Consider the following 57,671-nt stretch of genomic DNA (forward strand, 5'->3'; position numbering starts at 1 on the left):
CTCCCGGCGCTGCGCGCGGCCGCGAGCCTGGAACTGCTCCACGCGTTCGCGCTGATGCAGGACGACGTGATGGACCGGTCGACGACCCGCCGCGGCAGACCGTGTCTGCACGAGACCGTGCAACACCGCCACCACGGCATCGACCAGCGGTTCGGCGAGTCCGCCGCGACGGTCCTCGGGGATCTCTGCCTGATCTGGTCCGAGCAGATGTTGCGGACCAGCGGACTCGACGAGGCCGCACTCCGCCGAGCCAACGACTGTTACGACGCCATGCGCCAAGAACTCGCGGTCGGCCAATACCTCGACCTGCTGTACACCCACCGCGAAAACGCAACCCGAACCGACGCTCTACGGACCGCCCTGCTCAAATCCGCTCGCTACACGGTCACCCGCCCACTGCAACTCGGAGCGCGACTGGCAGGTGGCGACGACCAGCTGCACCGCGACCTCGCAGCGTACGGCGACGCGATCGGACAGGCGATCCAGATCCGCGACGACATCCTCGGCGTGACCGGAGACCCCGTGGTGATGGGGAAGCCGACCGGGGACGATCTGCGGGCGGGCAAGAGGACGACCGTGGTCGCGACCGCCCTGGAGCTCGCCGATCCTGTCCAGGAGCGCACTCTCCGAACCATGCTCGGCGACCGCGCGGCCGCGCAGCACTCCGCCGCGCTGGTCGACGCCCTGCTGGAGACCGGCGCGATCGAGCATCTGGAGCAGGTGATCAGCGAGCAGCTCACCCGAGCCGAAGCATCCTTGCAGGCTGCGGACATCACGCCGGAGGTGGCCACCGAACTCCGCCGCATGGCCCGTCGCTGCGCCGATCGTGTGAGTTGATCCTGCGCCGCGACCACCTCGACCGATACCGAGTCACTCGACGGGAACCGGTGGTGACGGAAGATGGAGTTGCAAGGGAAAAACGTGCTCGTGGCGGGCGCCACGGGTGTCCTGGGCAGCAGGGTCAGCCGTGCGCTTCGGGACGAAGGTGCGCGCGTCGCGCTCGCCGGCCGCAACCGGCACGACCTCGACGCCCTGAGCGGCGAGTTCCCGGACTCGCCCACCATCGAGTTCGAAGCCATCGACACCGACTCGTGCACCCGTTGTGTCGAGACGGCTGTACGGGAACTGGGCGAGCGGCTCGACGTGCTGGTCGTGACTCTCGGCGTCGCCGCGTTCGGCCCCGCGCGCGAGACCGACTCGGCGGTGGTGGAGCACCTGCTCGCGGTCAACACGCTGGCCCCGATCGCGCTCACCACCGCCGCATTACCGCACGTGCGACGCGCCGAGGGCACTGTCGCCGTGCTCTCGGCGATCCTGGCCGACCACCCCACGCCGGACATGGCCGCCTCTTCGTCCAGCAAAGCCGCCGTCAGCGCGTGGTTGACGGCGCTTCGACGCGAAGAACGATCCTCCGGGGTCTCGGTGTTCGACATTCGTCCGCCACATATGGACACCGGGCTCGCCGACCGCGCCATCGCGGGCACGGCGTCCCGCCTCCCCACGCCGACCGACATCGACCTCGTCGTAGGGCAGATCCTGTCCGGGCTGCGTGACGGCGCGCGTGAGTTGAGTTTCGACGTCCGTGCCGGGGAATTCAGCCTGCGTTGAGGTGCCACGACCGTCGAGGATTCCGTGCTCGTCGGTTCGTCGCTGACAGGCGCTGTCGGTTCGATAGCAGGTACCATCGATGCACGATCAGGGCAACTGGTTGATGCCGAAGGGACTGGTCCGGGATGGCGGACGGCACGTCGCTGTGTCTGGTGACCGGCGCCAGCGGCTACATCGGTGGCCGTCTGGTGCCGCGGTTGCTCGCCGACGGTCACCGGGTGCGTTGCCTGGTGCGTTCGCCGGAGAAGCTGCGCGACCTCCCGTGGCGTGACGAGGTCGAGGTCGTGCGCGGCGACCTGACCGACGAGGACGCCGTGCGGAACGCCTGCGAAGGCGTCGACGTGCTGTTCTACCTCGTGCACTCGTTGACGGAATCCGGATTCGCGGCGCTCGACCGCCAGGCTGCTCTCGTCACCGCCCAGGCCGCCCGGGAGTCCGGGATACGTCGGATCGTCTACCTCGGCGGGCTGCATCCCTACTCGAGCGAGCTCTCCGAGCACCTCGGTTCGCGCGCGGAGGTCGGCGAGGTCCTGTTGCGCAGCGGGGTTCCCACTGTCGTGTTGCAGGCGGCCGTCATCATCGGATCCGGCTCGGCCAGCTTCGAGATGCTGCGCTACCTGACCGAGCGACTCCCGGTGATGATCACCCCGACCTGGGTGCGCAACCGCGTCCAACCGATCGCCGTGCGCGACGTGCTGCACTATCTCGCCGCTGCCGTGCACCTGCCTCGGCACGTCCACCGCACCTTCGACATCGGTGGCCCGGACGTGCTCACCTACGCCGAGATGATGCAGCGCTTCGCCGCCCTGGTCGGCCTGCCTCGGCGTCGGATGCTGCCGGTAGCGGTCCTGAGCCCGGCGCTGAGTTCGCACTGGATCAACATCGTCACGCCCGTACCCAAGTCCATCGGAGCTCCGTTGATCGCCTCGCTGGTACATGAAGCGGTGTGTACCGAGCGGGACATCGACCACTACGTCACTCCGCCGGCGGGCGGAGTGACCGGATACGAGCAGGCGGTCCGGCTCGCGTTGCGCAAAATCGCCCACGCCGAGGTGGAGACCCGGTGGTCGGATGCTTCCCCCAGGCACGCTCCCTCGGACCCGTTGCCGTCCGATCCTGTGTGGTCCGGCGGTAGCGCTTACGTCGACGAACGCTCCCGGGACACGGAGTTGCCCGCCGCGAGGGTGTGGCAGATCATCGAGAGTATCGGCGGCCGCAACGGTTGGTACTCGTTCCCACTCGCCTGGGCGGCTCGCGGCTGGATGGACCGCCTCGCCGGTGGGGTGGGACTGCGCCGTGGCCGACGAGACGCCCACCGGTTGCGCACCGGTGACGCACTCGACTGGTGGCGCGTCGAACACCTCCACGAGGGCCGGCTGTTACGACTGCGGGCCGAGATGAAGGTGCCGGGACAGGCGTGGCTGGAACTGTCCGTGACTCCGCTGCGGTGGCACGGCTCGCGCTATCACCAGCGCGCGGTGTTCGTCCCGCGCGGACTGGCCGGGCACGCCTACTGGTGGGCCGTCGCACCGTTCCACGGTCTCGTCTTCGGCGGCATGGCTCGCAACCTCGTCGCCACCGCAGGCCGTGTGTCCACCGATGACGAAGTACACGAGTGACGGGCTGCCCGAACGAGACCGAGAACAGGCAGGTGAGGTGGGCGCATGCGGCAGGTCGACGTGGCGATCGTGGGTGCCGGTCTCGCAGGGTTGAGCGCGGCTCGGCACCTGTCCCGACGCGGTCTGTCGGTGACCGTGCTGGAACAGGCCGACGACGTCGGAGGGCGTGTCCGGACCGACGAGGTCAGCGGGTTCCGGCTGGATCGAGGTTTCCAGATCCTGTTGCCCGCCTACCCTGAAGTGCGCGCGCTGTTCTCGCTCCCACGGCTGGGTCCGTGCCCGTTCCCGCGTGCCGTCGCGGTTCCCGATGCCAGTGGCACACGCCGCGTGCTCGCGGACCCGAGACGGCGTCCAGGAGCGTTGCCGGACCTCTTCGGCAGCCGTGACCTGTCGACATGTGACCCGCTCGCTCTCGCCGCTGTGTCCACACGAGACTTACTGACTCCCGCGAACCGTCTCCTGACGGCCCGCGACCGTTCCACGCGCACTGAGCTGAGGCGGTGGGGACTGTCCGAAAGAGCGATCGCGCGAGTTCTGCGACCGTTCCTGGCGGGCGTGTTCTTGGAGGATCGGCTGGACACCTCCGCCAGGTTCTTCCACCTGGTGTGGCGCAGCTTCGCCCGAGCCTCGCCCGTCGTGCCGTCAGGCGGCATGGGCGTTCTCGCCCACGACCTCGCGGACCGTTTGCCGGCAGGGTCGATACGCTGCGACGCGGGCGTCGCCAGCGTCGAGAACTCTCGGGCCGTGCTGGAATCCGGGGAAACCGTCTCGGCAGACGCGATCGTCGTCGCCACCGACGGCACTACTGCCGCGCGATTGCTGCCCGGCCTGCGCGCACCACGCTGGAACTCCGTCACGACGTTCTACCACCGCAGCCAGTCATCTCCGAGTGACGGCGCAGTGCTCACCACCGATCCCCATGGTCACCTGCTGAACACCGTCGTACTCAGCGACGTCGCCGCCTCCTACGCTCCGCGCGGGTCGACGTTGGTGAGTACCTCCGTGCTCGGTGTGCCTTCGGATCTCAGAGGGCGTTGTGGATCTGAGGTCGGTGGTCCGGTACCGCCGCCCCAGTTCGTGCCTCGCGGCGTTGGGGTCCTCTTGAGTACCAGGCGTACGCGGCGAGAACCCCTGCCTTGCGAGGCACGAACTGGAACGACGGAGCCCCTCACTTTTCTGCGGCTGGGCACGTATGAGGCGTGCCCTACGGGCACCAAGGAAGTTCCCAAATGCACTCTCACCGACACCGAGAGAGCCGTTCGAGAACGACTCGCTCGTCTGCACCAGGGCACGACCGGTGATGTCGAGCTCGTCTCCCACTACCCCGTCGCCCGTGCGGTACCGACGTTGACTGCGGGCTCGCCGCTGCGTCGGCCGGTGCGACTCGCGCCCGGGCTCTACGTCTGCGGAGATCATCGAGAGACACCTTCCATTCAGGGCGCGCTGTTCTCCGGCAGGCGCGCCGCCGGGGCGGCGCTGGCCGATCTGCGGCGCAGGTGACACGGAGTATCCACCGAGCCGAACGCGCAGACCTGGCGGACGTACCGCAAGAACCCGAACGCGTGGCCGCCACCTCCTACACTCACCAGGAAAGGCAGGACGGCCTCGGGAGACACGGTGACGACAAGGCAGGCGGGAGCAGAGTCCTCGGCGTGCGTGTGACAAGTCCTGAACACGACTGCGGCACCGACAGTGTCGCCGACGGGAGTGTTCGATGAGCCCGCGTCCGTACGTGCTGCTGTCGGTGGCCACGGCGTTGGACGGCTACATCGACGACAGCAGTTCGCGTCGGCTGCTGCTGTCCAACGGCGAGGATCTCGAGCGCGTCGACGCGGTCCGCGCGAGCGTGGACGCGATCGCGGTCGGCGCGAACACGATCCGCACCGACAACCCTCGCCTGCTCGTCCAGTCCGACTCCCGACGCCGACAGCGGCTCGACGCCGGACTCGGCGCCACACCGACCAAGGTCACCTTCAGCGTCACCGGCGACCTCGACCCGGCCGCGCACTTCTTCACCACCGGCGACGCCGACAAGCTCGTCTACACTCCCACGGGTCGGCGAGCACGGCTGATCGACACGCTCGGCGAGGTCGCCACCGTCGTCGACGCGGGTGAACCGTTCTCACTGACCACCGTGCTGGCGGACCTGGCCGCCCGCGAGGTGCGGCGCGTCATGGTCGAAGGGGGCGGTGTGATGCACACGCTGTTCCTCGGTGCGGACGTCGTCGACGAACTGCACCTCGTGTACGCGCCGTTCTTCGTCGGTGACACCAGCGCCCCCCGGTTCGTGCGTCCGACCCCACTGCCGCAGAACTCGGCGCGCCGCATGACGCTCGCCGAAACGAGGCAGATCGGCGACGTCGTTCTGCTGCGCTACCTGCCCCTGGGCGGCGAAAACCCGTCGCCGCCGTGACCGTCACCGAGGTTCGTCCGGTGAATGTGCAGCGATGCGAACGCGGTCGACACGGCGCCCGTCCATGGCGAGCACGGTGAAGCGATGCCCTACGGCGTCGACGAAGTCGCCTTCCGCGGGGACGTACCCCAAGCGGCTCATGACGAAGCCCCCCAGCGTGTCGTACGGACCTTTCGGCAGGCTGATGCCGGTCTGTTCCTGTACATCGTCGTGGTGCGTGAGGCCGTCGATGTCGTACGTGCCGTCCGAGTGCGGCGTGGCTGGTGTCGCGCTGGGGTCGCGCTCGTCCCAGATCTCGCCGACGATCTCCTCCACGAGGTCCTCGATGGTGACGATGCCGTCGGTCCCGCCGTACTCGTCGACGACCACCGCCACGTGGCCGCCCGACTGCCGCATGTGCGACAGGGCGCTCAGCGCGGGTTTGCTGCGGGGCAGAGCGGGCGCCAGGCGCACCACCTCCCCGACGGTGAGACTGCCGTTCCAGTGGAGCAGGTCGCGGACGTGGATGAATCCGAGGACGTCGTCGGTGGTCTCACCGATCACCGGGTACCGGGAGTGCGGCTTGTCGAGGATTTCGTCGACGGCGTCCGCGAGCGTCGTCGACGCCTGCAGGAAATCCACCTCGGTACGCGGAACCATGACCTCCGAGAGCACGCGGTCCCCTACTTGGAACGCGTCGTCGAGCAGTTCTCGCTCCTCGACGCTGAGCTGCTCGTTGGTGCGCACCATGTCCCGGAGTTCGTCCTGGGTGACCGACGACTCCGCTGCCTGTGGGTCCACCCCGAGTAGTCGCACGACGGCGTTGGTGGACTTCGACAGCAGCCAGATCATCGGCTTGGCGAGTGTGGCGACCTTGTCGAGGACGCCCGCGGTCAGCAGTGCGACCCGCTCCGTGCGTTGCAGCGCCACCCGTTTCGGCGTCAGCTCACCGAACACCAGGGACAGATAGGACACCAACGCGGTCACCAGTACCAGAGCGAGAGTGGCGGCGATCCCCACCGGTACCCCCCACCCTTCGAGCACTGGCTCGACGCGGACCGCGATCGTCGCCCCGCCGTAGCTGGACGCGAAGAACCCGGCGAAGGTGACCCCGATCTGCACTGCCGACAGGAACCGGTTCGAGTCCGCGCGCAACGCGGCTACCCGAGCACCACGACGTCCCTGCTCGGCCAGCTTGCTGACTTGGCCTTCGCGCAACGCCACCAATGCGATCTCGGCAGCGGCGAAGAACCCGCCGCCGAGCACGAACACCATGACCAGGGCGAGATTCCACGCGATGCCGTCCATGTCCCGAGTCTGGCATCGTCACGGCGTCCGCGAGCTCGAATACGCGCCGGAAACGATGCATGAGCCGGTCAGCGCGTCACACGAGTAGGGCGAACAGGCCTCCACCGGCGGCGATGCCCACGAAGACACCACCCGCGACCTGCGGCGCGGTGCGAACTCGCGACCAGGCCACCCCAGCAGCCCGGACCGCCAACACCACAGCGGACCGTAGGTGATCGGGAACACGACCGTCGCGCCTGCCGCGACCGCCGAATGCAGGCACCTCTCCATACCAGCGTGCTACAGGCTGAACGCGATCGACCGGAGGAGGAACGTGGCCAGCAGCACCGCCGTGAACGCCAGGTCGATCGCCACTCCACCCGCACCGACCGGCCCCAGCACCCGGCGCACCGGCGCGATCACCGGTTCCGTCGCGGTGTGGGTGAGCTCGCGGCCGCGGCTCACCCAGCTCGGCACCGTGGTGAGGACCGATGCCCAGTCCAGCACCAGACGGACGATCAGCAGCAACAGGAACACTGTCAGCACGTATCCGAGCAGGGTTCCGATGAGGCTCATGGCGACTCCTTCGTGGCGGCCGGGCTCGTACTCCTACCAACGTGCCAGACGTGTCCGAAGTGCCCGACGAGGGACCCGCCCGAGCGGCCAGTGGGACGGGCACACGACCACCACCGCAGACCAATCAGAGCGCCGCAGGCTGTTCCTCGACGCTGCGGACCAGGTCGAGGGCCCGGCCGAGGGTGTCCAGCCGTTGCCGGACGGTCTCCCCGGCAGGATAGAAACGAACGGTGTCGACTCCGGCGTCACGCCACACCCGCAGACGTTCCCGCACCATGTCCTCGGTGCCGATCAGCGTGGTGGCGAGCACCATGTCGTCGGTGATCAGCTCGGCCGCGCCCGCGCGGTCCCCCGCTTGCCAGCGCGTCCACACCCGCTGGGCGACCTCGCCCCATCCCTGGCGGCTGTAGGCGTCGTTGTAGAAGTTCCGTTCGGCGGAACCCATTCCGCCGAGGCTGAACGCGAGTCCCTTCTTGCGCTCGGCCACCATCTCCCGCAGCTGGGATTCGTCGTCGACGAAGGCCACTTCGGCGCCCTGACACACGTCGAGATCGGCTCGGGTGCGTCCCGAAGCGGCGAGTCCGGCGTCCAGATGGTCGAAGTAGGCTTCCCGCGCACCCTCCGGCACGAAGCTCGTGCCGAGCCAGCCGTCGGCGAGCTCACCGGTGAGCCGCAGCGTCTTCGGCGACAGCGTGGCCAGATAGATCGGCACGTCGTGCTCGGCCCGCATCGACAGCCGCATCGGCTTCGAGTCGCCGGGCAGCGGGAGCGTGAATTCCCTTCCGTCGTAGGAGACTTTCTCACCGGTCGCCGCCTGCCGCACGATCTCCACGGTCTCGCGCATCCGGGTCAACGGCCGCTCGAACGGAACCCCGTGCAGACCCTCGATCACTTGCGGCCCGGACGGGCCGAGCCCCAACAGGAATCGACCGTCCGAGATGTTGGCCAGGGTGATCGCCGCCCGTGCGATGGCCATTGGTGTGCGGGTAGCGAGCTGGATGACCCCCGAGCCGAGCAGCATCCGTTCGGTCCGCGCCGCCAGGTATCCCAGCGGCGACGGTGCCTCCGATCCCCATGCCTCGGCCACCCAGCAGATGTCCAGGCCGAGCTTTTCCGCCTCGGTCACGTAGTCGACGACCTCGCCCCACGGGCCGGAGGACGCTTCGATCGTGGTCGCGGTGCGCATCATTCCCGCCCCTGTTCCGCCATGGTCTTGATCGCCTCGACGGTCGCGTGGATGCCGCTCTCGAATTCCCGGAGTCGGACGTAGACGATCTTCTGCTCCTTGTCGGGCATCCGCTCGATCGCCTCCGACAGGCCGGAACGGCCCGGCCCCAGTTGCACCCATTGCGTCAACAGCGTTCCGCCGTCCTGCGCGGTGCAGGTGAAACGCCAGACCGCCGCGGGACTGTCGGGGTTCTCCACCGCCCACGCGAACACGGTCGGTGGCTCGAAACGCACTACGTACGAAGTGGTGGACCACTCCCCCATCTCTGTGTGCGCGTTGTGACCCGCGAACCGGGCGCCCACGGCCGGGCCGGTCAAGCCGTCCAGCCATTCGACCGACTGCAGCTCGGAACTCACGCGCGGCATCAGTTCGATGTCCGAGACGAGCTCCCAGACCCGTTCCGGCGGCGCGTCGACCCAGGTTCGCGACTCGACCGTCGGGGTGTCCGCGTAGCGTGCGCCCGTCCATTCCATGACCCGCGAACCTCCTGATCGGCTGTCAGTGCAAGTCGATGACCACCACAGTTTCTCAAGCGGACTGAGGTGTCAAGAGGATGCGGCGACCACCGAGGCACCCCCTCAGTCGGCGAAACGTTCCCGGACGTCCGGTCGCTGCGCGAGGTGCGGCGGATACCCCGGCCCCATCCGAGTCCGGGTGTTCTCTGCGGTCATCGGCTGCCCGCACGAGGAGCACGCCACCTCGGCGGAACCCTCGTGCCCGCACGTGTCGTGCACGTGCGTCACCGGCGGTCCCGCCTCACCGGCCAGCCACCGATCGCCCCAGGCGCTCATCGCCAGCAGCACGCCGTAGAAGTCCCGTCCCTTCTCGGTGAGCACGTACTCGTGACGCACCGGCTCGGTCTGATACAGCGCCTTCTCCAACAGGCCTTCGTCCACCAGCCGCCGCAGCCGCTCGGTGAGCGTGTTGCGCGCGATGCCGAGCGACTCCTGGAACGTGTCGAAACGCCGGATCCCGTAGAACGCCTCGCGCAACACCAGCGGCGTCCACCAGTCGCCCAGCAGATCCATGGTGCGCGCCACCGAACAAGGCCAGCGCGCGAACGAAGTCCGCCTCATGAGCACCAGGATAGGTCGCAGCGGCACCGAAACCCAGCGTTCGGCGCCCGGCTTCTGTCGCCAGGAACACCCTCGTGAAACACTCCACCCATGCAGGAGAACCCGCATACCGGCAGCGTCCCTGCGCAGCACAACAGCGGTGTCCATGCGCCGAACGCCGAGCAGTCGCGAGCGTGGAACGGGGACGACGGCCGCCACTGGGTCGACCACACTCAGCGGTACGAGTCGATCCTGCAAGGATTCGACCGACCCCTGCTGCAAGCCGCCGAGCTGTCCACGGCAGATCGCGTCCTCGACGTCGGCTGTGGGTGCGGACAGTCCACGTTCGCAGCCGCCCGACTCGTCCCGACCGGTGCGGTGACAGGGCTCGATCTGTCCGAGCCCATGCTCGCGTACGCACGCGACCGCGCCGGACCGACACAGTCCGCCGAGGTCACCTTCGAGCTCGGCGACGCCCAGCGACACGCGTTCCTTCCCGGCGGATACGACGCGGTGATCAGCCGGTTCGGCGTCATGTTCTTCGCGGACCCGTCGGCGGCGTTCACCAACATCGCCGCAGCCGTGCGGCCGGGAGGCCGGCTGGCCTTCGTGTGCTGGCAACCGGCCGACCGTAACCCGTGGACCCGCAAGACCGCGGGCACGCTCGCCGAGTACGTGGACTTCCCCGACGAAGGCGAGCACCGGTGCGGTCCGTTCGCGTTCGCCGACCCCGCTCGAATCCGGGAGGTGTTGGCGGGTACCGGCTTCGTCGACGTCGACATCACGGCGATCACCGAACCGATGCGAACGGCCGACGACGTCGAGGACGCGATCGGCTTCATCTGCGAAGGTTCGATGGCCACCGCCCTGACCGAAGCCGGACCGGACCTCGCGACCCGCGCTCTCGACGCCGTCCGCGCCGCGCTGGCACCCCACGAAACGGATGACGGTCTCGTGCTACCGGGACACGCCTGGCTCGTCTCCGCTCGCCGAGCGTGAACTGCCCCGCGTAGCCGGAGTCAACTGAACGCCAGGACTGCGCTCAGCAGTGCCGCGAAGCCGAAGGCCAAGCCGCCCATCAAGGTCTCCATCATCGTCCACGTCTTCAACGTGGTGCGGATGTCGAGGTCCATGTAGCGATTGAACAGCCAGAAGCCGGAGTCGTTGACGTGGGAGAGCACCGTTCCTCCCGCCGCGATCGACACGACCACGAGCGCGATCTCCGGCTGGGACAGGCTGAACTCCTGGATCAGCGGCGCCACGATCGGTGCTGTCGTCACGATCGCGACGGTTTTCGACCCGAGCGCGACCCGCAACGCGGTAGCGATGAGGAAAGCGAGGACCACCACGGGCAACGACGTCGCCCCGAGCAGGTCCGCGAGCGCGTCCCCGGCCCCAGTCTGCTTCAGCACCTCACCGAACACTCCGCCCGCACCGGTCACCAGCAGCACGAGTGCGACCGGACCGAGCGAGGCTCCGGCGGCCTTCTCGATGCGTTCACTGCTGAACCCGCCGCGAATTCCCAGCACCCAGAACGACAACAAGGTCGCGATGGTGAGCGCGATGACCGGCGCGCCGATGAACTCCATCGTCTCTCGGATCGCACCCTCGGGTAACACAACGGAAGCGAACGTGTGCAGCATGATCAGCAATACCGGCAGGGTGATGACCGTGACCGTGATGCCCAGCGACGGCGGCGCCTGGACGGTGACGCCTCCGCCGCCCCCGCGGGAGTCCTGTTTTCCCGAACCGTCCGATGTGGAACTGGATCCCGCCTGGGTGTCGGCTTCCGCGACCAGTTGCGCAGGCACCGGAACGTTCAACCGGTCCCCGACACGGATACCGAAGAGGTAGGCGCCCAGGAACCACGCTGGGAGTCCGCACACCAAACCCATGATTGCTACCCATCCCAGGTTCGCACCGAGCAGGCCCGCAGCAGCGACCGGTCCGGGGTGCGGAGGCAGTACTGCATGCATGATGGCGAGTCCGCCCACGGCAGGGAGCGCCACGGTGACGACCGAACGGCCGGATCGTTGGGCGACGGCGTAGATCAGTGGCAGCATGATGATGAACCCGACGTCGAAGAACACCGGGATGCCGAAGATCAGCGCGGTGAGCCCGACCGCGAGCGGCGCCCGCTTCTCCCCGAACGACGACAGGAGTCGACTGGAGAGCACGTGCGCCGCCCCGGACTCCTGCATCATGCGCCCCAGCATCGCGCCCAGCGCGACGATGACGGCGATCTCGCCGAGCGTCTCGCCCATTCCGTCCTCGAGAAGACCCGGCAGGTCCGCGGGCCGGATTCCCGCGACGATGCCGACAACGACACTGACAACGAGCAACGCCACGAACGCGTGCAGTTTGGCTTTGATGACCAGGAGCAGCAGGAGCGCGATTCCGCCCACGACGAGAAGCAGCAACGTCCACGGAGGAAGTGTCCACGCCATGGGCGGATCGTCGGCGGCCAGCACGTCCGGTACGGAACCGAGGACAGAATCGTGCGCGAGGGTAGGCATCGTTGCCTCCTGTCGGTGAAACAGTCCGGTAGGAGAAGTCGGCGGCGCCGGCGCCTGCCGAAGCGGCGTCAGTCCCGGCTCAGCGCGGGACGTGTGGGATCGAACGTCCAGCCGGGAACCAGGTACTGCATCGGAGCGGCGTCGTCGCGCGCTCCGAGCCCTTCCCGGAGATAGAGCTCGTGAGCGCGATCGAGTTGGTCATCGTCGAGTTCCACACCGAGGCCGGGGGCGTCCGGTACACGGAGCAGACCGCCGGTGATACGCAGCGGTTCTCGCGTGAGCCGCTGGCCGTCCTGCCAGATCCAGTGCGTGTCGATCGCCGTGATCCGGCCGGGTGCGGCGGCAGCGACGTGGGTGACCATCGCCAACGAGACGTCGAAGTGGTTGTTGGAGTGCGACCCCCAGGTCAGTCCCCACTCGTGACAGAGCTGGGCGACCCGCACCGAGCCGCTCATCGTCCAGAAGTGCGGATCCGCCAAGGGGATGTCCACCGCGTCCGTGCGCACCGCGTGTCCGAGTTGGCGCCAGTCGGTCGCGATCATGTTGGTAGCACACGGCAATCCAGTGGCACGGCGGAACTCTGCCATCGTCTCCCGGCCGGAGTACCCGTCCTCGGCACCGCACGGATCCTCGGCGTAGGCGAGGACGTCGCGCAGTCCGAGACCGATCTCGACGGCCTCGCCCAGCCGCCACCCTCCGTTGGGGTCGATCGTGATGCGCGCGTCGGGAAAGCGCTTCGCCAGCGCGGAGATCACCGCGGCCTCGTCCGGTGCCGGCAGGACGCCGCCCTTGAGTTTGAAGTCCCGGAACCCGTAGCGCGCGTGCGCTGCCTCGGCCTGGCGCACCACCGATTCGGGGGTGAGTGCTTCCTCGTGCCGAACTCGCAGCCAGTCGTCGACGGCGCCGATCTCGTCCTCCGGGCCGCGATACGCCAGATCGGTGCTCGTCCGATCCCCGACGAAGAACAGATAGCCCAACACCGGGACGTCCGCACGCTGCTGGCCCTCACCGAGGAGCTCGGCGACCGGCACACCCAGATGCTTGCCGAGAAGATCGAGCATCGCGGACTCGATCGCGGTGACGGCGTGGACCGTGACCCGCAGGTCGAACGTCTGCGTGCCGCGCCCGCCGACGTCGCGGTCCGCATAGCGAGCACGCACGTTGCCGAGCACGGATCGCACTCGCGCCACACGGCTGCCGACGACGAGTTCGGCAGCGTCCTCGAGCGTGCGTCGGATCGTCTCCCCGCCGGGAACCTCGCCGACACCCGTGCGCCCCTCGGAGTCGGTCAGGACGACCAGGTTGCGGGTGAAGTAGGGGGCGTGTGCGCCGCTGAGGTTGAGCAGCATGCTGTCGCGCCCCGCGACGGGAACGACACGCATTCCGGTGACCACCGGTCGCAGTGCTGAGGTCATGATCGCCTCCCGAGGTTCAGTGTCGACCGAGTTCGCCGTCGACGCGGCGCCACAGACTGCCGGGGTTGGTGTCGCGGACCGAACTCGGCAACAGTTCCGCGGGAACGTCCTGATAGGCCACGGGCCGCAGGAACCGGTCGACGGCGAGCGTGCCGACGGAGGTCGTCCGGGAGTCGGAAGTGGCCGGGAACGGTCCACCGTGGACCATCGCGTGTCCGACCTCGACGCCGGTCGGCCATCCGTTGAACAGGATGCGCCCCGCGGTGAGTTCGAGGGATTCGAGCAGTGTCCCCGCTTCGGACCGATCCGACTCCGAGGCGTGCACCGTTGCGGTCAGCTGACCTTCGACATGCGCGGCGACTTTCCGAACCTGTTCCTGGTCACGGCACCGGATCACCAGCGAGCTCGATCCGAACACCTCGTGCTGCAGTGCGCTGTCCGTGGTGAAGCTGTCGGCGTCGGTCGCGAGCAGGGCGGATCGGCACCGGTGGGGTAGCTCCGTCTCCGCTCCGCGAGCCAGCACCTCGACGGCCGGATGTGCCGCCAGGGCCGAGAGTCCCTGCTCGTAGGCAGCCGCGATCGCCGGAGTCAGCATCGTCGCGGGCGCACTCTCGCCCACTGCCGCGGCGGAGGTGTCCAGGAACCTTCGCAAATCCGGCCCGTCGACGGCAACGACCAGTCCCGGGTTCGTGCAGAACTGTCCGGCACCGGCCGTCAGCGAACCCACGAACGCGTCGGCGATCTCCTCGGCGCGCTCGGCGAGTGCGCCCGGCAGCAGGAACACCGGGTTCGTGCTGCTCATCTCCGCGAAAACCGGAATCGGCCGCGGTCGCGCCTGCGCCGCTGCGAGCAGCGACAGCCCACCGGAACGCGACCCCGTGAATCCGACCGCCTGAATCCGCGGATCCATGACGAGCCGGACGCCGAGCCCGGGCCCCGAACCGAACAGTAAAGAGAACGTCCCCGCGGGTAGACCTTCGTCGGCCACCGCGGCGGACACGGCGCGCGCCACGAGTTCGGACGTACCAGGATGCGCGTCGTGCGCCTTGACCACGACCGGGCAACCGGCGGCAAGAGCGGAGGCCGTGTCGCCACCACCGACGGAGAAGGCCAACGGGAAATTGCTCGCACCGAACACCGCGACCGGACCGAGCGGGACTCTTCGCTGCCGGATATCCGCCCTCGGCGCGGGAGTGCGGTCGGGTTGCGCGGGGTCGATTCGGGGATGTTCCACGCCGTCCTCGCGCAGCAGCGTCGCGAACATCCGAAGCTGACCCGTCGTGCGGGCCCGCTCGCCCGTCAACCTCCCCATCGGGAGCCCGGACTCGGCGTGAGCTCGCTCGAGCAGGGCAACACCCACGGCGTCGATGTTGTCGGCGATGCGTTCCAGGAACCGCGCGCGTCGAGCCGGATCCAGCGCACGGTACGAACCGAAGGCTTCTCGCGCCGCCTCGCAGGCTCGGTCGACGTCCTCGTCACTGCCGTAGGCGAAGGCGGGCTCCAGTTCCTCACCCGTACCGGGATCGACGGCCCGGATCTTCGCGCCCGATCCGAACACCGCGCTACCGGCGACGAACATGTGGCCGGTCGGTTCACTCATCCTGCTCATTCCTCCGTCCCCTGCTTGACCAGATCGGCCAGCATCGCGACTTCGCTTTCGTCCAGATCCGTCAAGGGACTGCGCACCGGCCCCGCCGGACGACCGATGACCTTCATTCCCGCCTTGACGATGCTCACCGCATAGCCGTTGCGTCGGTTGCGGATGTCGCAGTACGGCAGCACGAACTGGTTCAGGTACCGGTGGACCGTCGCGCGGTCGCGCTCGCGCACCGCCGCGTAGAAACGCGACGCGAACTCCGGGACGAAGTTGAACATCGCCGACGAGTACGTCGTGACGCCCATTTCCAGGTAGGGCAACGCGAACGTCTCGGCGGTCGGCAGACCGCCGATGTAGGTGAGCCGGTCGCCCATGCGGGAGTGGATCCGGGTCATCTTCTCGATGTCACCGACCCCGTCCTTGAACCCGATGAGGTTCGGACATTCGTCGGCCAACCGCGCCACCGTAGTGTCGGTGTAGATCGCGTTCGCACGGCTGTAGAGGATCACCCCCACATCCGTCGCCGCGCACACCGCGCGAACGTGCGCGATGAGGCCCTCCTGGTCGGTCTCCGTGAGATACGGAGGCAGCAACAGCAACCCGTCGGCGCCGGCGCGGCCTGCGCTCCGCGCCATCTCCACGGCCATCGCGGTGCCGTATCCGGCAGGGGCGACCACCGGCACGTTCGACGGAGCCTCCCGCACCGCGGCAGCCACCACCGACTCCACTTCCCCTGGGGTCAGCGAGAACAGTTCCCCGGTACCGCCGGCCGCGAACAGACCGGACGGCTCGAATGTGCTCAGCCATCCGATGTTGTCGCGGTAGGCAGGCTCGTCGAAGGTCAGGTCGTCGCGGAAGTGCGTCACCGGAAACGACAGCAGCCCGGAAGCCAGGCGATCGGCGACCCCGGGCGGCGAAAAGCGTGACATTCGGGTTTTCCCTCCCACACTCCGTACAACGTGTGGCGGTGACGTTAGAGTGGGCGATCAATGCGCGTCCAACTCCAATAAGGCATTCATCGATACCGAGGCCGCATCAATGTTCACGCTCAGCCAGCTCACCGGGTTCGTCGCCGTCGCCGAGGAAGGCCATTTCGGCCGCGCGGCGGACCGTCTGCGCATGACGCAACCACCGTTGAGCCGTCAGATTCAGCAGCTGGAAAAGCAGCTCCAGACCCGATTGATCGACCGCAGCAGTAGGACGGTACGGCTGACACCGGCGGGCCGAGCGTTCCTGCAGGACGCGCGACGGTTGTTGCGCGACGCCGAGAACGCCGCGTTGTCGGTTCGCCGGGCCACCGACGGCCACGCCGGTGTGGTGCGCATGGGATTCACCGCGACCTCGGCCCACGACGTGCTCGGCGGGTTGCTCAGCTGTGCGCGCGAGCATCTCCCCCACGTCGAGTTCGTGCTCCGCGAACTCGTCACCCGGGACCAGATGGAGCGGATCTCCTCCGGTGCCCTCGATCTCGGCCTGGCACGTCCGCCCGCTCGGCCGGAGTTGACCTCTCGCCTGTTGCGTTCCGAACCACTCGTCGCCGCTCTCCCCGAAGGCCATCCGCTCGCCGAGCAGCTCACACCACTCGAACTGGACGCGTTCCACGGCGCGGAGGTCGTGACCTACTCACCGTCCGAGGCGCGATACTTCCACGATCTGCTCGTGGGTGTCTTCCAGACGGCGGGGGTCCGGCCCACGTACGTGCAGCACGTCAGCCAGGTACACACCGTGCTCGCGCTGGTCGAAGTCGGACTGGGGATCGGGCTGGTTCCGTCCACGGCGGCGAAGTTGCGGGTCGACAACGTGGTGCTGCGACCCGTGATTCTCCCGGATCCGAACCCGGTGGAACTGCACCTCGTCTGGCGAGAGGACAACGACAATCCCGCCCTGCACTCTCTGCTCGACATCGTCGGCTGAGGCGAGTTCATGCCGGCCCAATCCTACAACGGTCGTGTACCGTGGCCGCGATCAGTCCATACAGGACGATCTCCGGCGGAGAGTCCCTTGTTCTGCCCGTGAGGGACTCTCCGCCGATTCGAGCGCACGTCGACAGTACTCGGGCCTCACGCCTCCGAGACCGACGCCGATGTCTCGGACCCTCGCTCGGACCGCCGCTGCCGCAGCTCCTCGGTGATCTCCCCGAATCGCTGCTCGGTCAGGGGATAGGCGACCATGATCGCGAGCGCGAGCACGGTCAGCAGGGCCGGGACGAGGCCGGACGCGAGCCGGATACCCCACACGGCCGCCTCGGTCTGCACCGACGCGCCGCCGACGTATCCGGCCAGTCCGATGGTGAACGACGCCGACGCCCCGCCGAGTGCCTGCCCAACCTTGCGAACGAACGAGTACACGGCGTAAGTCGCCCCCTCACTGCGGACTCCGGTACGCCATTCCCCGTACTCCACGGTGTCCGCTTCGAACGACCACATCAACGTGGAGATCAGGCCGAGACCGAAACCGCTTACCACGAAGAAGCCGATCGCGAGAGCGAGCATCGACGCGGGAACGACGGTGATTCCCAGGAACCCGATGATCGCCACGACACCGCCGCCGGTGTATCCGGCCTTCTTCCCGAACCGGCGCACGATCCGTGGCGCCAACGGCGCGGCGAGGAACATGGTGCCGGTCTTGGCGAGCATGATGGCGATGTAGACGTTCGCGTTGCCGAGCACGTCCCTGGCGTAGTAGACACCCATCGTCTGCACCGAGAACAGGGCACTGAGCAGCACCAACGAGCTCAGACAGAGCAGAATCAGCGGACGGTTCGTCCGGAGTGAAGCGACCGATTGCTTCCAGCTGACCTGCTCCACCTCACGGTGCACCGTCTCCTTCGCGGTGGCGAACGTGAACAGATACAGCCCGAAGCCGACCACCACGAACACCGACGTGGTCCACGTCAACGAGGATTGCAGGTCCGCCGAGTTCTCGATCTGCGGCGAGACCACGACCGCCAGAACCAGGGCCACCAAGGCGTATCCCATCGACCGAGCGGTGGCCAGCTTGGTGCGCTCCACCGGATCCTGGGTCATCGCCGCCGCGAGGGATCCGTACGGGATGTTCACGAAACTGTAGGCCGTGCACATCGCCGCATACGTCACGTAGGCGTAGATCAGCTTGCCCGCCAGGCCCCAATCCGGCACCCAGAACGTCGCCACGCTCAGCAGCAACAAGGGCAGCGACGCGAACAACAACCAGGGCCGGAACTTGCCCCACCGGCTCGACGACCGGTCGACGAGGCCGCCCGCGATCAGGTCGGTAACCCCGTCCCAGATGCGGACCACGAGAAAGATCGTTCCCGCGAGCACGGCCGGAATCCCGGCGACGTCCGTGTAGTACAGCAGCAGGAACATCGTGGACATCGAGAAAGCCAGATTGTTCGCCGCATCTCCTGCGCCGTACCCGGCGATCTGGCGTGGATGGAGCTTCATGAACATTCCTCAACCGGAGTCGGTGACACGATGGCCTGGACGAGCTCACTTCTCGCTGCGCCACCGGCGGCGCAGCGAGAACGCGGCGGCCTTCGGACGACGTTCCCGGGTGAACACGCCCTTCTTGTTCCCGTCGACCCTGGCGAAACCGGATCCGGTGGCGAAGTCGGCGAAGTTCCACACCTGTTCCCCGGCCACCGACTCGATGCGGTCGAACACGCGGTGATACATCTCGAGGAACTCGACCTGATACTCCTCGGACCACGGCTGCGGCGTGACCGAGTGCAGGCCCGCGACGGTGTCCGCGCCGTACTCGGTCATGACGATCGGCTTGCCGTACCGCCGCTCCCACTCGAGGAGTTCCGCTTCGAGTCCGCGCTCGGCAGCGGCGAGATCTCCGGGATGCGTGTACCAGCCGTAGTAGCGGTTGAGCATCACCACGTCGGCGAGCTCGGTGAGGACACACTTGTCCGGCGGTGCCAACATGATGTTGACGAAACCCACCGGCCGGGACGGGTCCAGTCGACGAGTCTCCTCGAACAGCGGCTGGAAATACTTGCGCGACTCCTCGGTGTGCGACTCGGGTTCGTTCGCGATGCTCCACAGCACGACGCTCGGGTGGTTCTTGTCCCTGGCCACCAGTTCCCGGATCGCCTGCCGGTGATTCCGCTGCGTCTGGTTGCCGATGGTGTCCTCGGAGAACGTCCGCTGGTCCGGCGGCCCACCCAGGATGCCGCCCGCCACACCGAGGTTGAGCCCGACCGCAGCCGTCTCGTCGATGACGACGATCCCGTGGCGGTCGGCGTAGTCCAGCACCTCCTCGGCGTACGGGTAGTGCGAGGTCCGCAGCGAGTTCGCGCCGATCCAGTCCAGCAACGCGAAGTCGTGCACCATCGACACGTCGTCGTGTCCCTTGCCGCGCACGGCGTGGTCCTCGTGCATCCCGAAACCGGTGAAGTAGAACGGCTCGCCGTTGATCAGGAAGCGGTTGCCGTCCACGGCGACCGTGCGCACACCGACGTTGAGCGAGTACGCGTCGACAGAAGTCCCGGAGGCGTCGCGGAGTTCCACACCGAGCTCGTAGAGATGTCCTTCGCCCGGACGCCACGGGTGCACGTCCACGATTTCGAGGGTTCCCGAAGCTCCGTCACCGGCCGCGACCTCGGCACCCGAGGAATCACGCAGCGCCGCGTGCACCGTGAGGCCTTCGGCGCCCCTGGCCTCGACTTCGTAGTTCACGGTTCCGGTCGTGCCGTTCAGGCCGGTGACCACGGTGACATCGTCGACGTGGGCCTTCGGTGTCGTGTACAGCCACACCGGCCGGTGCAGGCCGGCGTAGTTGAAGAAGTCGTGGTGGTAGCGCTGACGCTTGCCGTCCGGGGTGTCCTCGACGTGGCCGGGCGGGATCGACGCCCAGTTCAACGTGTTGTCGACGACCACCGTGACGCGGTTGTCGGCACCCGGGGTCACGACGTCGGTCACGTCGGCTTCGAACGGCGTGTAGCCCCCCTCGTGCTCGGCGACTTGCTGCTCACCGACCCATACGACCGCCCGGTGCGTCGCGGCGTCGAAACGGAGCACGATCCGCTCGCCGCTCCACCGCGCAGGCACGTGCACCGACGTCTGGTACCAGACCTCGCCGACGTGATCTCGGATCTCCGGGTCGGCGAACAGGTCGTTGTAGCTGGCAGGCACCGGTACCTCGACCGCGTCCGGCAGCGTGCGCCACCACCGCTGGGAACGCCCGACGCCCTCGACGTCGACCGTGAAGTCCCACAGGCCGTCGAGCCTGTACCGGTCGCGTTGTGCGTTGGCGATGGGTCGAAGCATGGTTGCGCTCCTTCTGGGGTCGGTTGCTGACCTCGTCGTCGACGGATCGATCCCGAGCGGGACCGTCCGACGACGAGCCCGCGCCGATGTGACGCCGCACACGTCGGCATCGCGATTGACACAAGCTAGGAAAACGCGATTCTGTTCGGCAATAAGTTGCCAGTTGTTGTCTTCGGGAGCGCACATGGACCGAACCGGCCCGACGATCTACGACGTGGCCCACCTGTGTGGGGTCGCGGCCTCCACCGTGTCGCGCACGTTCGCCAACCCGGCCCGGGTCAGCGCAGCCACCCGGGAGCAGGTCCGTGCGGCTGCCCAGGAGATCGGCTACGAACCGCGACCGCTGGCGCGCGTCGAAGCACCCGGCCGCACGCGCACCCTCACGCTCGTGGTCACCGACATCTCCAACCCGTACTACGCACCCATGATCAAGGCTGCTCAGGCGCGGGCGGGCGAGAAGAACTACACCCTCGCTCTCGCCGACAGCGACGAGTCGGCCAAGGTCGAGGTGAGCAACCTGCGGCAACTGCTCGCGACGAGCAGCGGAGCCATCCTGGCCACGTCACGCCTGTCCGACGAGGTGATCCACACGCTGACCCACCACCGCGCGCTGGTCATGGTCAACCGCACCGTCGAGGGTGTGCCGAGTCTCGTCGTCGACACGGCGGAAGGGATGCGCAAGGCCGTGCGCCACCTCGCCGCACTCGGTCATCGCCGCATCGCCTACCTCTCCGGGCCGCGCAACTCCTGGATCAACAGCGCCCGCTGGCGGGCCGTCCAGTCGGAGACCCACGCGCTCGGCGTCGAGGCCGACTTCCACGGCCCGTACACACCGAATCGCCGTGGCGGCGAGGAAGCCACCGACAGGTTGATGCTGGCACGCTCGACCGCCGCCATCGCCTACAACGATCTGATGGCCATCGGCGCGCTGCAACGACTGCGGTCGGCGGGCCTGAGCGTCCCCGACGACCTCAGCCTCGTCGGCTGCGACGACATCTTCGGCGCCGATCTGACCGTGCCCGGTCTGACGTCCATCTCCGGGCCGACCGAACGCGTGGGCAGCGACGCGGTGGACACCCTCGACGCCCAGATCTCCAGGCACGGCCCCGAACGGGATTCCCAGCACTACGACGCACACCTCGTGGTGCGCGGCTCCACCGGCCGGCCGAAGGACGGCAACTAACGGCAACCGGTTGTCGGCACGGAGCAGGGCGGCGACGCTGGCGGGCATGAACGGCGGCACAACACCGAGCACCGGCCCGGACCTCTCCGCTCGCTACGGCGGACGGGTGCCTCTCCAGCCGCATCCGGACAGGCTGCTTCCCCCGAACCCGGACACACGAGCCGTCGCGCGTCGCCTGTTCGACGACGTCCGCGACCTTCCGCTGATCAGCCCGCACGGCCATATCGATCCCCGCCTGCTCGCCGACGACGAACCGTTCACCGACCCGGCATCGCTGCTGGTCACCCCCGACCACTACGTGACTCGCCTGCTGCACGCGGACGGGGTGCCGTTGCATCAGCTCGGCCTGTCCGACCGGGACGGCGTCGAGACCGCTCCACCACGCGAGGTGTGGCGCAACTTCTGCGAGCGGTGGCATTTGTTCCTCGGCACCGCGTCGCGGCAATGGATCGAGGCTGAGCTGCACGACGTGCTCGGTGCGACCGTGCAGCCCTCGGCCGAGACCGCCGACGAGTTGTTCGACGAGCTGGCCGCCCGCCTGAACAAGCCCGAGTTCCGCCCCCGCGCGCTCTACGACTCGTTCCGGATCGAGGTGTTGGCGACAACCGACGACCCAGCGGACGACCTCCGGCACCACCGCGCCCTGGCCGCCGACCCCACCTGGCGCGGTCGTGTCGTGCCGACGTTCCGCCCTGACGCCTACCTCGACGCCACCCGCGCCGACTGGCCACAGTCCCTGGACCGACTCGCCTCGGTGAGCGGAATCGACACCCGCGACTACGACGGTCTCATCGCGGCACTCGAGTCGCGGCGAGAGTACTTCCGGGACAACGGAGCCACCGCGACCGACCACAGTGCACCCGACGCCGGGATGGAGTTCCTGGACACCGCCGAGGCGGCTCGCCTGTTCGACCGCGTCCGTGCCGGACAGGCCGATACGGGTGAGGCGCGACTGCTCTCGCGCCACCTGCTCGGAGAGATGGCCCGAATGTCCAGTGAGGACGGAATGGTGATGGCGCTGCATCCCGGCAGCAGGCGCAACCACCATCCGGACACGCTGCGCCGGTTCGGCGCCGACACCGGGCACGACATCCCGTTGCAGATGGAGTTCACCCGCGCCCTGCAACCGATGCTGGAGCGATTCGGCACGAATCCGCGGTTCCGGACCGTGTTGTTCACACTCGACGAAACGGTCTTCTCGCGCGAGCTGGCACCGTTGGCCGGCTTTTACCCGTCGGTGTATCTCGGCGCACCGTGGTGGTTCCTCGACGCGCCCCGGGCGATGCACCGTTTCCGCGACGCCGTCACCGAGACGGCCGGGTTCCACCGAAACGCGGGATTCATCGACGACACTCGCGGATTCTGCTCCATTCCGGCGCGCCACGACACCGCTCGACGCGTCGACGCGGCACACCTCGCAGGGCTCGTCGCCGAGCACGTGCTCACCGAGGACGACGCACACCGCGTCATCCGCGACCTCAACGACCGTCAGCCCCGTACCGCGTTCCGCCTCTGATGCCGCGCCTCGACCGCACCTCCACGCACCGCGCCGCACCCGCACCGGTACGCGCCGTGCACTTGGGTCTCGGCGCCTTCCACCGCGCGCACCAGGCGGTCTACACGATGGTCGATCCGGAGTGGGGCATCGCGGCGTACACGTTCCGCAGCACCACACTGCCTCGGCAGCTCACCGAACAGGAGGGCCTGTACACCGTGCAGACCCACGGTGAGGACGGACCGCGGGTCCAGGTCGTGGACTCGATCAGTCGCGCACACCCCGGCGGAGATCACGAACAATGGCTCGCCGACCTCTCGTCTCCGGAGATGGCGTTGGTCACGCTCACCATCACCGAAGCCGCGTACCACGTGAGCACTCCGCTCGACGGGACCGCGCTCGGCAAGCTCCTCGCCGGGCTACAGGAACGTCATCGCACCGGTGGCGCACCCCTCGCGCTCGTACCCTGTGACAACCTGCCGGGCAACGGCGGCGTCCTCCGTGCCGCACTGCTCGCTGCCGCCTCGGACGCCACACCGGAGTTCCGTACGTGGCTGAGCGAACACGTATCCTTTGTGGACACCGTTGTCGACCGGATCACCCCCGCCACGACCGACGCGGCTCTGGCCACGGTCGCACGTGAGCTCGGCGTCCACGACCAGGTTCCGGTGGTGACCGAGCCGTTCAGTGAGTGGCTGCTCCGGGGTCGGTTCCCCCAAGGGCGACCCCGGTGGGAACAGTCGGGCGCTCGATTCGTCGACGACCTCGACGCCTACGAACAACGTAAACTGTGGTTTCTGAATGGCGCCCACACGCTGCTGGCCTACACCGGTCCCGCATTGGGCTGCACGACCATCGACGAGGCCGTCCGCCATCCGCGTCTCGAGGCGTGGATGGAGTCATGGTGGGACACCGCCGAGTGCCATGCCGAGCTGCCGGGCGACGAGCTCCGCGACTATCGCGGCAAGCTGCGCGAACGGTTCGCCTCGCGCGGCATCCGGCACCGTCTGCTGCAGATCGCCGCCGACGGGTCGCAGAAAATCCCCGCGCGCATTCTGCCCGTGTTGCGAGCCGAACGCGCACTCGGCAGGATGCCGGCCAGCGCGGTCGCAGCACTGGCCGGATGGGTGATTCACCTGCGCACCCAAGACGTCCGCGACCCCGATGCCGAGAAACTCACCGCGCTGGCGCACTCGGATGAGGCGGTCCTCCACCTTCTGGGCGCTCTGTCGCCCGAACTCGCCGACGACCGTGAACTGGTCACCGCCGTCGAAGAACGCCGCTCGGACCTCGAAACCGGGTGAACAGCTGGGGTCCTCGGAGTACCGCGCGCGCCGCTTCGGTACACCTCCGCGCGCGCGAATCACCCGTTCGCAGAAGCGAATTCGACGACCTCAGGATCCCGGCCGGAGGTGTGCAGTCGCGTCATGCGAGCGGGATCAACCACCGTCCTGACGCTGCGCGGGAACGATGGTGCGGCGGACGTTTGTGTTCTTCGGCAGCAGGGCACCTCACGGGTGCACACCCATCGCGGAGGTGATCGAGGTGACGACGACGCACTCGCCGGACCCGCCGGAAGCGGAGAACGAAGGCATCAACGCCGAGGAGCCCGTGGACGACGCGGGCGAGGACGTCGGCGACGACGAGATGCGCGAAGAACCGGCTGTCACGCTCGGCTACGACTGATCGCGCCGAATCGGCCCGTTTGAGCTGCGCACGAGGCGGGCATCCTGACGACATGCCTACCGAGGCAAGGGGTCCCTCCCCTCGGTACGGCACTCGTCAGGAGGTGACGACGATGACCGACACGAACCGCGCACCGGACGCGAAGCAGCCCGGCGGCCCGTGGGCCGCAGATCGAGCAGCGGGGCGAGATTCCGCCACAGGAAGCGGCGCCGCCGTACCCGGACCGGAAGGAACGCGACGATCGCGCCGATCGGCCACGTCCCCCACACGCGGGCGATGAGGACCTTTCCGGCGCAGGCGGCAGTTCCGACCCGGTGCGGCCGCCGAAGGAGCCGGAGTCCTCGCTCGGTGCCAACGCGGGGACCAGCCCCGCAGACGAGCAACCTGCGGAGCACTTCCGAGGCCAGACGGAGGACTACGAAGGAAGCGCGTTGACCGCGCACACGCCGGGTGTGCAACGCGGCGAACAGCGCGCCTTCGACAAGAGCGCCGAGGAACTGGAGAAACAACGGACGCAACCCGGCATCAACCCGAACCCGCCGCTGGACCCGGAGACGATGCGCGACACCGGGCCCGCCGATCAGGGCAGCTGACGCACGTGCAACTCGCCCGCGTGAGCCTTTTTGGTTGCTATAGCCACTAAAAAGGCTCACGCCGTCGCCGTCTCGTACCCGCTCAGTCCTGGGCAGGCACGGGTGCGCTGTGGGCGCGGCTGTCCCGTGCACGCTCGCGTTGCGGGATGACGACGTACTTCGGGTCCTGAGCAGAGGCGACACCGGCGGCGTACACGCCGAACCGCGTGCACAGGCCGCCCGCCAGGAATGCGATCCCTGCGGCGAGCCCCACGGAACGGCGCCTCCGCGAGAAGAGCGAGAGCACTGCGCCCGTGGCCGTCAACGCGCGAGACGCCGTGAGGAGTTTGCCCGCACGGCCCGTACGGTACGTCTCAGACACCAGCCGAGGCGCATGCTCCAACCGGAAGGCGGCGGCGAGTTCGACCGCCGAGCCGAGCAGTCCCAGCCGTACGACGGGCCGGAGTTCTCGTGGTGGAACGACCAACAACGCGGCCCCGGCGGCGCTGGCGACGGCGCTGCCCGCGAACAACACGGGCAGATCACGGTAACTCTCGTGCCAGGCAGGGGTCGCGGTATCCGCCAGCAACACCGCCGTGTACGTGCACATCGCGGGTCCGAGCACTCCGGCCGCACCACCGGCGACCGTGCCCGCCACCGGCAGGCGGCCGGTCAGGTCGGACGCCGCCGAGGCCGCGGCGAGGCCCGAGAACGGCGCCAATATCCACGACCCGACCGACAACGGTGAGGTCGGCTTGAACACCCGCAGCATGTTCAGGAAACGCGTGGGCCTGCCCAGGTCGTGAATCAGTGCGACGACGCTGGCCGTCGCGCCGCCGGCCGCGACAATGCGGCCCGTTCGGGTCAGTGTCGGATACCCGGTGCGGTCGGCCATCGCGGCCATGCTCGCGGCCGCTCCCGCGGCGCCGCCGAGGAACAGATACAGCGGCACGTCCGGCTGTTCCCATGCGGGTTCCTTCAGGATCGGCCTGCCGTAGTACGACCGGAACTCGGCCTTGTCCACCATCGGCCGTTCCGCGCGCGGGCTCACCGCCGTCCTCCGAGGAACGCACCCGCGACCGTGGCGGCCACACCCAGCGCCACCGCGCCCGCACTCGCCCACATGGCGGGCAAATCCCGGGTGGTCACGACCGGATCCGGAGGGAATCCGTAGACCTCGGGTTCGTCCAGCAACAGGAAGAACGCACCGTCCCCGCCGACACCGTCCTGCGGATCGTGCCCGTACAACCGCGCCTCGCCGACCCCGGCCTGGTGCAGCGCATCGACACGCTCGGACGCCCGTTGCCGAAGTTCGTCCAAGTCCCCGTACTGGATGGAATCGGTCGGGCACGCCTTGGCGCACGCGGGCTCCATTCCCGCGCCGAGCCGGTCGTAGCACAGCGTGCACTTGAAGGCGCCGCCGTCGGTCTCCCGTTTCTCGATGACACCGTACGGACAGGCAGGCACGCAGTAACCGCAGCCGTTACAGATGTCGTCCTGAACGACGACCGTGTCGAACTCGGTGCGGAACAACGCGCCGGTCGGGCACACGTCGAGACAGGCCGCGTGCGTGCAGTGTTTGCAGACGTCGCTGGACATCAACCACCGGACACCCGCCTCGCCATCCTGTGCGGGCGCGCCCACCGTGGGCATCCCCAGCTGCACCGCTTCGGAGGTCTCCGGACGCGGCGCCACCGTCTGCTCGATGAACGCCACGTGACGCCAGTTGTTCGCCCCGAGGTCCGCGGTGTTGTCGTAGGACATCCCGAGCAGGTCGAGCTCTTCGTGCCCGTTCGCGGGAACCGCGTTCCACTCCTTGCACGCGACCTCGCAGGCCTTGCATCCGATGCAGACCGAGGTGTCGGTGAAGAAGCCCTTTCTCGGCTGCGGGTGGTCGTAGCCGGTCCCACTCACGTCTCGTCTCCCCCTTCTCTCGCCCTGCGTTGATACTCCTCGACGAAGTCCCTGAGCGCGGGTCCTCGTGGCCGTCGTCCGGGCCGGATGTCACAAGTGGCGGCTTTCGACTCCTGGATGTGCACGTTCGGGTCGAGCACGATGGGAAGGAGATCGTTCGCCGCATCTCCTGTGGACAGACCGTTGCTTCCCCAGTGGTACGGAAGCCCGATCTGATGGATCGTACGACCCTGCACGCGCAACGGCCGGATCCGCTCGGTGACGAGTACCCGCGCCTCGATCGCCGTCCGCGAGGAGACGATCGTCGCCCACCCGCCGTGCTCGAGCCCGCGTTCGGTCGCCAGCTCGGGAGAGACCTCACAGAAGAACTCCGGTTGCAGTTCCGAGAGGTACGGCAGCGTCCGGCTCATCCCGCCCGCGGTGTGATGTTCGGTGAGCCGGTACGTCGTGAACACGTAAGGAAACACGCCGCCGTCGGTCGGATGGTACTGGTTGTCGCGACCAGAGTAGCGCTGACGAACGGGATTGTGCTCCTGCCCGTACAACGCATTGTCCACAGGGGACTCCTGTGGTTCGTAGTGCGTCGGCAACGGCCCGTCGGCCAGCCCCGAGGGGGCGAACAACCAGGCACGTCCGTCGTGCTGCATGATGAACGGTTCGTTCCCGGCGATCGCGTCCTGAGCGCGCGCACCCGGAGGCGGATCATAGGTGGGCGCCTTGTCTCGTTGAAAGTCCGGAACGTCCGGGCCGGTCCAACGGCCGCTGGCGGCATCCCACCAGATGTAGCGCTTCCGCTCGCTCCAAGGATGTCCTTGCGGGTCGGCCGACGCGCGGTTGTAGAGGATGCGCCGGTTGGCGGGCCATGCCCACGCCCAGTCGGGGGCCACCCAGCTCTGCTCCGAACCGGGCGTGCGGTTCGCGGCATGGTTGTGCCCACCGCCACGGACCCCACAATAGATCCAGCAGCCGCACGACGTGGACCCGTCCGCGGCGAGTTCGAGGTACGACGACAACGGCCCGTCAGGGCCGGTTCCGTTGATCTCCGCGAGAACGGCTTCCGCGTCCGGTTCGGCCGTCGGCCCCTCGGTCGGATAGTCCCAGACGAGGTCCCGCACCGGCCGGTCACGCGGATCGTCGCTGTCGGCGAGCCGCTGCTGGACGATCCGCCCGAGGTGGTAGTAGAACCACAGGTCGCTGCGTGCGTCACCGGAGGGTTCCACGGCCTTGTGGTGCCACTGCACCAACCGCTGCGTGTTGGTGAAGCTCCCGTCCTTCTCGGTGTGCGAGGCGGCGGGAAGGAAGAACACTTCGGTGCCGATCTCGTCGGTGCGCAACTCCCCGGTCTCGATCTCAGGGCCGTCCTTCCAGAACGTGGCGCTCTCGATGAGTTGTAGGTCGCGCACCACGAGCCAGTCGAGGTTGGCCATGCCGAACCGCTGCATCCTGCCGTTCGCGGACCCCACCGCGGGGTTCTCGCCGACCAGGAAGTAGCCCTTGCACGTGCCCTCGATCTGGTTGCACACGGTGGTGTAAGTGCCGTGATCGCCGCTGATCCGGGGCAGGTGGTCGAACAGGAAGTCGTTGCCCGCGTGGGCGTTGTCGCCGAACCAGGCTTTGAGCAGGCTCACCACGTAGGAGCGCATGTTGCCCCAGTACCCGGCTTTGTCCTCGTCCGCGGCGACGAACTCGTCCACCGAGGTGTCCTCGTCGGCGTTGGGCATCGGGACGTAGCCGGGCAGGATGTTGAACAACGTCGGGATGTCGGTCGAACCCTGGATGCTGGCGTGTCCGCGCAGGGCCAGGATTCCTCCGCCGGGCCTGCCGATATTGCCGAGCAAGGACTGCAGGATCGAGGCGGTGCGGATGTACTGCGCCCCGACCGTGTGGTGCGTCCAGCCCACGGAGTACACCCACGCGGTGGTGCGCTCCCGACCGGAGTTGACGGTGACTGCCTCGGCGATCTCGTGGAACTGCGCCACCGGGAGACCGCATATCTCGGCGACAGCCTCGGGCGTGTACCGGGCGAAATGCCGGCGCAACACCTGATACACGCACCGCGGGTGCTGCAATGTCTCGTCCATCCGCGGCTTCGCGCGCAGCGGCGCACCTCCGCTGCCGTACCGGTCGGCGCCACCGGCGCGCTGACGGGTGCGGAACCGTCGACGATCCTCCGAATCCTCGGTTTCGTACGCCCAGGTTTCGGCGTCGTACTCCCGGTCCTGATCGTCGAAGCCGGAGAACAGGCCGTCGAGGTCCTCCGTGTCGACGTAGTCCTCCCGCAGGATCGCCGCCGCGTTCGTGTAGGCCAGGACGTATTCGCGGAAGTCCTTTTCCTGCGTCAGAACGTAGTTGATCAAGCCTCCGAGGAAGGCGATGTCCGTCCCCACCCGCAGCGGAGCGTGCACGTCGGCCAGCGCGCTGGTCCTCGTGAAACGCGGGTCGACGTGGATGACCTTCGCGCCGCGTTCCTTGGCCTCCATCACCCACTGGAACCCGACGGGATGGCACTCGGCCATGTTGGATCCCTCGATGACGATGCAGTCCGCGTTGACGAGATCCTGCTGGAAGGTCGTGGCGCCGCCGCGCCCGAAGGAGGTCCCCAGACCGGGAACCGTGGCGGAGTGTCAAATGCGCGCCTGATTCTCCACCTGCACCGCACCGAGCGCTGTGTAGAGCTTCTTCATCAGGTAGTTCTCTTCGTTGTCCAGGGTGGCCCCGCCCAGGCTCGCGATGCCCAGCGTGCGGTTGACCCAGCGGCCGTTCTCGTCGCATTCCTGCCAGGTCTGCTTCCGCGTGTCCAGCACCCGGTCGGCGATCATCTCCATCGCCTCGTCCAGCGACAGCCGCTCCCAGTCGCGTCCGTAGGGACGCCGGTAGAGCACCTCGCGGACGCGAGTCGGACTGGTGACGAGCTGCTTGCTCGCCGCACCCTTCGGACAGAGCCTGCCGCGGGAGATCGGCGAGTCGGGATCCCCTTCGATCTGGGTGACCTCGCCGTCGCGCACGTAGACCTTCTGGCCGCAGCCCACGGCGCAGTAAGGACAGACGGAACGCACCACGTCGTCGGCGTCCTCGGTGCGCGCGTGCCACTGTCGGGTCTGCTCGGACTGTGCCGAGGCCGACCGGCCGAGCGGGTCGGACCCGGTGAGCTGCCGGTAGACCGGCCACCCCTCGATCCACTGCCGCAGACCCATCTCGCCCCCTCACCCGGTGCGAGTTCGGAATTCGACTCGACGCTACCGCGTGTCCTCGCCCACCGCAGCCCTCGGCGCGCGGCAGCGTCGAGCGGTGTCGGTGATCCGTTCGGTGATCCCCTGCGCATCGAGCTGTTCCAGCAACGGGATCGCGACACGCCGAGTGGTGTCCAGCGCCCGTTTCGCCTCGCTGACGCTGAACTCGCCGTCGAGTCCGGCGAGGACTTCCGCCGCTCGGGACAGCGCCCCGGGGCCGAGCACCACGCCGTCGGCGACGCGCGTGAGCCTGCCGAGTCGCACGGCGGCCGCCAGTTCCTTCGTACCGAGCCCGAATCGGGCCAGTTCCTCGGCCTCCGGGGCGCGGAACGGATCCGCGGCGAGCCCGCGCTCCACGATACGAACGGCGTCCTCCACGGCCCGCGGCAACGCGTCCTGCTCGCTCGGACTCCGGACCCGGCCATCCACGACGGTGAATCCGGCGTTCTCCGCGAGACGGGCGGCGAGATCACGCGAGGGCATGTCGAGCTCGCGGCGGAGTTCGTCGATCGGCATCCCTGCGGCGAGTCCGTGGTCCGCGTCCCACCGGGTCAGGACGGCCCTCGCACGATCGGCGGTACGTATCCAGGTCTCGGTGTCCACCTGCCACCCCTCGACCTCACTACCCGGGACCGGGAGGCCCGTCACCCGGAACTCGGCGGCGCGCACCTGCCCCAGCCTCGCGAGCCGATCCTCGGCGAGCGCGGTCACCGGATCACGACGAGCCGCCAACGCGGCGAGCAACGCTCCGCGGCGGCGCGCGAGCCCTCTGCCGGAGATCGAGGGCGGGTCGACGTCGAGGACGCGAAACCCCGCCGCGATCCGGTGCTCACCCGGGTCGCGCAACAGCCCCGTGTCGGAGACCCGCAACGGCAGCGACGCCTCCAGCAACAGGCGCGCAGTGTGGGCTCCCAGCGGCCGGACGTGGACGGGCACGTCAGCGGTGCCGACGTGCAGGACGAGGTGCCGGTGCAACCGTTCGGGGTCGCAGGCATGCAACGCGACGTCGAACTCGCGCGTACCGCGCCAGCGTTCGGGCGTGAGTAACGCGTCTCCACGCTCGACCTGCGCCCGGTCCGTCCCGCGCAGGTTCACCGCCACCCGCGCGGTGGCGGCCACCTGCTCCGCGGACTCACCGAGCACGTGCAGCCCGCGCACTCGCGCCGGGTGACCGGTGCGCGAGACGACGAGCTCGTCCCCGAGCCTGAGCGTGCCGCCCGCGAGCGTGCCCGTGGCGACCGTGCCTGCTCCGCGCACGCTGAACACCCGGTCGACCCACAACCGCACGTCGGCGTCGAGGTCCGGTGTGGGCAGGCTCGCGGCCAACGACTCCAGTTCTTCGTGTAGCCGGTCCAGCCCGAGCCCGGTGCGGGCGCTGACCGCCACGCTCGGCATGTCCGCCAGCGTCGTGCCCGCCAGTTCCGCCAGGGCTCCGTCCCTCGCCGGTGCGGGATCGGCGATGTCCGCCTTGGTGACCACGAGCAGGCCGTGCCGCACACCGTGGGCGTGTAGTGCGGCGAGATGCTCGGCGGACTGCGGCATCCACCCCTCGTCGGCGGCGACCACGAACAACACCGCCGGGGCGGGACCGACCCCGGCCAGCATGTTCGGCACGAATCGTTCGTGGCCCGGGACGTCGACGAACGCGAGCGTGCGCCCTCCGGTCGCCGTCCACGCGAAGCCGAGGTCGAGAGTGAGGCCACGGCGGCGTTCCTCGGTCCAACGGTCCGGTTCCATCCCGGTGAGGGCCCTCACGAGCGCGGATTTGCCGTGGTCGACGTGCCCGGCGGTGGCGATCACGTCCATGCCCGGACCGCCTCTGTGAGTAGCTGGTCCTCGTCAGGGTCGACGCTGCGCAGGTCCAGCAGGCAACGTCCGTCCTCGACCCGGCCCACGACCGGCGGATCACCGCGCCGCAACACCTCGGCGTAGCGCGCGGGCAGGCTCACCGCCGCACTCGGCAGCTCGACGCCGGGGGCGCCGCCACCGCCGACGGCGGCGATCGAATCCACGCTGTGCGCTTCCACTCCTGCCGTAACCAGCGTGTCCACTACGGCGAGGACTCGGCGGCGGAGCTCGTCCCGCGAGGTGTTCAGCGCGGCAGGCACGCGAGCGATGGGACCGCGCACCGTCGCCTCCAAGGCTGCCAGCGTGAGCTTGTCGACGCGCAGCGCCCGCGCCGCCGGGTGCCTGCGCAACCGGTGAATCCAGGACTCGCCCCCGGCGAGCAGGCCGGCCTGCGGTCCCCCGAGCAGCTTGTCGGCACTCGCGGTCACCACGGCAGCACCTGCCCGGAGCGAGGAAGCGGCGTCAGGTTCGTCCGGCAGCGCCGAATGCGCCGTCAACAGACCCGAGCCGATGTCGACCACCAGCGGCGCGGGCAAGGCGGCGAGTTCGGCCACCGCCGGGGCCGAGGTGAAGCCGGTGACCAGGAAGTTCGACGGGTGTACCTTGAGCACGAAGCCGGTTCGCGGCCCGATCGCCGCCCGGTAGTCCTCCACCGTCGTCCGGTTCGTCGTCCCCACCTCGTGCAGGTGAGCGCCGGTGGCGGCGAGCAGGTCGGGGATGCGGAAACCGTCGCCGATCTCGACGAGTTCGCCACGGCTGACGACGATCTCCTGCCCGGGAGCGAGCGCGAGCGCGCACAGGAGCAGCGCCGCGGCGTTGTTGTTGACCACGTGCACGTCGGCGGCCTCGGGCAACGCCGTGCGCAACCCGTCCAATGCGCCTCGTCCCCGTGGGGACCGGCTGCCTTCCGCGAGGTCGAATTCGATGTCGGTGTGTCCTGCCGCCTCGGTGACCGCGGTGACCGCCGCGTCCGACAACGGAGCACGCCCCAGGTTCGTGTGCACGAGAACTCCGGTGGCGTTGACGACCGGACGCAGCGAGTTCGCCGACCGTGGCAGGCCCGCGAGCGTGGCCGCCACGACGCCGTCCGGAGCGATCTCCTGGCGACGGACCAACTCCTGCGCGTCGGAGACGGCTTGCTTCACCAGTCCGCGCCCGAGCCGCTGCACGGCAGCGCGGATGTCGGGTTGTGCGAGCACGTCGTCGGTGCGCGGCACGAGCCTGCGCTGGTCCCCCGTCGGGTGCCGGTCTTCCGTCATGGGCGGCGGCGACGCGGTGTGTCGAGGCTGGCGGTCATGACCCCATGCTGCCAAGTCGTCCCGCCCGCCGCGAGGAGAACTGCGACGGGCGGTCCATTGTGGAACTCGATCAGCGGCCGACGGCCTTCTCCAGCTCCGCCTTGCTCATCTTGGAGCGACCCGCGACCTTCTGCTTCCTGGCGTCCTCGTACAGCTGCTGTTTCGTCCGTCCGCCTGGCCCGTACCGGTTACCCGAGCGGATCCCGCCCCGCCGCTGCGGTGAGATGTCCTCGGTGGCGACCGCACTACGCTGCCGTGCCTGTCCCTGCTGCGCCCGGTCCTTGTTCACAGTGCGCGCGGCGATCTCCTCGGCGCGCCCCTCGCTGGAGCCACGCTGCTTGGTGGACTCCTTGATGTGCTGGTACTGACGTTCCTGCTTTCGGTTCCACGTCGGCTGCGGCACCGTCGTCACCTCCCGGCATGTACGTCTCGTCGGCCGTATCGGGTGCGCGAATCGATCTGCGTCGGCCCGAAGCTCAGCTCGCGGCTGCGAACCCTCCGGTGGCCGGTCTGCACAGCCGGCGGAAGAACCGTCGGCGCACCGTTCCTGACCACAACCTCTCTTCGCGCGACCTCTCAGTCCTACCCGAAGCGCCACGCCCGTACACATCCGCTCGGCGGTTCGCCAGGCACGCTCAGCGCACCACGAGTGGGTGTTCCCCGGGCGCACGCAGCTCCCCGATGACCGGTGCTCCCGGAATCTCCCCAGCTACGAGCAGGCCGCCGGAAGTCTGCGCATCAGCGAGCAGCAGCGCGTCCTCCTCCCCCACGGTCATGTCGGCGTCCGGCCGAACCCAGTCGAGATTGCGTCTGGTCCCGCCGCTGACCTGCCCGTCGCGTACGGCCGGGCGGGCGCCGTCCAGGTAGGGCACCGCGTTGGCGTCGATCACCACCGTCACCCCGCTCGCGCGGGCCAGCTTGAGTGCGTGCCCGAGTAGCCCGAAGCCCGTCACGTCGGTGGCGCAGACGATGCCCGCGGCCACGGCGGCCCGCGAGGCGTCCGCGTTCAACGTCGTCATGGTGTCCACGGCTGCGGCCGAGTATCGACCGGTGGCCTTGTGGGCTGTGTTGAGCACTCCGATGCCGAGCGGTTTCGTCAAGGACAACGGTGTTCCCGGTCGCCCGGCGTCGTTGCGCAGCAACCGGTCCGGGTCGGCGATTCCCGTCACCGCCAGCCCGTACTTCGGCTCCGGGTCGTCGACACTGTGGCCGCCGGCGAGGTGACAGCCCGCCGTGGTGCACACCTCGAGCCCGCCGCGCAGCACCTCGGTAGCCAGGTCGAACGGCAGCACCTCACGCGGCCAGCCGAGCAGGTTCACCGCCACCACCGGTCTCGCACCCATCGCGTACACGTCGGAGAGCGCGTTCGCTGCGGCGATCCGTCCCCAGTCGAACGGGTCGTCGACGACCGGGGTGAAGAAGTCGGTCGTCGCGACGACGGCGGTGCCGTCGCCGATCCGCACCGCAGCGGCGTCGTCCCCCGCGTCGAGCCCCACCAGCAGCTCCCCTTGCGCGTCGGGGGGCGTGCCGACAGCGAGTGTGGCGACCATGCTCTCCAACTCACCCGGGGGAATCTTGCAGGCGCAGCCGCCGCCGTGGGCGTACTGAGTCAGCCGATGTCCCATCATCAACATCATGCAGCAACCGCCCGAGGTGCGCTCGGTTCGCATCCTGTGATGGGCTGCTGCCCAGTGTGCGCGAGGAGGCGTATCCGGCCTGGTGACCGGCGCGGCCTTCAAAGCCGTTGAACGGCAGGTTCTGCCGTTGGCGGGTTCGATTCCCGTCCGCCTCCGCCACGCGGCTCCTAGCTCTCGTGTCGTGTCAGCGAAGCCGCTGAGCGGCACGCCTGCGGGTTCTCAGCGTCCTCCTCGTGAGGGACAGCGGTTCCGCTGCCACGGAACCTTCAGCGACGAGCGCTCTCCCACCGATCACGGCGGCGGGGGTGATCACTGAGCAGCGAGACCGCTACGGTGCGCCACATGGCATCGCAGGCATCCAGTGCCCAAGGGACCGGCGCCCCCGTCGAGCTCGACGGGATCGACACGAACGAGCCGAGCATCGCGCGCAGCTACGACGCAGTGCTCGGCGGCAAGGACAACTACGCCATCGACCGCGAAGTGCGGGACCAGTTGCTGACGGTCGCTCCCGAGCTCGGCGCCCTGGCGCGCGACAACCGTGCCTTCCTCATTCGCGCCACCCGATTCCTGGCGGCGACCGCAGGCATCGAGCAGTTCCTCGACTGCGGCTCCGGCCTGCCCACGGCCGAGAACACCCACGACGCCGCTCGGCGCGTCAACGTGGACGCCCGTGTCGTCTATGTCGACAACGACGCAGTCTGCGCCGCACACGGGCGCGCGCTGCTCGACGACCAGGATCACGTGCGTTTCGTCGAAGCCGACCTCGCCGCGCCTCAGCGGCTGCTGTCCGACCCCACGGTCCGGACCACACTCGACCTCGACCGGCCACTGGCGCTGTATCAGGTGGGCACGCTGCACCACCTGCCCGACGAGGACGACCCCGCCGCGATCATGGCCGAGTACATCGACGCGCTGCCGGCCGGCTCCTACGTCGTGCTCAGCCACTTCTTCCACCCAGGAGAGGCCGAGCCGGAACTCTCGGCGCTGGCCACGCGCCTGGAGGCCACCTTCCTGCACAGCCCGATGGGCACGGGCCGGTTTCGCACCCACGACGAGATCGCCGCCTATCTCGACGGACTCGACCTGCTGCCACCCGGGCTGGTGTATCTCAACGACTGGTGGCCGGACGGCCCGCAGCCGACCCAGCTCGACCCGGTCCGCAACCTCATGATCGGCGCCGTCGGCATCAAGCGCTGAACGTAGCGTGAGTCTTTTTGGTGGCTATAGCAACCAAAAAGACTCACGCTGCTCGGCCGGTCACGACGCCACGGTGACCAGCCCCGGCCGGGTCAGTTGCCGGCGGGCCCGTCCGAATCCCCGCGGCGAGTTGAAAGCGAGCAACCCCACGGGTTGCCCGTCGCGCTCGTACTGGGCGAGGAAGCACCGATCGTCGACCGCGCCCTCCAGGATGCGCACGTCGTCTTCGGGGTGGACGAAACCGGTGAACTGGATGCGCACACCGTATTGATCCGACCAGAAGTAGGGCAGGTCGTCGTGGCGCTCGACCGTGCTCCCGGCGAGCAGGTTTCCGACGGCCACCCGAGGTTGCTTCATCGCACTGCTCCAGTGCTCGATGCGTGCCGTACGGCCGAGATCCTGCCGGTGGCAGCGCGCCACGTCTCCGACGCCGACGACGTTCGGCAGGTCGGTCACCCCGCCCGCGTCGCACAGCACCCCGTCCTGAACGCCCACGCCGGAACCGGCGAGCCACCCCGTGTTGGGTTCGACCCCGATTCCGGTGACGACGACGTCGGCGGGCAGGTGTTCCCCTGTGGACAGATCCAGACCCACGACCCGCCCGAAGGAGGTACACAGTCGGTCCACGCCTACCCCGAACCGCACGTCGACACCGTGTTCGCCGTGCAGCTGTGCGCAGACCGCGGCCATCTCCTGCCCGAGAGCGCGCGCCAACGGCAGCTCGGCGGCCTCGACGAGCGCGACGTCCAGTCCCAGCTTCCGGCACGACGAGGCGACCTCGGCGCCGATGAATCCCGCGCCGACGACGACCACCCGCGGCCTCCCGTGCGTCAGTTCGTCGCGTAGCCCCACCGCGTCCTGCAGGGTGCGCAGGGCGTACACACCCTCCACATCGGAGGCCCCTGGAAGTTGTCGCACCGATGCACCGGTCGCGGCCACCACCCCGTCGGTGCGGACGTGAGCGCCGCTGACCAGCTCGAGACACGCGTCGGACGGGCGAAGTCGTGCGACGGGGTCGCCGAGTATCCACTCGGCCTCCAGGTCGTCGTAGTCGGACTGCTCACCCAGCGCCAGCTGATGTTGGTCCGCATCGCCCACGAGAAAGTCCTTCGACAGCGGAGGCCGATCGTAAGGTGGATGCACCTCGGCTCCGACCATCACGAGACGCCCGTCGAATCCTTGCGAACGCAGCTGCTGAGCGGTGGAAAATCCCGCCAACGACGTGCCGACGACCGCGATCGTCCTCATGCGACTTCCTCCGCTCCCTATTCGAGAGCCGGCACGGCGACGTGCACGTAGACGAGCCCGTCCTCGACCGTGACCGGATGCGTGCGGACCGGCCGCTTCGCGGGCAGGCACGTCGGGACTCCGGTGCGCAGGTCGAAAAAAGCCGCGTGCAAGGGACATTCGACGAAGCAGCCCTCCAGGAACCCGTCGGAGAGCGAGGCGTCCTGGTGGGTGCAGGTGTCGTCCACCGCGTAGTACTCGCCGTCGGCGTTGAACACGGCGACGGGGACGTCAGCGTGGATGCGGACGGACTCACCGGGCGGCAGCTCCTCGGTACGACAGGCAACGAACATGACCCCTCCTCGTGTTGCGGATAACCCAACGGGGCGCGCTATACGCAACACAATCCCTGAGTGCCCAGAGGCCGTCAAGAGGCGGTGCCGATTGATTCAACGCTGGCCGATCAGGACTTTTCCACCGTATGAGCGCAAGAACGGCTCGACGCGGACACGTCGTCGCCGTACTCGACAGTAGCCCGGAGTCACATCGTCAACACCCCTTGACAGCACTCCCCGGTGCTCTCCATCGTGTTTCACATCGGGCAACCCTTCGCGCATCGCGCAACACAGCCCGGGTGATCCTCAACTTCTCCACCCCACCGAACTCCGCGGCGCTGCGTGCCGGAGAGGAGAGATCTTTGCTGCACAAGGTCCGAGGTGTCGTCTCACTCAAAGAGGGCGCACCCGTGGAACTGACGGACATCCTGGTGCCGGATCCCGGCCCGGGAGAGGCGCTCGTCGCCGTGCAGGCCTGCGGGGTCTGCCACACCGACCTCGCTTACCGCGACGGCGAGATCAACGATCAGTTTCCCTTCCTGCTCGGGCACGAAGCGGCGGGTGTCGTCGAGTCCGTCGGCGACGGAGTCACCGACGTGGAACCCGGCGACTTCGTGGTGCTGAACTGGCGCGCCGTGTGCGGGCGCTGCCGCGCATGCAAGCGTGGTGAGCAGCAGTACTGCTTCGACACCCACAACGCTCGGCAACCGATGACCCTGGAAGACGGAACCCCGCTCTCCCCCGCGCTCGGTATCGGGGCGTTCGCGGACAAGACCCTCGTCGCGGCTGGGCAATGCACCAAGGTCGACCCGGACGTCGAGCCCGACGTCGCCGGACTTCTCGGCTGCGGCGCTATGGCCGGAATCGGCGCCGCGATCAACACCGCACCGGTTCGACGCGGCGACACCGTCGCGGTCATCGGCTGCGGCGGCGTGGGCAGCGCCGCCATCGCCGGGGCCGAGATCGCGGGCGCACGCCGGATCATCGCCGTCGACGTCGACCCGAGGAAACTCAACTGGGCGGGCAGGTTCGGTGCCACCGACCTGGTCAACGCGCGGCACGGCGACCCCGTGGAGGCGATCCGCGCGTTCACCGACGGGTTCGGTGCCGACGTCGTCGTCGACGCCGTCGGGCGACCCGAAACCTACCGGCAGGCCTTCTACGCCCGCGACCTCGCGGGCACGGTGGTCCTGGTCGGGGTCCCGAGTCCGGAAGCCACTCTGGAACTGCCGCTGCTCGACGTCTTCGGACGGGGCGGCGCGCTCAAGTCCTCGTGGTACGGCGACTGCCTGCCCAGCCGCGACTTCCCGATGCTGGTCGACCTGCACCAGCAGGGTCGCATCGACCTGGAGGAGTTCGTCACCGAGAGGATCGCCGTCGACCAGGTGGAGACCGCGTTCACGAAGATGAACGCCGGCGAGGTGCTGCGATCGGTGGTGATGTTCCGATGACCGCACGGGTGGAGCTCACGCGCACCTCCGGCGTGTTCCAACTCGACGGGGGGGACCTTCGAGGTCGACAACAACGTCTGGATCGTCGGTGACGACCACGAGGTGCTCGTCGTCGATCCGTCCCACGAACCGGACCGAATCCTCGCCACGATCGGCGGGCGCCGCGTGACCGCGGTCGTGTGCACCCACGGGCACAACGACCACATCAACGGTGCCGTCCCGGTCGCCGACGCGGTGGGAGCACCCATCCTGCTGCACGCCGAGGACGAGGTCCTGTGGAAACAGGTCCACCCCGACCGCACCCCGGACGGAACGCTCGTGGACGGCGATCGCTTGTCCGTCGCCGACGTCGATTTCGAGGTGCTCCACACCCCCGGACACACCTGGGGCGGGATCTGTCTGCATGCGGCCGAACGCGGCTGGTTGTTCTCCGGCGACACGTTGTTCCGTGGCGGCCCCGGGGCCACCGGGCGGTCGTACTCGGACTTCCCCACGATCGTGCACGCGATCTCAAAACGACTCCTCGGCCTCGACCCCGCCACGATCGTCCACACCGGACACGGCGAGACCACGACCATCGGCGAGGAAGCACCGCACCGCGAGGAGTGGCTGATCCGAGGCCACTGAGCAGGGGTTCACGCCCGTTCCACGAACCGGCGGTCCGCATCGGGGCTGCCGGGACGACCCTACGCGCCTTTTGTCCCACCGCTGTGAAAGGACGAATGCTGATGGCACGACACGCAGTGCCCCGAGTGGTCATCATCGGCGCAGGCATCGTCGGTTGCTCCGTGGCCGACGAGCTGACCGAACGCGGATGGACGGACGTGACCGTGGTCGAGCAGGGGCCGCTGTTCACGACCGGAGGCTCCAGCTCGCACGCCCCCGGCCTCGTGTTCCGGACCAACGCGTCACGGACGCTCACCGAGTTCGGCGACTACACCGTCCGCAAGTTCCGGGACCTGTCCCTGGACGGCAAGCCCTGCTTCCGGCCGGTCGGTGGTCTGGAGCTGGCCACCACGCAGGAACGCTGGGACGATCTCCGGCGCAAGAGCGGCCTGGCCGCCTCGTGGGGAATCCGATCGGAACTCCTCAGCGCCGACGACTGCACCGAGCTGTGGCCGACGGTCGACGGCGAGCAGATCTTCGGCGGTCTCTACACACCGGACGACGGTCTCGCCACGGCGCTCCGCGCCGGTGAGGCGCAGGCCCGTCGCGCAAGCGGCCGAGGCGCGGTGTTCCTGGCACATCACACCGTGCTCGACATCGAGCGGCGCAACGGCCGGGTCAGCGCGGTCGTGACCGACCACGGAGCCGTACCCGCCGACATCGTCGTCTCCGCCGCCGGATTCTGGGGCCCGACGATCGGTCGCATGGTCGACGTCGACATCCCGCTGCTGCCCATGGCTCACCAGTACGCGAAGACGACCCAGCTCCCCGAGCTGGTGGGGCTCAACGACGAACACACCGAGGCACGCCGTCCCATCCTGCGCCACCAGGATGCCGACCTGTACTTCCGGGAACACGTCGATCGTCTCGGGATCGGCAGTTACGCCCACCGTCCGATGCCGGTCGACCTCGACGACCTGGCCGCCGACCCGTCCAGTGCCATGCCGTCGATGCTCACCTTCACCGACGCCGACTTCGATCCGTCGTGGCAGGAGTCCCTGCGGCTGCTCCCCGGGCTGGCGGACACCAAGCTCGACGAAGGGTTCAACGGCGTCATGTCGTTCACCTCCGACGGCATGCCCCTGATCGGCGAGTCCCGCGACGTACCCGGCTTCTGGATGGCCGAGGCTGTCTGGGTCACGCATTCGGCGGGTGTCGCCAAGGCCTTGGCCGAGTGGCTCGTCGACGGTCGCCCCTCGACCGACCTGCACGAATGCGACCTGCACCGGTTCGAACCGGTGCAACGCGACCCGCAGTACGTTCGTCAGCGCGCCACGGACGCGTTCGTCGAGGTCTACGACGTAGTCCACCCGCTGCAACCCGCAGAGCACCCTCGGCCGCTGCGCACCAGCCCGTTCTACCCACGTCAACAGGAATTGGGGGCGTTCTTCCTCGAAGCAGGGGGCTGGGAACGTCCACACTGGTACGAGTCGAACGCCGCGTCGGTCGATGAGCTCACCCTTCCCGAACGCGGCGATTGGGCCTCCCGGTACTGGTCCCCGATCGCCGCCGCGGAAGCCGAAGCCACTCGGAACCGGGTCGCCCTGTACGACATGACACCACTGAAGCGGCTGGAGATTCGCGGTCCCGGTGCGCTGGAGTTCCTGCAACGAATGACGACGGGGCAGATGAACAGGAAGCCGGGCGCCGTCGGCTACACCCTGCTCCTCGACGAAGCCGGGGGTATCCGCAGCGACGTGACGGTCGCACGACTCGGCGACGACGTATTCCAGGCGGGCGTCAACGGCGCACTGGATCTGGACTGGCTGCAGCAGCATCTGCCTGCCGACGGATCGGTGGCCATTCGGGACATCACCACGGGCACATGCTGCGTCGGAGTGTGGGGGCCGTCCGCACGTGCGCTGGTGCAGCCGCTGACCACCGAGGACTTCTCCCACGAAGGATTCGGGTTCTTCAAGGCTCGCCACGCGAACATCGCGGGAGTCCCGGTGACGGCGATGCGCGTGTCCTATGTGGGCGAGCTCGGATGGGAGATCTACGCGGACGCCGACGTCGGCCTGCGTCTGTGGGACAGCTTGTGGGAGGCGGGCGAGCATCTCGGTGTCACCGCCGCAGGGCGCAGTGCCTTCAACAGTCTCCGGTTGGAGAAGGGTTACCGTGCGTGGGGTACGGACATGACGGCCGAACACCACCCGTACGAAGCCGGCGTCGGTTTCGCCGTACGGATGACCAAGGGCGACTTCGTCGGACGGTCCGCGCTGGACAATCTGGCCGCCCAGCCCACCGGCCGCAAGCTCGTGCCACTCGTGTTCGACCATCCCGAGCACGTCGTGATGGGCAAGGAACCCGTCTACCACGAAGGGGTTCCGGTCGGCTACGTCACCAGCGCCGCCTACGGGTACACCCTGCGGGCCTCGATCGCCTACGCGTGGATCGACAGCAACTGGACGGATCCGGGAACACAGGTCCATGTCGAGTACTTCGGACAGGCGTACCCGGCGTCCGTCGCGACCGAGCCCCTGTTCGATCCCGAGATGACACGGATCAGGCGCTGATGTCGTCCCGTGGAACGGTGGCGCATCGTTCGCGAAGCGGTACGCCGCCACCGATCCCCGCTGCCCGCAGTTCCACCTCAGTGTCGCGTGACCGATGTGAGTGAGGAAGGACCCTTGACGACCACCGAGAACGCTCAGAGCCTCCGGACCACGCTGCCCGGCCACCACTACACCGACCCCATCGTCTTCGCCCTCGAGCAGGACCGAATCTTCGAGCAACAGTGGTTCTGTGCCGTGCGCGGTGACGACCTCGCCGAACCGGGCGCCTACCGCACCGTCCAAATAGGACGAGAAAGCGTTCTCGTCGCCCGGGAGCGCAAAGGAGGGCTCAACGCTTTCCTGAACGTGTGCAGGCACCGTGGTGCGCGCCTGTGCACCGAGGAACACGGGCAGGTGAGCAAGTCCTTCCAATGTCCCTACCATGCCTGGACCTACGGCCTCGACGGGAAACTCATCGCGGCGCCGAACCTCACCAGCATGCCGGATCTCGACCGGACCGAGTTCGGCCTCACGAGGCTGCACCTGCGGGAATGGTTGGGCTACGCCTGGGTGAGCCTGGCCGAGGAACCTCCGTCGTTCGAGGAAACGGTCCGCTCGGACGTCGCCGCACGTCTCGGTTCTGCCGAAGAGATCGACGCCTACGACATCGGTTCGCTGCGCCTCGGCAAGCGCATCGAGTACGACGTCAGGGCGAACTGGAAGCAGATCATCGAGAACTTCATGGAGTGCTACCACTGCGCCACGATCCATCCGGAACTGACCGAGGTGCTGCCCGAATTCGCCGACGGGTTCGCCGCGCAGTACTACGTCGGTCACGGCGCCGAGTTCGGCTCGGACGTCGAGGGGTTCACGGTCGACGGCGGCCAGGGCCTCGATCGGCTTCCGGGCGTCGGCGAGCATCAGGACCGGCGCTACTACGCGATCACCGTGCGACCACAGGTGTTCATCAACCTGGTTCCCGATCACGTGATCGTGCACCGGATGTTCCCGCTGACACCGGAACGCACCTGGATCGAGTGCGACTGGCTGTACTCACCCGACGTGATCGAGTCGGGCACGGACCTCTCGCAGTCGGTGGAGCTCTTCGACCGGGTCAACCGACAGGACTTCGACGCGTGCGAGCGCTGTCAGCTCGCCATGAACTCGCGTTCCTACGCCCGTGGCGGTGTCCTCGTGCCGAGTGAACACCACATCGGCGAGTTCCACGACTGGGTCCGGGAAAAGACAGCGTGAGCCTTTTTAGTGGCTATAGCAACCAAAAAGGCTCACGCTGCCGTGGCCGTGCGCGGGGCGAGACACGTCACAGCACGGCCTTGACCGCCGATTCGAAGTCGCTGACGTGCCGCGCGGCGAGGTGCTGAGCCTTGTCGCGGTCACCGGCGATGATCGCCTCGACAAGGGGAGCATGGTCCTCCATCAGCCGCGCCGCCTGCGGCAGCCGGGGCGCGAACAGGTACCAGATCCGCGCCATGAGGTTGTGCAGCTCGGTCAGGCTGCCTTCGAGGTACGCGTTGTGCGCGCACTGATAGATCGTGCGGTGCATGCCGCTGTCGAGCTCCATGAGCTTGGCCGGGTCGTCGGACTCGGCCTGCTGCATCTCGACGAGAAGGCTCCGGAGGGTGTCGCGTTCCTCCTGGGTCGCTCGCTGTGCGGCCCACCCCGCCGCCTGCGACTCCAGGTGCAGCCGAATCTCGGCGATCTGGCTGAGATCGGTGATGTGCACGTCGGCGGCGAACGTGCCACGGCGCGGGTGGATGGCGACCAGGCGTTCGACCTCGAGCCGGCGCAGCGCCTGCCGCACCGGTGTGCGCCCGAGCCCGAGGCTGGAGGTGATCTCCTCCTCGTGGATCGGCGCGCCGGGCGGGATCTCCAGCATGACCAGCTTGTCCCGGAGCGCGACGTAGGCCTGGTCACGCAACGGAGCCGCCTGCGGCTGACGAGTACTCGATTCGGCTCTACCGGACTCGGACGTCATGCTGCTAACCTAGCATCACAACTGAAATTTCAGTTGTCCGTTACTGGTATACCTAACGCCTTCCCCGTGTCGTCCGCAGCAGGAAGGGATCGCCCGTGACACGCACTGACCAGGAGTTCTTCAATAGTCGGCTTGCGGATGCGGATCCGGAGGTGGCGGCCGCGGTCGATGCCGAGTTGCGGCGCCAGCAGACCACGTTGGAGATGATCGCCTCGGAGAACTTCGCGCCGCAGTCGGTGCTGGAGGCCCAGGGCTCGGCGTTGACGAACAAGTACGCCGAGGGCTACCCCGGGCGGCGCTACTACGGCGGGTGCGAACACGTCGACGTCGTCGAGCAGCTGGCCCTGGACCGGGTCAAGGACCTCTTCGGCGCCGCCTACGCCAACGTGCAGCCACACTCCGGCGCCCAAGCCAACGCCGCGGCCATGTTCGCCCTGCTCAAACCCGGTGACACGATCATGGGCCTGGACCTGGCCCACGGCGGACACCTCACCCACGGCATGCGGATCAACTTCTCCGGCAAGCTCTACAACGTCGTCCCGTACCACGTCTCCGAGACCGACCACCGCGTCGACATGGACGAGGTCGCCCGCCTGGCCCGCGAGAACAAGCCGCAGATGATCGTGGCCGGCTGGTCGGCCTACCCCCGGCACCTGGACTTCGCCGCGTTCCGCGCCATCGCCGACGAGGTCGGTGCCTACCTGATGGTCGACATGGCCCACTTCGCCGGACTCGTCGCGGCCGGGCTGCACCCCAACCCCGTCCCGCACGCCCACGTGGTCACCACCACCACCCACAAAACCCTCGGCGGCCCCCGCGGCGGCGTGATCCTCTCCGCCGACCCGGAGTTGACCAAGAAGTTCAACTCCGCGGTCTTCCCCGGCCAACAGGGCGGCCCGCTCGAACACGTCATCGCAGGCAAGGCCGTCGGGTTCAAGATGGCCGCCAGCGACGAGTTCCGCGACCGCCAGACCCGCACCGTCGAAGGCGCCGGCCTCATCGCCCGCCGGTTGCAGGCCGACGACGCCACCCAGGCCGGTGTGCAACTGGTCTCCGGCGGCACCGACGTGCACCTCGTGCTCGTCGACCTGCGCCACTCCCAACTCGACGGGCAACAAGCCGAAGACCGGCTCCACGAGATCGGCATCACCGTCAACCGCAACGCCGTGCCCAACGACCCCCGGCCCCCGATGGTCACCTCCGGGCTCCGCATCGGCACCTCGGCGCTGGCCACCCGCGGATTCGGCAAGACCGAGTTCACCGAAGTCGCCGACATCATCGCCGAAGCACTCCAACCCACCTTCGACGACACCCGCAGCAAATCGCTGCGCGCGCGCGTCGAAAAGCTCGCCGCCGACAAGCCGCTCTACCCCAACCTCTGAGGGAGGCCACCCGATGACCGAGCATCCCCCGGAACTGCCGCAGCACCCGGATTTCCTGTGGCACTCCCCGGAACCGAAGCGCACCTACGACGTCGTGATCGTCGGTGGTGGCGGGCACGGGCTCGCTACTGCCTACTACCTCGCGACCAACCACGGCATCACCGACATCGCCGTGCTCGAGAAGGGCTGGCTGGCGGGCGGGAACATGGCCCGCAACACGACGATCATCCGCTCCAACTACCTCTGGGACGACAGCGCGGGACTCTACGAGCACGCGCTGAAACTCTGGGAAGGGCTCGAGGACGAGCTGGATTACCCGCTGCTGTTCAGTCAGCGCGGTGTACTCAACCTCGCGCACTCCCTGCAGGACGTCCGGGACTCCGTGCGCCGGGTCGAAGCGAACAAACTCAACGGCATCGACGCCGAGTGGCTGAATCCGGACGAGGTCAGCGAGGTCTGCCCGATCCTCAACACCTCACCCGAACTGCGCTATCCGGTGCACGGCGCGACTTACCAGCCACGCGCCGGTATCGCCAAGCACGACCACGTCGCGTGGGGTCTCGCCCGCGCGCTGGACAGGATGGGTGTGCACCTCATTCAGGACTGCGAGGTCACGAGTGTCGAGGTGGCGGGCAGCAAGGTCTGCGGTGTCCAGACGACACGGGGACCGATCGCCGCGGGCAAGGTCGCGCTCGCGGCGGCGGGGAGCACCTCCACGGTGACCGACACTCTCGGACTCGACCTCCCGCTGCAGAGCCACCCGCTGCAGGCGCTGGTCTCCGAACTCTTCGAACCGGTACACCCGACGGTCGTGATGTCCAACGCGGTGCACGTCTACGTTTCCCAGGCCCACAAAGGCGAACTCGTACTCGGGGCGGGGATCGACTCGTACAACTCCTACGCCCAGCGCGGCTCGTTCCACACCATCGAACGACAGATGCAGGCGGCGGTGGAGTTGTTCCCGATCTTCTCCCGCGCGCACGTGCTCCGCACCTGGGCGGGCACGGTGGACGTCACCCCCGACGCCTCCGCGATCATGGGACTGACGCCCTTCGACGGCCTCTACATCAACTGCGGCTGGGGCACCGGTGGTTTCAAAGCCACCCCCGGCGTCGGCTGGTGCTACGCGCACACGATCGCCCACGACGAACCGCACCCGCTCAACGCCCCGTTCTCCCTCGACCGCTTCACCACCGGAGCGCTCGTCGACGAACACGGCGCCGCGGGCGTCGCCCACTGACCACACCGAGGACGTGACGCTGATGATGTTGATTCCGTGCCCGTGGTGCGGGCCCCGTGACGAGACCGAGTTCCACTACGGCGGCCAGGCGAACGTCGCCTACCCCGCCGATCCGCAGGAGCTCTCCGACGAACAGTGGGCCCGATTCCTGTTCCACCGGGCCAACCCGAAGGGTGAGTTCACCGAACGCTGGTGCCACACGGCCGGATGCCGGCGATGGTTCGCCGTCCGGCGCGACACGGCGACCAACACGGTCCTGCACCACACCTCACAGGATCCGAAGGCGGTGGCCCCATGAGCAACGAGTTCCGGCTCGCCGACGGCGGGCACATCGACCGCGACCGTCCGATCGACTTCCACTTCGACGGTCGGCGGTTGTCCGGGTACGCCGGAGACACACTGGCTTCGGCCCTGCTGGCCAACGGGGTTCACCGGGTCGGCTCGAGCATCAAGTACCGGCGTCCTCGCGGGATCGTCAGCGCAGGCGTCGAGGAACCCAACGCGCTCGTACAGGTGGACGAGCCCTACGCCGAGCCGATGCTCACGGCTACCACGGTCCCGCTCGAAGAGGGCCTGCGGGCCAGGAGCCTCCCGGGACGGGGTGAACTCGTCGACGCCGGCGACACCGCACGCAACGACGCCATGCACGCGCACTGCGACGTGCTCGTCGTCGGGGGTGGACCGGCGGGCCTGGCGGCGGCCGACGCAGCGGCCAGCAGCGGAGCCCGTGTGATGCTCGCGGACAGCGACACCCGGCTCGGCGGCACCCTGTCCGGACGGCAGGAGAACATCGACGGCCTCCCTGCCTCGTGCTGGGTCGACCGCACGACCCGGTACCTCGAGAACCAGGACGAGGTCCGGCTGCTTCGTCGCACCACCGTGTTCGGCTACTACGACGACAACTACGTGATGGCCGTCGAGCACCGCGGGCACGGCTCGCAACGCATCTGGCGCATCCGTGCCAAGGAGGTCGTGCTGGCGACCGGATCCCACGAACGTCCAGTCGTGTTCTCCGGCAACGACCGTCCGGGCGTCATGCTCGCCGGTGCCGCCGAGACCTACCTGCACCGGTACGCGGTCCTGCCGGGTCGACGGGCCGTGATCTTCACGACGAACGACAGCGCCTACGCCGCCGCGGTGAACCTGCACGACGCGGGAGTGGACGTCGCCGCCATAGTGGACGCACGCGACGTCGTGTCCACCTACTGGGCTTCGCTGTGTATCGAACGCGGGATCCCGATCCACAGCCACGCCGCCGTCGTGAGTACCTCCGGCCCGAGCAGGGTGACCCACGCCCATCTGTCCACATTGGCGTCGGATCAGGACCGGTTGCCCGGAGTACGCAAGGTCGTCACCTGTGACCTCCTGCTGGTCTCCGGAGGATGGACGCCCGCGGTCCACCTGCACAGCCAGGCAGGCGGCGGGTTGCGTCAGGACGAGTCCGTCGGAGCCTTCCTGCCGGACGGCGCGCGGCAACGGGTGCGTTCCGCCGGTGCCTGCGCGGGCACGCTCACCACGGGCGAATGCCTGCGTTACGGGGCACAAGCGGGAGCCGACGCCTCGATCGCGCTCGGGTTCGTCCCCGAACCGCAGGTCCGCCCGACCGCCGAACGGGTACCGGTCCTCGCCGGCACGAACCTCACGTTCGTGCCCAGTTCCAGCGACACCGAGGGCACCACGCAGTTCGTCGATCTCACCAGAGATGCGACGGTCGCCGACGTCCGCCGCGCGACGGGTGCGGGCCTGACCTCGGTGGAGCACGTCAAGCGTTACACCACGATCGGAACCGGCCACGAGCAGGGCAAGACCTCGGGAATCGTGTCCACGGGCGTCATCGCCGCGCTCAACGGGCAACATCCGGCAGAGCTCGGGACGACGACGTTCCGCGCACCGTTCACCCCCGTCAGCTTCGCCGCACTCGCCGGCCAGGAGCGTGGCGATCTCTACGACCCGGTCCGTGTGACCGCACTGCACGACTGGCACGTCGCCCAGGGTGCCGAGTTCGAGAACGTGGGTCAGTGGAAGCGCCCGTGGTACTACCCGCGTTCGGGCGAGGACATGGAGACCGCGGTGCTGCGGGAGTGCCGTGCCGCACGCGAGGGCGTCGCGATCCAGGACGTGTCCACCTTGGGCAAGATCGACGTCCAGGGACCGGACGCGGCCGAGTTCCTGGACCGCGTTTACACCAACAAGATCTCCACCCTCAAACCCGGCCGGATCCGGTACGCGGTGATGTGTGGTTCCGACGGCATGGTCTTCGACGACGGCACCGTGCTGTGCGCGGGCGAGGGACGCTACCTGATCACCACCACCACGGGCGGCGCCGCCGGAGTCTTGGACTGGCTCGAGGACTGGCTGCAGACCGAGTGGACGGACTTGCGCGTCCACCTGACGTCGGTCACCGAACAGTGGGCGACGATCGCACTCGTCGGGCCGCAGGCACGGGACGTGCTCGGCCGGGTCAGCACGATCGACTTGGACAACGACACCTTCCCGTTCATGTCGTGGGTCGACGGTCCGGTCGCCGGGCGCCGTGCCCGAGTCTGCCGGATCAGTTTCTCCGGCGAGCTGGCATACGAGATCAACGTGCCCTGGTGGCACGGTCGCGAAATCTGGGAGGCCCTGTTCGACGCCGGTCGCCCGGAGTCCATCACGCCGTACGGCACCGAGACGATGCATGTGCTGCGAGCCGAGAAGGGCTTTCCCATCGTCGGTCAGGACACCGACGGCACCATCACCCCGTACGACCTCGGGATGAACTGGGCCGTGTCGAAGAGCAAGCACGACTTCCTCGGCAAGCGTTCCTTCGACCGGCAGGACACCCGACGGACGGACCGCAAGCAGCTCGTCGGCATCCTTCCCGAGGATCCGGAGCTCGTCCTCTCGGAAGGCGCGCAACTGGTCGAGACCCAGGACCTGCCGGAACCTCCCGTTCCCATGCTGGGCCACGTCACGTCCAGTTACCGGAGCGCGACGCTGGGCCGTGGCTTTTCGTTGGCGTTGGTCCACAACGGACACCATCGGCACGGGGACACGATCTACAGCCCCCTCGGCGGCGAACTCGTCCCGGTCACGATCACCGAGACGGTCTTCTACGACAAGCAAGGAGCGCGACGTGATGGCTGACACCTACGGCGAGAGCCCCCTCGTTGCCCGAGCCGACACGCTCGTCGCGGCGGCGGACCCTGGTGCGGTTCGCTTGCGTGAGCTCCCGTTCCGTGCCCAGGTCAACCTCCGTGTCGACCCCAAGAGTCCGGCCGCGGAGCGGATCGGCACGGCGATCGGCGTCATGTTGCCGAACCAGGGCGGTGAGGTCGCCACGAACAACGACCTCACCGTGCTCTGGCTGGGTCCGGACGAATGGCTGGTCCTCGGCCCCGACCACGACACCGACCGCATCCTCACTCTGCTGCGGGACGCGTTGGACGACGACTTCGGCTCCGTGACCGACGTTTCCGCGCACCGGACGGTCATCGACATCTCGGGGCCGCGCACCCGGGAACTACTCGCGAAGGGATGTTCGCTCGACCTGCATCCCCGGGTGTTCGGTGCGCACCAGTGCGCACAGACGTTGCTGGGACGAGCGCAGGTCGTCCTGCTCTGCTGGGACGAGCAGCGGCCGCACTACTGGCTTTTCGTCCGCGCGTCCTTCGCTCGCCACGTCGTCGACTGGCTCAACGACGCCTGCCTGGAATATCGAGGGGGTTGGCCATGACGGTCAGTGTGTTCGATCTGTTCTCGGTGGGCATCGGGCCGTCGAGCTCGCACACGGTCGGCCCGATGAGGGCGGCGAACCGATTCGTCACGAGAGTGCGCGAATCCGGGGTCCTGGCAAACGTCCACGGAGTCCGAGTCGAGCTTTTCGGCTCGCTCGGCGCCACCGGACGAGGGCACGGCAGTCCGGATGCGGTCCTGCTCGGGCTGGAGGGCCATGCCCCGGAGTCCGTTCAGCCGGGGTCGGTGCAAGAACGGCTCGTCGAGATCCGTACCGAGGGAACCCTTCGCCTGGGCGGGACCCACCCGATCCCCTATGTCGTCGAGCGCGACCTGATCCTGCATCGGCGCAAGACACTCTCGGCGCATCCCAACGGAATGCGGTTCAGTGCCACGGATGCCTCCGGCGCCGAACTGTGCACCGTCGACTACTACTCGGTCGGTGGCGGATTCGTCCTCGACGACTCCACGAGCACGATCCAACCGGACGACACGCAGGTGCCGAAGCCGTTCACGAACGCCTCGGAGCTGTTGTCCCACTCCGTCGAATCCGGAGAGTCGATCTCCGGTGTCATGCACGCCAACGAGTTGACCCGGCGCAGTGCGGACGCGATCCACGAACAGCTGCTGCAGTTGTGGCGGGTCATGGCCGAATGCGTGGCCAACGGCCGTTCCAACACGGGGAATCTGCCGGGTGGCATGCAGGTCCGACGTCGAGCGGCCGACCTCTCGGCGAAGCTGTCCCCGACCGACGACCCGATGGAGTGGGTCACGCTCTACGCTCTGGCCGTCAACGAGGAGAACGCCGCCGGTGGGCGCGTCGTCACCGCTCCGACGAACGGCGCGGCCGGAATCGTGCCCGCGGTACTGCACTACTACGTCCGGCACACCTCGGCGCCGACCGACGAGGGCATCGTCCGGTTCCTGCTCACCGCCGGTGCGATCGGCGCACTGTTCAAGGAGAACGCGTCGATCTCGGGCGCGGAGGTCGGGTGTCAGGGTGAGGTCGGCTCGGCGTGCTCGATGGCCGCAGCCGGACTCACCGAGGTGCTCGGTGGCAGCCCCACCCAGGTCGAGAACGCGGCCGAGATCGGCCTCGAGCACAACCTCGGGCTCACGTGCGACCCGATCGGCGGTCTCGTGCAGATCCCGTGCATCGAACGCAATGCCGTCGCGTCGGTCAAAGCCGTCACCGCGGCCCGGATGGCCCTGCGTGGAGACGGCAACCACTATGTCTCGCTGGACAAAGCCATCAAGACGATGCGCGACACCGGACGTGACATGAAAACCAAGTACAAGGAGACCGCACGCGGCGGTCTCGCGGTCAACGTCATCGAATGCTGATCATCGCCCCGCTCCGCCCGACACGCGTCCCCGCGGGAGACACCCTTGGCGAACCTGGTCACCCTGAACCTGCACTGCGGGCAGCAGCCTGGAATCGTCCATGCCGTCAGCGAGTTCCTCTACCAGCGACACTGTGACATCGTCGAACACCAGCAGTTCGACGACGTCACGCGGGGCCAGCTGTTCATGCGTACCGCGTTCCACGCCGGCCCCGGGTACGACGGAACCTCATTGCACGCGGATTTCGACACGGTGGCCGCGAAGTTCGGGATGTCGTTCGAGCTGACCGACAGCCGGCCGCGCCGCGTGGTCGTCATGGTCTCGAAGCTCGGGCACTGCCTCAACGATCTGATTTTCCGCTGGCGCGCGGGCAATCTCGGCGCCGAGATCGTCGCCGTCGTCTCCAACCACGACACCCTCCGTCCGATGGCGGAGGCGGCGGACCTTCCGTTCTTCCACGTGCCGGTCACCCCCGGTGACAAACCGGAAGCCGAAGCCGAACTGCTGCGCCTCGTCGACGAGTACGACACCGACCTCGTCGTACTCGCCCGCTACATGCAGGTCCTCTCCGACGACCTCTGCCGAGTCCTGCGCGGACGAGCCATCAACATCCACCACTCGTTCCTCCCTGGGTTCAAGGGAGCCAAGCCGTACCACCAGGCCTTCGATCGTGGGGTGAAGCTCGTCGGCGCCACCGCGCACTACGTGACACCGGATCTCGACGAAGGACCGATCATCGAACAGGAGGTCATCCGCATCGACCACACCCTCGACCCGCCGCGATTGTCGAACGTGGGGCAGGACGCCGAATCCGTGGCATTGGCCCGGGCCGTGCGTTGGCACTGCGAACAGCGCGTGATGCTCAACGGCACAGGCACGGTCGTCTTCACCTGACCGCGGCCCGCAATCCGCCTACCCGACTAACGACGGTCGTCTTCCTTGTGTGGGGGAAGATTCTCGTTCCCGTGGTCCACGGTCGCCTGCTCGGGCGCGGGGTCGACGCGCCGAGCCGTGCCGCTGTCGGCGGCCGCCTGCTCCGCACTCGCGGACGGCTTCCGTCCCTGAACGCCGCGTTCGTCGTCCCGGGCAGCGACGGCCTTCGTCGAACCGGTCGCGCCGACACCGGCTTTGCTTTTCGCCTCACGCCCCCGGGCGGCGGCCGCGCGCGCTGCCCTGCGAGAGTCGCGCACGCCGACGGCGACGGCCACCGCCAGTCGGACCACGTAGAGCACGGCGCTGACGGCGAACAGGACAACGCTGATCCACACCCAGCGCTGGAGGTACGGTTCGGTGGTCATGCCCGTCGCCGTCACATAGGCCGACTCCCCCTGCCCTGTGATCACGGGGAGGAAGACCAGCAACAACAGGCCACTGCCGAGGGCGGGCACGCGGAGGTGGTTGATCGCCGGAACTCGCGGCTCGTGCCTGCGAGTCAGTCGGCGTCGCGCCCAGCGCCCCACGAGCAACGAGCGGTCCGCCAACGCGTAGAGCGGAAACAGGAGGAGATCGTGGACCACGAGCGCGCCGACGAACCAGATCAGCATCCGGGTGGCCATCGACTCGGTCGAGACGAAGCTGACCGCGTATCCGGCGAGCGCGGCGCCGGCGAGTACGACGAGCAGGTGCAGCGGATTCGCACCGTAGAACCGGCGCCAACCGGAGAGCGTCGTGCTGAGGAGGCGAGCCATCAGGCGCTCCGGAAGTCGATCGAGGCGACCCACTTGGTGTTGTGCACGCCGGGCAGCGCCGGAACGATCACGCGTGCCGGAAAGCCGTGATCCAGCGACAGGTCGACGCCGTTGACCTGGAGTGCGAGCAGGGAGTCGGGATGCAGCACCTGATTGGCCTGCAGCGTCGCGCTGTTGAACGCGCCCGCTTGCTCGACGGACTGCACGAAGGCGTTCGCCGGGGAAGCCACGCTGGCGCGCTCGGCGAGGTCCCGCAGCCGAACTCCCGTCCACGTCTGCGTCGTGGACCATCCCTCGACACAGGCGATCGGCAGCACGGCCGTGTGCTGCGGCATGGCCGCCAGATCCGGCTTACCGATCTCGACATCCTCGGCGCCCCCGGTCAAGCGCAGCACCCAGTCGTCGCCGATGTCCGGTGCGATCCCCGCTGCCGACGCGGTGCGGTTGACCTGGAAGTCGTTCGGGCCGTCACCGTAGGAACGCCCGCGCGGAGCCAGTAGTCCCACCGGTCGTAACGCGTCCACGGTCTGCGCGAGGCCGAGCAGTCCGAGCAGCGCGGCTCCCCCACCGACCACGCTCAGCGCACCACGTCGGCTGATCGTCGGTTCCGCCGGGTGCTGCGGTGCCAGGCCGTGTTCGTCCGGCGGCTCGGGCTCGGTGCGACGCAGCGGCGTGCGCATCTCGGTTCGCATCGAGCGCGACCGCAGTGCCCGGATCATCGTCGGCAACTTGATCGCGACGTGGACGACGAACCCGGCGATGAACACCCACGCACCCCAGTAGTGCGCCGTGTAGAAACTGAAGCCGAAGATGTAGTCGTACTGGATGTTGAGTACGCCGGTGACGATCTCGAACAGGATGCCGCCGACGAGCGCCAGCAACGACAGCCGTTCGAGTAGCTGAGCGAGGCTGCGCGCGGGCGGCCAGGTGAACAGCTTCGGCAGCACCGACCACAACTTGGCCAGCACCACCGGAATCAGGGCGAGCCCGAGGACGACGTGCACCCCCTGGTTGAGCCGGAACAGCCAGGCGGGCTCCGTCGGCCATTCGAACGGAGGCAGCCGCAGGTAGCCGACCTCGGCGGGCATCGCCTGACCGAACTGCGGCCCGTAGGCGGACCACGACGCCAGTCCGGTGAGCGTGACGATCGGCAGCCCCACCAGGAGCACGACGGCGAACACCGACGTGAGCCAGGTGCCGCGCAGCGGGCTGCGGAAGGTGCGGGGTGAGAACGGTGGCACCGGCGGACGGAGACGCGCCAGCGTTCGCCACAGCACCTTGGGGAACCCGTACTCCGATGGCGCCTGCGGACTGTCGTCGTTCTCGGCAGGGCGCTGGTCGACGGTCGAGGTTCGGTCGCGGCGTACCACTGGGGAAACCGTACCAACAGGGACCGGAAACCTTCTCGTGTGTGCGCCGGCGTGGAGTTCGGGCGCGCGAACGCCGTCGTGCCGCCGCAGGCTCTGTGGCGGCACGACGGACCGACACCAGTACACGGTTCCGGTCGGCGTCGATGGCTCAGTCGTGACGGGCCGGACCACCGCGGTGCAGGCGTGGGACGTCCCATTGGTCTCTCAGAGTGCATTTGGGTACCGGACCACCGACCTCAGTTCCACAACGCCCTCTCACTGGGAGGCCGCCGGGTGGGAAATCCCGCCACGACCACCGCCAACGAACTCCGCGCCGTCGTCGACGAGGTCGCGGGCACGACGGTTCCGATCGAGAACACCGTCGCGCAGGGCACGCGGCGCGCGCTTTGGTGGACCTCACCACCTCCGGCGTGCTCGACGTCGGCAACCGCGGCCGCGGTGGATTCACGGAAGCCCTCCCGGTCGGCCGTACACCGGTACCGCGACGACACCGCCCGAGACGATAGCGTGACGCGATCCGGAGGAGGGTGCGGTCCACCACGTCCTGGTTCGCACCGACCCGTACCGGATGCCGTGACGAATACCGAGCGTGAACGACGACCCGCGAGACAGAGGAGCAGCATGCGCGTCTTGATCACCGGTGGAGCAGGCTTCATCGGTTCCCACATCGCCGATCTGGCCGCCGAGGCCGGGCACGAGGTGCGGGTGCTCGACTGCCTGCTGCCCACGGCGCACGGGCAGGGCCCGCCGCCGCATCTCGACGCGCACGAGTGGGTGCGGGCCGACGTGGGCGACGGTGAGGCGGTTCGGAGCGCACTGTCCGGTGTGGACGTCGTGTGTCACCAAGCCGCGATGGTGGGCCTGGAGACCGGCACCGCCGACATGCCCGAGTACGTCGCCCACAACGATCTCGGTACGGCCCGCCTGCTCGCGGTCATGGCCGAAGAGAACGTCCGCCATCTGGTGCTGGCGAGTTCGATGGTCATCTACGGCGAAGGTCGCTACACCTGCCCCGAACACGGGACCGTTCGCCCGGGGCCCCGTGATCGCCAGGACCTCGAGGCGGGGGTGTTCGAGCCCCGCTGTCCCGATTGCGGCGAACTTCTGCAACCCGGCCTCGTGGGCGAAGACGCCCCGGTCGATCCGCGCAACACCTACGCGACGACCAAGCTCACCCAGGAACACCTCGCGGCGAGCTGGGCCCGGCACACCGGCGGCTCGGTCGCGGCGTTGCGTTACCACAACGTGTACGGGCCGCGGATGCCGCGCGACACCCCGTACGCGGGCGTGGGCTCGCTGTTCCGCTCCGCACTGGCGAACGGGCAGGCGCCCCGGGTGTTCGAGGACGGCGCGCAACGCCGGGACTTCGTCCACGTGCACGACATCGCTCGCGCCAACCTCGCCGCGATGGAACAGCAGGCTTCGCCGGAGTTCCGTGCCTACAACGTCTGTTCCGGGCAACCGCGCACCATCGCGGACATGGCGCGGGAACTCGCCGTGACCTCCGGCGGTCCGGAACCCGTGGTCACCGGTCAGTACCGGCTGGGCGACGTCCGGCACATCGTGGCCGACCCGCAACGCGCCCGTGCCGAGCTCGGGTTCACCGCGAAGGTGGACTTCGCGGACGGTATGCGCGAATTCGGCAGCGCCGAACTCCGCGCCTGACCCGGCCTGTCACGCGGTGCGGGGTGGTCGGCGTAGGTGGTTGTGTGGCGGAACCTCACCTCGCGGGCGGCCGGTCTGCGTAGGCGGAGAGGAATCCGTCGGCGCAATCTGCCTGACCCCGGCTCAGAGGGCGTCGTCTCCACTGAGAGTGCATCGGGGAACTGGCATGTGTGCCCGTAGGGCACGCCTCAGAGTGCATTGGGGAACTGGCCTCGGTGCCCGTAGGGCACGGTCATACCCAGCCGCGGCAGGGTGAGGGGCTCCGGCGATCGGAGTTCGTGCCTTGCAAGGCAGGGGTTTTCGCCGCGTACGGCGTGGTACTCAAGAGGACCCCAACACAGCGAGGCGCGAACTGGGGCGGCGGTACCGGACCACCGACCTCAGTTCCCGAATACGTTCCGAATCACGCCGATTCGGCGGTGCACGCGCTGATCGCGTCGGCGAAGTGGGAGCGCGGCACGTGCGCGGCGACCTCGATCGCATCGTCCAT

49 protein-coding genes, 1 tRNA gene and 1 pseudogene (2 of these 51 cut by a window edge) are annotated in these 57,671 nt (G+C 68.3%); 26 read left to right on the top strand and 25 right to left on the bottom strand.

Annotation, left to right across the window (positions count from 1 at the left end; translation table 11 throughout):
• From GIY23_RS13775 to GIY23_RS13795, 5 genes are all read left to right on the top strand, one after another.
• On the top strand, positions 1-837 hold the 3' portion of the coding sequence (locus GIY23_RS13775; protein ID WP_187351879.1) for a polyprenyl synthetase family protein. It extends 243 nt beyond the left edge of the window; only the last 837 of its 1,080 coding nucleotides appear in the window; the start codon falls outside the window, past its left edge; its stop codon occupies positions 835-837.
• A gap of 63 nt (positions 838-900) precedes the next feature.
• On the top strand, positions 901-1,608 hold the full coding sequence (locus GIY23_RS13780) for an SDR family NAD(P)-dependent oxidoreductase (RefSeq protein WP_154077033.1): 708 nt from the start codon (positions 901-903) through the stop codon (positions 1,606-1,608).
• Positions 1,609-1,733: 125 nt separating this feature from the next.
• Positions 1,734-3,227, top strand: a complete 1,494-nt coding sequence (locus GIY23_RS13785; protein ID WP_154077034.1) for an SDR family oxidoreductase — start codon at positions 1,734-1,736, stop codon at positions 3,225-3,227.
• Between the two features lie 45 nt (positions 3,228-3,272).
• Positions 3,273-4,727: a protoporphyrinogen/coproporphyrinogen oxidase gene (locus tag GIY23_RS13790; protein ID WP_154077035.1), complete on the top strand. Its 1,455-nt coding sequence runs from the start codon at positions 3,273-3,275 to the stop codon at positions 4,725-4,727.
• A gap of 214 nt (positions 4,728-4,941) precedes the next feature.
• Complete coding sequence (locus GIY23_RS13795; protein WP_154077036.1) at positions 4,942-5,640, top strand: RibD family protein; 699 nt, start codon at positions 4,942-4,944, stop codon at positions 5,638-5,640.
• Positions 5,641-5,643: 3 nt separating this feature from the next.
• Here GIY23_RS13795 and GIY23_RS13800 read toward each other — a convergent pair whose 3' ends face one another.
• From GIY23_RS13800 to GIY23_RS13825, 6 genes are all read right to left on the bottom strand, one after another.
• Positions 5,644-6,927 (bottom strand): hemolysin family protein, encoded by a 1,284-nt coding sequence (locus tag GIY23_RS13800; RefSeq protein ID WP_154077037.1) that lies wholly within the window; start codon positions 6,925-6,927, stop codon positions 5,644-5,646.
• A gap of 76 nt (positions 6,928-7,003) precedes the next feature.
• The gene (locus GIY23_RS13805) at positions 7,004-7,189 is read right to left on the bottom strand and encodes a hypothetical protein (protein WP_154077038.1); all 186 of its coding nucleotides are present in this window, start codon (positions 7,187-7,189) and stop codon (positions 7,004-7,006) included.
• 17 nt (positions 7,190-7,206) lie between these two features.
• Positions 7,207-7,482 (bottom strand): YggT family protein, encoded by a 276-nt coding sequence (locus tag GIY23_RS13810; RefSeq protein ID WP_154077039.1) that lies wholly within the window; start codon positions 7,480-7,482, stop codon positions 7,207-7,209.
• Positions 7,483-7,606: 124 nt separating this feature from the next.
• Positions 7,607-8,668 (bottom strand): LLM class flavin-dependent oxidoreductase, encoded by a 1,062-nt coding sequence (locus GIY23_RS13815; protein ID WP_154078833.1) that lies wholly within the window; start codon positions 8,666-8,668, stop codon positions 7,607-7,609.
• Entirely contained in the window at positions 8,668-9,183 is a 516-nt protein-coding gene (locus GIY23_RS13820) for an SRPBCC family protein (protein WP_154077040.1), read from the bottom strand. The genes GIY23_RS13815 and GIY23_RS13820 overlap by 1 nt, the downstream gene beginning before the upstream one ends.
• Before the next feature lie 105 nt (positions 9,184-9,288).
• Positions 9,289-9,786: a winged helix-turn-helix transcriptional regulator gene (locus GIY23_RS13825; protein WP_154077041.1), complete on the bottom strand. Its 498-nt coding sequence runs from the start codon at positions 9,784-9,786 to the stop codon at positions 9,289-9,291.
• A 90-nt stretch (positions 9,787-9,876) separates the two neighbouring features.
• Between GIY23_RS13825 and GIY23_RS13830 the strand changes: the two genes are divergently transcribed.
• Positions 9,877-10,764 (top strand): class I SAM-dependent methyltransferase, encoded by an 888-nt coding sequence (locus GIY23_RS13830; RefSeq protein WP_154077042.1) that lies wholly within the window; start codon positions 9,877-9,879, stop codon positions 10,762-10,764.
• A 20-nt stretch (positions 10,765-10,784) separates the two neighbouring features.
• Here the strand turns inward: GIY23_RS13830 and GIY23_RS13835 are convergent, their stop codons facing one another.
• From GIY23_RS13835 to kdgD, 4 genes are all read right to left on the bottom strand, one after another.
• A complete protein-coding gene (locus GIY23_RS13835; protein WP_154077043.1) occupies positions 10,785-12,281 on the bottom strand; it encodes a GntP family permease in 1,497 nt (498 codons plus the stop codon).
• Positions 12,282-12,349: 68 nt separating this feature from the next.
• Positions 12,350-13,696 (bottom strand): enolase C-terminal domain-like protein, encoded by a 1,347-nt coding sequence (locus GIY23_RS13840; protein ID WP_222850154.1) that lies wholly within the window; start codon positions 13,694-13,696, stop codon positions 12,350-12,352.
• A gap of 16 nt (positions 13,697-13,712) precedes the next feature.
• Positions 13,713-15,296, bottom strand: coding sequence for an aldehyde dehydrogenase (NADP(+)) (locus GIY23_RS13845; RefSeq protein WP_228717283.1), 1,584 nt, complete (start codon positions 15,294-15,296; stop codon positions 13,713-13,715).
• Between the two features lie 5 nt (positions 15,297-15,301).
• Entirely contained in the window at positions 15,302-16,222 is a 921-nt protein-coding gene (gene kdgD, locus GIY23_RS13850; RefSeq protein WP_154077045.1) for a 5-dehydro-4-deoxyglucarate dehydratase, read from the bottom strand.
• 109 nt (positions 16,223-16,331) lie between these two features.
• Between kdgD and GIY23_RS13855 the strand changes: the two genes are divergently transcribed.
• Positions 16,332-17,207: a LysR substrate-binding domain-containing protein gene (locus tag GIY23_RS13855; RefSeq protein ID WP_154077046.1), complete on the top strand. Its 876-nt coding sequence runs from the start codon at positions 16,332-16,334 to the stop codon at positions 17,205-17,207.
• 146 nt (positions 17,208-17,353) lie between these two features.
• On the opposite strand, the gene uidB is transcribed toward GIY23_RS13855, so the two are convergent.
• Together uidB and uidA are read right to left on the bottom strand one after the other, a co-directional pair.
• Positions 17,354-18,718 carry a glucuronide transporter gene (gene uidB, locus GIY23_RS13860; protein WP_154077047.1) on the bottom strand — a complete coding sequence of 455 codons (1,365 nt, stop codon included), beginning with the start codon at positions 18,716-18,718 and terminating at the stop codon, positions 17,354-17,356.
• A gap of 45 nt (positions 18,719-18,763) precedes the next feature.
• Positions 18,764-20,548 (bottom strand): beta-glucuronidase, encoded by a 1,785-nt coding sequence (gene uidA, locus GIY23_RS13865; protein WP_154077048.1) that lies wholly within the window; start codon positions 20,546-20,548, stop codon positions 18,764-18,766.
• A gap of 184 nt (positions 20,549-20,732) precedes the next feature.
• Here uidA and GIY23_RS13870 point away from each other — a divergent pair, with 184 nt between their 5' ends.
• From GIY23_RS13870 to GIY23_RS13890, 5 genes are all read left to right on the top strand, one after another.
• On the top strand, positions 20,733-21,731 hold the full coding sequence (locus tag GIY23_RS13870; protein WP_154077049.1) for a LacI family DNA-binding transcriptional regulator: 999 nt from the start codon (positions 20,733-20,735) through the stop codon (positions 21,729-21,731).
• A gap of 46 nt (positions 21,732-21,777) precedes the next feature.
• Positions 21,778-23,247 (top strand): glucuronate isomerase, encoded by a 1,470-nt coding sequence (gene uxaC / locus GIY23_RS13875; RefSeq protein ID WP_154077050.1) that lies wholly within the window; start codon positions 21,778-21,780, stop codon positions 23,245-23,247.
• Complete coding sequence (locus tag GIY23_RS13880; RefSeq protein ID WP_154077051.1) at positions 23,247-24,530, top strand: mannitol dehydrogenase family protein; 1,284 nt, start codon at positions 23,247-23,249, stop codon at positions 24,528-24,530. The genes uxaC and GIY23_RS13880 overlap by 1 nt, the downstream gene beginning before the upstream one ends.
• 241 nt (positions 24,531-24,771) lie before the next feature.
• Positions 24,772-24,912, top strand: a complete 141-nt coding sequence (locus GIY23_RS13885) for a hypothetical protein (protein WP_154077052.1) — start codon at positions 24,772-24,774, stop codon at positions 24,910-24,912.
• 314 nt (positions 24,913-25,226) lie between these two features.
• Positions 25,227-25,505 (top strand): hypothetical protein, encoded by a 279-nt coding sequence (locus tag GIY23_RS13890; protein WP_154077053.1) that lies wholly within the window; start codon positions 25,227-25,229, stop codon positions 25,503-25,505.
• Positions 25,506-25,587: 82 nt separating this feature from the next.
• Here the strand turns inward: GIY23_RS13890 and nrfD are convergent, their stop codons facing one another.
• The 7 genes and pseudogenes from nrfD to selD form a co-directional block, all read right to left on the bottom strand.
• Positions 25,588-26,535 carry an NrfD/PsrC family molybdoenzyme membrane anchor subunit gene (gene nrfD, locus GIY23_RS13895; RefSeq protein WP_228717285.1) on the bottom strand — a complete coding sequence of 316 codons (948 nt, stop codon included), beginning with the start codon at positions 26,533-26,535 and terminating at the stop codon, positions 25,588-25,590.
• Positions 26,532-27,398 (bottom strand): 4Fe-4S dicluster domain-containing protein, encoded by an 867-nt coding sequence (locus GIY23_RS13900; protein ID WP_154077054.1) that lies wholly within the window; start codon positions 27,396-27,398, stop codon positions 26,532-26,534. Before GIY23_RS13900 ends, nrfD begins: the two co-directional genes overlap by 4 nt.
• On the bottom strand, positions 27,395-30,592 hold the full coding sequence (fdh, locus tag GIY23_RS13905) for a formate dehydrogenase (protein WP_154077055.1): 3,198 nt from the start codon (positions 30,590-30,592) through the stop codon (positions 27,395-27,397). Before fdh ends, GIY23_RS13900 begins: the two co-directional genes overlap by 4 nt.
• A gap of 42 nt (positions 30,593-30,634) precedes the next feature.
• On the bottom strand, positions 30,635-32,434 hold the full coding sequence (gene selB, locus GIY23_RS13910) for a selenocysteine-specific translation elongation factor (protein WP_154077056.1): 1,800 nt from the start codon (positions 32,432-32,434) through the stop codon (positions 30,635-30,637).
• Complete coding sequence (gene selA, locus GIY23_RS13915; RefSeq protein ID WP_154077057.1) at positions 32,425-33,735, bottom strand: L-seryl-tRNA(Sec) selenium transferase; 1,311 nt, start codon at positions 33,733-33,735, stop codon at positions 32,425-32,427. Before selA ends, selB begins: the two co-directional genes overlap by 10 nt.
• Before the next feature lie 109 nt (positions 33,736-33,844).
• A complete protein-coding gene (locus GIY23_RS13920) occupies positions 33,845-34,177 on the bottom strand; it encodes a plasmid stabilization protein (RefSeq protein ID WP_154077058.1) in 333 nt (110 codons plus the stop codon).
• A 179-nt stretch (positions 34,178-34,356) separates the two neighbouring features.
• Positions 34,357-35,411: pseudogene (gene selD / locus GIY23_RS13925) on the bottom strand (selenide, water dikinase SelD).
• A 64-nt stretch (positions 35,412-35,475) separates the two neighbouring features.
• On the opposite strand from selD, the gene GIY23_RS13930 reads away from it, so the two are divergent.
• A tRNA-Sec gene (locus tag GIY23_RS13930) sits at positions 35,476-35,570 on the top strand.
• A 183-nt stretch (positions 35,571-35,753) separates the two neighbouring features.
• Entirely contained in the window at positions 35,754-36,608 is an 855-nt protein-coding gene (locus GIY23_RS13935) for an SAM-dependent methyltransferase (RefSeq protein ID WP_154077059.1), read from the top strand.
• A 60-nt stretch (positions 36,609-36,668) separates the two neighbouring features.
• Here the strand turns inward: GIY23_RS13935 and GIY23_RS13940 are convergent, their stop codons facing one another.
• Positions 36,669-37,856: an NAD(P)/FAD-dependent oxidoreductase gene (locus GIY23_RS13940; protein ID WP_154077060.1), complete on the bottom strand. Its 1,188-nt coding sequence runs from the start codon at positions 37,854-37,856 to the stop codon at positions 36,669-36,671.
• Positions 37,857-37,873: 17 nt separating this feature from the next.
• Positions 37,874-38,188 (bottom strand): bifunctional 3-phenylpropionate/cinnamic acid dioxygenase ferredoxin subunit, encoded by a 315-nt coding sequence (locus GIY23_RS13945; protein WP_154077061.1) that lies wholly within the window; start codon positions 38,186-38,188, stop codon positions 37,874-37,876.
• Positions 38,189-38,532: 344 nt separating this feature from the next.
• On the opposite strand from GIY23_RS13945, the gene GIY23_RS13950 reads away from it, so the two are divergent.
• The 4 genes from GIY23_RS13950 to GIY23_RS13965 all read left to right on the top strand — a co-directional run bounded on the left by GIY23_RS13950 (position 38,533) and on the right by GIY23_RS13965 (position 44,036).
• On the top strand, positions 38,533-39,621 hold the full coding sequence (locus GIY23_RS13950; protein ID WP_154078837.1) for an S-(hydroxymethyl)mycothiol dehydrogenase: 1,089 nt from the start codon (positions 38,533-38,535) through the stop codon (positions 39,619-39,621).
• A gap of 102 nt (positions 39,622-39,723) precedes the next feature.
• Positions 39,724-40,248: an MBL fold metallo-hydrolase gene (locus GIY23_RS13955; RefSeq protein WP_323844996.1), complete on the top strand. Its 525-nt coding sequence runs from the start codon at positions 39,724-39,726 to the stop codon at positions 40,246-40,248.
• Positions 40,249-40,349: 101 nt separating this feature from the next.
• Entirely contained in the window at positions 40,350-42,803 is a 2,454-nt protein-coding gene (locus GIY23_RS13960; RefSeq protein ID WP_222850155.1) for a GcvT family protein, read from the top strand.
• Positions 42,804-42,917: 114 nt separating this feature from the next.
• Positions 42,918-44,036 (top strand): aromatic ring-hydroxylating oxygenase subunit alpha, encoded by a 1,119-nt coding sequence (locus GIY23_RS13965; RefSeq protein WP_154077063.1) that lies wholly within the window; start codon positions 42,918-42,920, stop codon positions 44,034-44,036.
• A gap of 67 nt (positions 44,037-44,103) precedes the next feature.
• Here the strand turns inward: GIY23_RS13965 and GIY23_RS13970 are convergent, their stop codons facing one another.
• The gene (locus GIY23_RS13970) at positions 44,104-44,778 is read right to left on the bottom strand and encodes a GntR family transcriptional regulator (protein WP_154077064.1); all 675 of its coding nucleotides are present in this window, start codon (positions 44,776-44,778) and stop codon (positions 44,104-44,106) included.
• Between the two features lie 95 nt (positions 44,779-44,873).
• Here GIY23_RS13970 and glyA point away from each other — a divergent pair, with 95 nt between their 5' ends.
• Genes glyA through purU form a run of 7 tightly spaced genes read left to right on the top strand, consistent with a single transcriptional unit; the run spans position 44,874 to position 53,352 of the window.
• Positions 44,874-46,160, top strand: a complete 1,287-nt coding sequence (gene glyA / locus GIY23_RS13975; protein ID WP_154077065.1) for a serine hydroxymethyltransferase — start codon at positions 44,874-44,876, stop codon at positions 46,158-46,160.
• A 13-nt stretch (positions 46,161-46,173) separates the two neighbouring features.
• Positions 46,174-47,400 carry a sarcosine oxidase subunit beta family protein gene (locus tag GIY23_RS13980; protein ID WP_154077066.1) on the top strand — a complete coding sequence of 409 codons (1,227 nt, stop codon included), beginning with the start codon at positions 46,174-46,176 and terminating at the stop codon, positions 47,398-47,400.
• Between the two features lie 22 nt (positions 47,401-47,422).
• Positions 47,423-47,698: a sarcosine oxidase subunit delta gene (locus GIY23_RS13985; RefSeq protein WP_154077067.1), complete on the top strand. Its 276-nt coding sequence runs from the start codon at positions 47,423-47,425 to the stop codon at positions 47,696-47,698.
• Positions 47,695-50,526 carry a 2Fe-2S iron-sulfur cluster-binding protein gene (locus GIY23_RS13990; RefSeq protein WP_154077068.1) on the top strand — a complete coding sequence of 944 codons (2,832 nt, stop codon included), beginning with the start codon at positions 47,695-47,697 and terminating at the stop codon, positions 50,524-50,526. The genes GIY23_RS13985 and GIY23_RS13990 overlap by 4 nt, the downstream gene beginning before the upstream one ends.
• Complete coding sequence (locus GIY23_RS13995; protein ID WP_187351880.1) at positions 50,519-51,115, top strand: sarcosine oxidase subunit gamma; 597 nt, start codon at positions 50,519-50,521, stop codon at positions 51,113-51,115. Before GIY23_RS13990 ends, GIY23_RS13995 begins: the two co-directional genes overlap by 8 nt.
• A complete protein-coding gene (locus tag GIY23_RS14000; RefSeq protein WP_154077070.1) occupies positions 51,112-52,458 on the top strand; it encodes an L-serine ammonia-lyase in 1,347 nt (448 codons plus the stop codon). The genes GIY23_RS13995 and GIY23_RS14000 overlap by 4 nt, the downstream gene beginning before the upstream one ends.
• A 45-nt stretch (positions 52,459-52,503) precedes the next feature.
• Entirely contained in the window at positions 52,504-53,352 is an 849-nt protein-coding gene (gene purU, locus GIY23_RS14005) for a formyltetrahydrofolate deformylase (protein WP_154077071.1), read from the top strand.
• Between the two features lie 26 nt (positions 53,353-53,378).
• On the opposite strand, the gene GIY23_RS22815 is transcribed toward purU, so the two are convergent.
• Together GIY23_RS22815 and GIY23_RS14015 are read right to left on the bottom strand one after the other, a co-directional pair.
• Positions 53,379-54,146, bottom strand: a complete 768-nt coding sequence (locus GIY23_RS22815; protein WP_222850156.1) for a hypothetical protein — start codon at positions 54,144-54,146, stop codon at positions 53,379-53,381.
• The gene (locus GIY23_RS14015; RefSeq protein ID WP_187351881.1) at positions 54,146-55,516 is read right to left on the bottom strand and encodes a molybdopterin-dependent oxidoreductase; all 1,371 of its coding nucleotides are present in this window, start codon (positions 55,514-55,516) and stop codon (positions 54,146-54,148) included. Before GIY23_RS14015 ends, GIY23_RS22815 begins: the two co-directional genes overlap by 1 nt.
• Before the next feature lie 621 nt (positions 55,517-56,137).
• Here GIY23_RS14015 and GIY23_RS14020 point away from each other — a divergent pair.
• On the top strand, positions 56,138-57,181 hold the full coding sequence (locus GIY23_RS14020) for an NAD-dependent epimerase/dehydratase family protein (protein WP_154077072.1): 1,044 nt from the start codon (positions 56,138-56,140) through the stop codon (positions 57,179-57,181).
• A 403-nt stretch (positions 57,182-57,584) separates the two neighbouring features.
• Here GIY23_RS14020 and GIY23_RS14025 read toward each other — a convergent pair whose 3' ends face one another.
• Positions 57,585-57,671, bottom strand: partial view of a TIGR04282 family arsenosugar biosynthesis glycosyltransferase gene (locus GIY23_RS14025; protein WP_154077073.1) — the 3' end only. 591 nt of this gene lie beyond the right edge of the window; only the last 87 of its 678 coding nucleotides appear in the window; the start codon falls outside the window, past its right edge; its stop codon occupies positions 57,585-57,587.

The sequence above is a fragment of the Allosaccharopolyspora coralli genome (genome assembly GCF_009664835.1).
GTDB classification, from domain to species: Bacteria; Actinomycetota; Actinomycetes; order Mycobacteriales; family Pseudonocardiaceae; genus Allosaccharopolyspora; species Allosaccharopolyspora coralli.

Excerpts from the sequence above, each read along its gene's own strand:
- GIY23_RS13780 (WP_154077033.1), top strand. The coding sequence starts at position 901 with ATGGAGTTGCAAGGGAAAAACGTGCTCGTGGCGGGCGCCACGGGTGTC.
- GIY23_RS13785 (WP_154077034.1), top strand. The coding sequence starts at position 1,734 with ATGGCGGACGGCACGTCGCTGTGTCTGGTGACCGGCGCCAGCGGCTAC.
- GIY23_RS13790 (WP_154077035.1), top strand. The coding sequence starts at position 3,273 with ATGCGGCAGGTCGACGTGGCGATCGTGGGTGCCGGTCTCGCAGGGTTG.
- GIY23_RS13795 (WP_154077036.1), top strand. The coding sequence starts at position 4,942 with ATGAGCCCGCGTCCGTACGTGCTGCTGTCGGTGGCCACGGCGTTGGAC.
- GIY23_RS13800 (WP_154077037.1), bottom strand. The coding sequence starts at position 6,927 with ATGGACGGCATCGCGTGGAATCTCGCCCTGGTCATGGTGTTCGTGCTC.
- GIY23_RS13810 (WP_154077039.1), bottom strand. The coding sequence starts at position 7,482 with ATGAGCCTCATCGGAACCCTGCTCGGATACGTGCTGACAGTGTTCCTG.
- GIY23_RS13815 (WP_154078833.1), bottom strand. The coding sequence starts at position 8,668 with ATGCGCACCGCGACCACGATCGAAGCGTCCTCCGGCCCGTGGGGCGAG.
- GIY23_RS13820 (WP_154077040.1), bottom strand. The coding sequence starts at position 9,183 with ATGGAATGGACGGGCGCACGCTACGCGGACACCCCGACGGTCGAGTCG.
- GIY23_RS13825 (WP_154077041.1), bottom strand. The coding sequence starts at position 9,786 with ATGAGGCGGACTTCGTTCGCGCGCTGGCCTTGTTCGGTGGCGCGCACC.
- GIY23_RS13830 (WP_154077042.1), top strand. The coding sequence starts at position 9,877 with ATGCAGGAGAACCCGCATACCGGCAGCGTCCCTGCGCAGCACAACAGC.
- GIY23_RS13835 (WP_154077043.1), bottom strand. The coding sequence starts at position 12,281 with ATGCCTACCCTCGCGCACGATTCTGTCCTCGGTTCCGTACCGGACGTG.
- GIY23_RS13840 (WP_222850154.1), bottom strand. The coding sequence starts at position 13,696 with ATGACCTCAGCACTGCGACCGGTGGTCACCGGAATGCGTGTCGTTCCC.
- GIY23_RS13845 (WP_228717283.1), bottom strand. The coding sequence starts at position 15,296 with ATGAGTGAACCGACCGGCCACATGTTCGTCGCCGGTAGCGCGGTGTTC.
- kdgD (WP_154077045.1), bottom strand. The coding sequence starts at position 16,222 with ATGTCACGCTTTTCGCCGCCCGGGGTCGCCGATCGCCTGGCTTCCGGG.
- GIY23_RS13855 (WP_154077046.1), top strand. The coding sequence starts at position 16,332 with ATGTTCACGCTCAGCCAGCTCACCGGGTTCGTCGCCGTCGCCGAGGAA.
- uidB (WP_154077047.1), bottom strand. The coding sequence starts at position 18,718 with ATGAAGCTCCATCCACGCCAGATCGCCGGGTACGGCGCAGGAGATGCG.
- uidA (WP_154077048.1), bottom strand. The coding sequence starts at position 20,548 with ATGCTTCGACCCATCGCCAACGCACAACGCGACCGGTACAGGCTCGAC.
- GIY23_RS13870 (WP_154077049.1), top strand. The coding sequence starts at position 20,733 with ATGGACCGAACCGGCCCGACGATCTACGACGTGGCCCACCTGTGTGGG.
- uxaC (WP_154077050.1), top strand. The coding sequence starts at position 21,778 with ATGAACGGCGGCACAACACCGAGCACCGGCCCGGACCTCTCCGCTCGC.
- GIY23_RS13880 (WP_154077051.1), top strand. The coding sequence starts at position 23,247 with ATGCCGCGCCTCGACCGCACCTCCACGCACCGCGCCGCACCCGCACCG.
- selB (WP_154077056.1), bottom strand. The coding sequence starts at position 32,434 with ATGGACGTGATCGCCACCGCCGGGCACGTCGACCACGGCAAATCCGCG.
- selA (WP_154077057.1), bottom strand. The coding sequence starts at position 33,735 with ATGACGGAAGACCGGCACCCGACGGGGGACCAGCGCAGGCTCGTGCCG.
- GIY23_RS13935 (WP_154077059.1), top strand. The coding sequence starts at position 35,754 with ATGGCATCGCAGGCATCCAGTGCCCAAGGGACCGGCGCCCCCGTCGAG.
- GIY23_RS13940 (WP_154077060.1), bottom strand. The coding sequence starts at position 37,856 with ATGAGGACGATCGCGGTCGTCGGCACGTCGTTGGCGGGATTTTCCACC.
- GIY23_RS13945 (WP_154077061.1), bottom strand. The coding sequence starts at position 38,188 with ATGTTCGTTGCCTGTCGTACCGAGGAGCTGCCGCCCGGTGAGTCCGTC.
- GIY23_RS13960 (WP_222850155.1), top strand. The coding sequence starts at position 40,350 with ATGGCACGACACGCAGTGCCCCGAGTGGTCATCATCGGCGCAGGCATC.
- GIY23_RS13970 (WP_154077064.1), bottom strand. The coding sequence starts at position 44,778 with ATGACGTCCGAGTCCGGTAGAGCCGAATCGAGTACTCGTCAGCCGCAG.
- GIY23_RS13980 (WP_154077066.1), top strand. The coding sequence starts at position 46,174 with ATGACCGAGCATCCCCCGGAACTGCCGCAGCACCCGGATTTCCTGTGG.
- GIY23_RS13985 (WP_154077067.1), top strand. The coding sequence starts at position 47,423 with ATGATGTTGATTCCGTGCCCGTGGTGCGGGCCCCGTGACGAGACCGAG.
- GIY23_RS13990 (WP_154077068.1), top strand. The coding sequence starts at position 47,695 with ATGAGCAACGAGTTCCGGCTCGCCGACGGCGGGCACATCGACCGCGAC.
- GIY23_RS13995 (WP_187351880.1), top strand. The coding sequence starts at position 50,519 with ATGGCTGACACCTACGGCGAGAGCCCCCTCGTTGCCCGAGCCGACACG.
- GIY23_RS14000 (WP_154077070.1), top strand. The coding sequence starts at position 51,112 with ATGACGGTCAGTGTGTTCGATCTGTTCTCGGTGGGCATCGGGCCGTCG.
- GIY23_RS22815 (WP_222850156.1), bottom strand. The coding sequence starts at position 54,146 with ATGGCTCGCCTCCTCAGCACGACGCTCTCCGGTTGGCGCCGGTTCTAC.
- GIY23_RS14020 (WP_154077072.1), top strand. The coding sequence starts at position 56,138 with ATGCGCGTCTTGATCACCGGTGGAGCAGGCTTCATCGGTTCCCACATC.